This window comes from Aquabacterium sp. (genome assembly GCF_016195855.1).
Classification (GTDB): domain Bacteria; phylum Pseudomonadota; class Gammaproteobacteria; order Burkholderiales; family Burkholderiaceae_C; genus Aquabacterium.
In genome coordinates this window covers 227,647-285,317 of record NZ_JACPYU010000010.1, presented here as the reverse complement: position 1 = coordinate 285,317, position 57,671 = coordinate 227,647, and the positions used below count along the sequence as shown (strand labels likewise).

The 57,671-nt window shown below is 64.4% G+C and carries 51 protein-coding genes and 1 pseudogene (2 of these 52 only partly in view); 31 read left to right on the top strand and 21 right to left on the bottom strand.

All coding sequences use genetic code 11. The features are described from left to right. A protein-coding gene (locus HY019_RS09725; RefSeq protein WP_290691288.1) for an FIST N-terminal domain-containing protein crosses the window boundary here: on the bottom strand, positions 1-255 show its beginning. The gene continues 885 nt to the left of window position 1, outside the view; 255 of the gene's 1,140 nt are visible here — the first part of the coding sequence; its start codon is at positions 253-255; the stop codon falls past the left edge of the window. Between the two features lie 364 nt (positions 256-619). Here HY019_RS09725 and HY019_RS09720 point away from each other — a divergent pair, with 364 nt between their 5' ends. The 6 genes from HY019_RS09720 (at position 620) to HY019_RS09695 (ending at position 7,605) form a co-directional block, all read left to right on the top strand. Next, a complete protein-coding gene (locus HY019_RS09720; protein ID WP_290691284.1) occupies positions 620-3,175 on the top strand; it encodes an EAL domain-containing protein in 2,556 nt (851 codons plus the stop codon). Positions 3,176-3,400: 225 nt separating this feature from the next. After that, positions 3,401-4,222 carry an HDOD domain-containing protein gene (locus tag HY019_RS09715; protein ID WP_290691280.1) on the top strand — a complete coding sequence of 274 codons (822 nt, stop codon included), beginning with the start codon at positions 3,401-3,403 and terminating at the stop codon, positions 4,220-4,222. Positions 4,223-4,238: 16 nt separating this feature from the next. Further along, positions 4,239-5,537 (top strand): HD domain-containing phosphohydrolase, encoded by a 1,299-nt coding sequence (locus HY019_RS09710; protein WP_290691277.1) that lies wholly within the window; start codon positions 4,239-4,241, stop codon positions 5,535-5,537. Beyond that, positions 5,534-6,073 carry a response regulator gene (locus HY019_RS09705; protein ID WP_290691274.1) on the top strand — a complete coding sequence of 180 codons (540 nt, stop codon included), beginning with the start codon at positions 5,534-5,536 and terminating at the stop codon, positions 6,071-6,073. The genes HY019_RS09710 and HY019_RS09705 overlap by 4 nt, the downstream gene beginning before the upstream one ends. A gap of 30 nt (positions 6,074-6,103) precedes the next feature. After that, positions 6,104-6,805: an alpha/beta fold hydrolase gene (locus HY019_RS09700; RefSeq protein WP_290691271.1), complete on the top strand. Its 702-nt coding sequence runs from the start codon at positions 6,104-6,106 to the stop codon at positions 6,803-6,805. 71 nt (positions 6,806-6,876) lie between these two features. Further along, positions 6,877-7,605: a hypothetical protein gene (locus HY019_RS09695; protein WP_290691269.1), complete on the top strand. Its 729-nt coding sequence runs from the start codon at positions 6,877-6,879 to the stop codon at positions 7,603-7,605. Here the strand turns inward: HY019_RS09695 and HY019_RS09690 are convergent. Further along, positions 7,565-8,458, bottom strand: coding sequence for a LysR family transcriptional regulator (locus HY019_RS09690; protein ID WP_290691267.1), 894 nt, complete (start codon positions 8,456-8,458; stop codon positions 7,565-7,567). The two genes, HY019_RS09695 and HY019_RS09690, sit on opposite strands and share 41 nt — an antisense overlap. Positions 8,459-8,518: 60 nt before the next feature. Next, positions 8,519-8,653 (bottom strand): hypothetical protein, encoded by a 135-nt coding sequence (locus HY019_RS09685; protein ID WP_290691264.1) that lies wholly within the window; start codon positions 8,651-8,653, stop codon positions 8,519-8,521. A gap of 135 nt (positions 8,654-8,788) precedes the next feature. On the opposite strand from HY019_RS09685, the gene HY019_RS09680 reads away from it, so the two are divergent. Genes HY019_RS09680 through HY019_RS09650 form a run of 7 tightly spaced genes read left to right on the top strand, consistent with a single transcriptional unit; the run spans position 8,789 to position 17,914 of the window. After that, a complete protein-coding gene (locus HY019_RS09680) occupies positions 8,789-10,900 on the top strand; it encodes a 3-hydroxyacyl-CoA dehydrogenase NAD-binding domain-containing protein (RefSeq protein ID WP_290691260.1) in 2,112 nt (703 codons plus the stop codon). Positions 10,901-10,926: 26 nt separating this feature from the next. Next, positions 10,927-12,123, top strand: coding sequence for an acetyl-CoA C-acyltransferase (locus HY019_RS09675; protein ID WP_290691258.1), 1,197 nt, complete (start codon positions 10,927-10,929; stop codon positions 12,121-12,123). Between the two features lie 16 nt (positions 12,124-12,139). Beyond that, positions 12,140-13,336: an acyl-CoA dehydrogenase family protein gene (locus HY019_RS09670; RefSeq protein WP_290691255.1), complete on the top strand. Its 1,197-nt coding sequence runs from the start codon at positions 12,140-12,142 to the stop codon at positions 13,334-13,336. Position 13,337: 1 nt separating this feature from the next. Continuing rightward, positions 13,338-14,474: an acyl-CoA dehydrogenase family protein gene (locus tag HY019_RS09665; RefSeq protein ID WP_290691252.1), complete on the top strand. Its 1,137-nt coding sequence runs from the start codon at positions 13,338-13,340 to the stop codon at positions 14,472-14,474. A 45-nt stretch (positions 14,475-14,519) separates the two neighbouring features. Next, the gene (locus tag HY019_RS09660) at positions 14,520-16,238 is read left to right on the top strand and encodes a long-chain fatty acid--CoA ligase (RefSeq protein ID WP_290691248.1); all 1,719 of its coding nucleotides are present in this window, start codon (positions 14,520-14,522) and stop codon (positions 16,236-16,238) included. Positions 16,239-16,255: 17 nt separating this feature from the next. Next, positions 16,256-17,449 carry an acyl-CoA dehydrogenase gene (locus HY019_RS09655; RefSeq protein ID WP_290691245.1) on the top strand — a complete coding sequence of 398 codons (1,194 nt, stop codon included), beginning with the start codon at positions 16,256-16,258 and terminating at the stop codon, positions 17,447-17,449. A gap of 9 nt (positions 17,450-17,458) precedes the next feature. Next, a complete protein-coding gene (locus tag HY019_RS09650) occupies positions 17,459-17,914 on the top strand; it encodes a ribonuclease HI family protein (protein WP_290691243.1) in 456 nt (151 codons plus the stop codon). Positions 17,915-17,934: 20 nt separating this feature from the next. Here the strand turns inward: HY019_RS09650 and HY019_RS09645 are convergent, their stop codons facing one another. After that, entirely contained in the window at positions 17,935-20,727 is a 2,793-nt protein-coding gene (locus tag HY019_RS09645; RefSeq protein ID WP_290691237.1) for a tyrosinase family protein, read from the bottom strand. Positions 20,728-21,051: 324 nt separating this feature from the next. Here HY019_RS09645 and HY019_RS09640 point away from each other — a divergent pair, with 324 nt between their 5' ends. Together HY019_RS09640 and HY019_RS09635 are read left to right on the top strand one after the other, a co-directional pair. Continuing rightward, the gene (locus tag HY019_RS09640) at positions 21,052-21,567 is read left to right on the top strand and encodes a hypothetical protein (protein WP_290691460.1); all 516 of its coding nucleotides are present in this window, start codon (positions 21,052-21,054) and stop codon (positions 21,565-21,567) included. Positions 21,568-21,584: 17 nt separating this feature from the next. After that, positions 21,585-23,843 carry a copper-translocating P-type ATPase gene (locus HY019_RS09635; RefSeq protein ID WP_290691229.1) on the top strand — a complete coding sequence of 753 codons (2,259 nt, stop codon included), beginning with the start codon at positions 21,585-21,587 and terminating at the stop codon, positions 23,841-23,843. On the opposite strand, the gene HY019_RS09630 is transcribed toward HY019_RS09635, so the two are convergent. Beyond that, entirely contained in the window at positions 23,833-24,411 is a 579-nt protein-coding gene (locus HY019_RS09630) for a TetR/AcrR family transcriptional regulator (RefSeq protein WP_290691222.1), read from the bottom strand. The genes HY019_RS09635 and HY019_RS09630 overlap by 11 nt on opposite strands. 171 nt (positions 24,412-24,582) lie before the next feature. Between HY019_RS09630 and HY019_RS09625 the strand changes: the two genes are divergently transcribed. The 4 genes from HY019_RS09625 (at position 24,583) to map (ending at position 27,554) form a co-directional block, all read left to right on the top strand. Next, on the top strand, positions 24,583-25,188 hold the full coding sequence (locus HY019_RS09625) for a hypothetical protein (protein WP_290691218.1): 606 nt from the start codon (positions 24,583-24,585) through the stop codon (positions 25,186-25,188). 152 nt (positions 25,189-25,340) lie between these two features. Next, the gene (locus tag HY019_RS09620) at positions 25,341-26,402 is read left to right on the top strand and encodes an NAD-dependent epimerase/dehydratase family protein (RefSeq protein ID WP_290691215.1); all 1,062 of its coding nucleotides are present in this window, start codon (positions 25,341-25,343) and stop codon (positions 26,400-26,402) included. A gap of 121 nt (positions 26,403-26,523) precedes the next feature. Further along, positions 26,524-26,784, top strand: a complete 261-nt coding sequence (locus HY019_RS09615; protein WP_290691213.1) for a ParD-like family protein — start codon at positions 26,524-26,526, stop codon at positions 26,782-26,784. Continuing rightward, entirely contained in the window at positions 26,784-27,554 is a 771-nt protein-coding gene (map, locus tag HY019_RS09610) for a type I methionyl aminopeptidase (RefSeq protein ID WP_290691209.1), read from the top strand. Before HY019_RS09615 ends, map begins: the two co-directional genes overlap by 1 nt. Positions 27,555-28,111: 557 nt before the next feature. On the opposite strand, the gene HY019_RS09605 is transcribed toward map, so the two are convergent. Beyond that, complete coding sequence (locus HY019_RS09605) at positions 28,112-28,519, bottom strand: VOC family protein (protein ID WP_290691206.1); 408 nt, start codon at positions 28,517-28,519, stop codon at positions 28,112-28,114. Positions 28,520-28,592: 73 nt separating this feature from the next. Then, complete coding sequence (locus HY019_RS09600) at positions 28,593-28,994, bottom strand: 4-oxalocrotonate tautomerase (protein WP_290691202.1); 402 nt, start codon at positions 28,992-28,994, stop codon at positions 28,593-28,595. 59 nt (positions 28,995-29,053) lie between these two features. Here HY019_RS09600 and HY019_RS09595 point away from each other — a divergent pair, with 59 nt between their 5' ends. Continuing rightward, positions 29,054-29,710 carry a TetR/AcrR family transcriptional regulator gene (locus HY019_RS09595; protein ID WP_290691199.1) on the top strand — a complete coding sequence of 219 codons (657 nt, stop codon included), beginning with the start codon at positions 29,054-29,056 and terminating at the stop codon, positions 29,708-29,710. 246 nt (positions 29,711-29,956) lie between these two features. On the opposite strand, the gene HY019_RS09590 is transcribed toward HY019_RS09595, so the two are convergent. Genes HY019_RS09590 through HY019_RS09580 form a run of 3 tightly spaced genes read right to left on the bottom strand, consistent with a single transcriptional unit; the run spans position 29,957 to position 31,450 of the window. Then, complete coding sequence (locus HY019_RS09590) at positions 29,957-30,415, bottom strand: SRPBCC family protein (RefSeq protein WP_290691197.1); 459 nt, start codon at positions 30,413-30,415, stop codon at positions 29,957-29,959. Next, complete coding sequence (locus tag HY019_RS09585; RefSeq protein WP_290691195.1) at positions 30,412-30,759, bottom strand: metalloregulator ArsR/SmtB family transcription factor; 348 nt, start codon at positions 30,757-30,759, stop codon at positions 30,412-30,414. Before HY019_RS09585 ends, HY019_RS09590 begins: the two co-directional genes overlap by 4 nt. A 1-nt stretch (position 30,760) precedes the next feature. Next, positions 30,761-31,450 (bottom strand): glutathione S-transferase family protein, encoded by a 690-nt coding sequence (locus HY019_RS09580; protein WP_290691193.1) that lies wholly within the window; start codon positions 31,448-31,450, stop codon positions 30,761-30,763. 746 nt (positions 31,451-32,196) lie between these two features. Here HY019_RS09580 and nirB point away from each other — a divergent pair. The 8 genes and pseudogenes from nirB to HY019_RS09545 all read left to right on the top strand — a co-directional run bounded on the left by nirB (position 32,197) and on the right by HY019_RS09545 (position 41,607). Next, entirely contained in the window at positions 32,197-34,719 is a 2,523-nt protein-coding gene (gene nirB, locus HY019_RS09575; RefSeq protein WP_290691190.1) for a nitrite reductase large subunit NirB, read from the top strand. Positions 34,720-34,771: 52 nt separating this feature from the next. Next, positions 34,772-35,119, top strand: coding sequence for a nitrite reductase small subunit NirD (gene nirD, locus HY019_RS09570; RefSeq protein ID WP_290691186.1), 348 nt, complete (start codon positions 34,772-34,774; stop codon positions 35,117-35,119). Positions 35,120-35,192: 73 nt separating this feature from the next. Beyond that, positions 35,193-36,479 carry a nitrate- and nitrite sensing domain-containing protein gene (locus tag HY019_RS09565; protein WP_290691184.1) on the top strand — a complete coding sequence of 429 codons (1,287 nt, stop codon included), beginning with the start codon at positions 35,193-35,195 and terminating at the stop codon, positions 36,477-36,479. Between the two features lie 167 nt (positions 36,480-36,646). After that, a complete protein-coding gene (locus HY019_RS09560; RefSeq protein ID WP_290691181.1) occupies positions 36,647-37,459 on the top strand; it encodes a formate/nitrite transporter family protein in 813 nt (270 codons plus the stop codon). A gap of 37 nt (positions 37,460-37,496) precedes the next feature. Beyond that, positions 37,497-38,045: pseudogene (locus tag HY019_RS21535) on the top strand (protein phosphatase 2C domain-containing protein); the annotation flags it as partial. 298 nt (positions 38,046-38,343) lie between these two features. Continuing rightward, positions 38,344-39,072, top strand: a complete 729-nt coding sequence (locus HY019_RS21530) for a protein kinase (RefSeq protein ID WP_363302624.1) — start codon at positions 38,344-38,346, stop codon at positions 39,070-39,072. Positions 39,073-39,185: 113 nt separating this feature from the next. Next, positions 39,186-39,776, top strand: a complete 591-nt coding sequence (locus tag HY019_RS09550) for a M35 family metallo-endopeptidase (RefSeq protein ID WP_290691179.1) — start codon at positions 39,186-39,188, stop codon at positions 39,774-39,776. A gap of 154 nt (positions 39,777-39,930) precedes the next feature. Further along, on the top strand, positions 39,931-41,607 hold the full coding sequence (locus HY019_RS09545) for an alkaline phosphatase D family protein (protein WP_290691176.1): 1,677 nt from the start codon (positions 39,931-39,933) through the stop codon (positions 41,605-41,607). A 33-nt stretch (positions 41,608-41,640) separates the two neighbouring features. Here HY019_RS09545 and HY019_RS09540 read toward each other — a convergent pair whose 3' ends face one another. From HY019_RS09540 to HY019_RS09505, 8 genes are all read right to left on the bottom strand, one after another. Further along, positions 41,641-42,441 (bottom strand): protein-glutamate O-methyltransferase CheR, encoded by an 801-nt coding sequence (locus tag HY019_RS09540; protein WP_290691170.1) that lies wholly within the window; start codon positions 42,439-42,441, stop codon positions 41,641-41,643. An 8-nt stretch (positions 42,442-42,449) separates the two neighbouring features. After that, a complete protein-coding gene (locus tag HY019_RS09535; RefSeq protein WP_290691167.1) occupies positions 42,450-42,986 on the bottom strand; it encodes a chemotaxis protein CheW in 537 nt (178 codons plus the stop codon). Between the two features lie 3 nt (positions 42,987-42,989). Further along, positions 42,990-44,684 carry a methyl-accepting chemotaxis protein gene (locus HY019_RS09530; protein ID WP_290691164.1) on the bottom strand — a complete coding sequence of 565 codons (1,695 nt, stop codon included), beginning with the start codon at positions 44,682-44,684 and terminating at the stop codon, positions 42,990-42,992. Positions 44,685-44,738: 54 nt separating this feature from the next. Continuing rightward, positions 44,739-46,991, bottom strand: coding sequence for a chemotaxis protein CheA (locus tag HY019_RS09525; protein ID WP_290691160.1), 2,253 nt, complete (start codon positions 46,989-46,991; stop codon positions 44,739-44,741). Beyond that, positions 46,988-47,287 carry an STAS domain-containing protein gene (locus HY019_RS09520; protein ID WP_290691157.1) on the bottom strand — a complete coding sequence of 100 codons (300 nt, stop codon included), beginning with the start codon at positions 47,285-47,287 and terminating at the stop codon, positions 46,988-46,990. The genes HY019_RS09525 and HY019_RS09520 overlap by 4 nt, the downstream gene beginning before the upstream one ends. 22 nt (positions 47,288-47,309) lie before the next feature. After that, positions 47,310-48,284, bottom strand: coding sequence for a methyl-accepting chemotaxis protein (locus tag HY019_RS09515; RefSeq protein WP_290691154.1), 975 nt, complete (start codon positions 48,282-48,284; stop codon positions 47,310-47,312). Positions 48,285-48,698: 414 nt separating this feature from the next. Then, positions 48,699-49,322, bottom strand: coding sequence for a response regulator (locus tag HY019_RS09510; RefSeq protein ID WP_290691151.1), 624 nt, complete (start codon positions 49,320-49,322; stop codon positions 48,699-48,701). Positions 49,323-49,338: 16 nt separating this feature from the next. Beyond that, a complete protein-coding gene (locus HY019_RS09505; protein WP_290691150.1) occupies positions 49,339-52,491 on the bottom strand; it encodes a response regulator in 3,153 nt (1,050 codons plus the stop codon). A 160-nt stretch (positions 52,492-52,651) separates the two neighbouring features. On the opposite strand from HY019_RS09505, the gene HY019_RS09500 reads away from it, so the two are divergent. Continuing rightward, positions 52,652-53,008 (top strand): DUF1304 domain-containing protein, encoded by a 357-nt coding sequence (locus HY019_RS09500; RefSeq protein ID WP_290691141.1) that lies wholly within the window; start codon positions 52,652-52,654, stop codon positions 53,006-53,008. A gap of 11 nt (positions 53,009-53,019) precedes the next feature. On the opposite strand, the gene HY019_RS09495 is transcribed toward HY019_RS09500, so the two are convergent. Beyond that, complete coding sequence (locus HY019_RS09495) at positions 53,020-53,952, bottom strand: LysR family transcriptional regulator (RefSeq protein ID WP_290691139.1); 933 nt, start codon at positions 53,950-53,952, stop codon at positions 53,020-53,022. Positions 53,953-54,095: 143 nt separating this feature from the next. Here HY019_RS09495 and HY019_RS09490 point away from each other — a divergent pair, with 143 nt between their 5' ends. Beyond that, complete coding sequence (locus HY019_RS09490) at positions 54,096-54,383, top strand: hypothetical protein (RefSeq protein WP_290691134.1); 288 nt, start codon at positions 54,096-54,098, stop codon at positions 54,381-54,383. 26 nt (positions 54,384-54,409) lie between these two features. Here HY019_RS09490 and HY019_RS09485 read toward each other — a convergent pair whose 3' ends face one another. Beyond that, the gene (locus HY019_RS09485) at positions 54,410-55,714 is read right to left on the bottom strand and encodes a TAXI family TRAP transporter solute-binding subunit (protein ID WP_290691129.1); all 1,305 of its coding nucleotides are present in this window, start codon (positions 55,712-55,714) and stop codon (positions 54,410-54,412) included. Between the two features lie 129 nt (positions 55,715-55,843). On the opposite strand from HY019_RS09485, the gene HY019_RS09480 reads away from it, so the two are divergent. Continuing rightward, positions 55,844-57,340: a M20 family peptidase gene (locus tag HY019_RS09480; protein ID WP_290691126.1), complete on the top strand. Its 1,497-nt coding sequence runs from the start codon at positions 55,844-55,846 to the stop codon at positions 57,338-57,340. A gap of 12 nt (positions 57,341-57,352) precedes the next feature. Here the strand turns inward: HY019_RS09480 and HY019_RS09475 are convergent, their stop codons facing one another. Then, positions 57,353-57,671, bottom strand: partial view of a DsbA family oxidoreductase gene (locus HY019_RS09475; protein ID WP_290691121.1) — the 3' end only. Its footprint extends 350 nt past the window's final position; the window shows 319 of its 669 coding nt (coding positions 351-669); its start codon lies beyond the right edge, outside the window; its stop codon occupies positions 57,353-57,355.

The window sequence follows — 57,671 nt, the reverse complement described above, 5'->3', positions numbered from 1 at the left end:
CTGAGTGTCCGCAAAATGAACGGCGGTCGCGACCAGCGTATCGTCCTGAACCCGCGTATCCAGGATTTCTCCGGCCGTGGAACACCCCACGACGCACGCGCCCGGGTACGCAGACTCCAGACTGGCCAGCGCATCCATGTTGTTGAGCGCGTCAGGCGCACCGAACACCAGTACCCACTGCGCGCGCCCACTCAGCCCGGGAAGGAGGCTGGACCAGCCGCTCGCGGGAGTCCAAGTCAATTGTTCAACCTGCATGGCATGGCTCCGAATGGGTGGGACAAGGCGTCTGTACTTTCGGCCACGCACGCGAATAAATGAGGCGCCGTGCACAACGAGAGGGGCAAACGCGTGATGTATTGGCGCAATTGAAAGGCTTCCCGTCAATCCCCCGCCGAGAACCGCCAAGGTGCCGAGATGCACATGCCCTTACCCGGATTGAGCTGCCCTTTTCTCTCGCGCCAACTCGGTCTAATATCACTTCGCTGGCGTGAACCCTCTGCTGCGCTGGCAGGAACAGCAGTAGAACCGGGACGTCCTCGCGGACGTCAATCCAGGCACAGGATGCAGTGTGTCGGCCGGACTTGAGTCGGCAATGCGAACTCATCATGTGAGGCCTACTGTGCACGAGCCGCTCGATCATGAAGGCCTGAACGCCGCAGCAACCGAGAACGGTCTTGCTTCACCAAGCCTGCCTCAACTCATGCTTGACAGGGCGCCTTTGCCGATCGTGCTCATTGATGCGCAGGGGTGCCTGTGCTACGCGAACAATGCAGCGGCCGCGATGTTGGGCTGGCCTCGAGAGCAGCTGGAAGCGATGTCCATTTTCGACATCGCGCCGCATCGACGGCCAGACATGTGGGCCGACAGCATTCATACGGTCAAGCAAAGAGGGCCGCTGACACTCAACAGCGACTGGCAGACCGCTGAGGGGAAAACACTCTCGCTGGAGCTCAACGCCTGCTTCATGCCCATTGAGGCAATGGACCACGTCCTTGTTTTTGCAAGAGATATATCGGCGCAGCAACACGCGCTGGAGCAGGCTTTCCGGCTCGCCCACATCGATGACACGACAGGTCTGCCCAACCGAAAGATGCTGCAAGACCGGATCGAGAGTGAGGCCTTGCTGGCCACTCAGGAAGGTCGACGGATAGGGCTTCTGGCCATAGAGATCAACGAAGTCCGACACATCAACGAATCCCTGGGCTACGCCCTGGGCGATCAATTGCTGATGATGCTCACTCGGCGCGTGTCGAGCAGCTTGCGCGGCGCCAGCGTTCTCGCTCATCTCGGCGCAGGGGAGTTCGCACTGCTTCTGGTGCAGGACTCGGATGTAGACGATGACGTCGCACTGCAAGTGAGTCGCCAAATTCGAGAAGCGTTGACCACACCGGTCAGGCTTGAACACCAAGATGTCTCGGTCACTTGCGACATTGGCATCGTCATCTTCCCTCAAGATGCACGCGAACCGGCCCACATCCTGCGTCAGGCCCAAGTCGCCATGCGCCTGGCCAAGACCCAGGGCGTCAATCAGATCAGCTTCTACACCCCCGAGGCCAACGCTAGGGCCAGCGAGCAGCAGGCAAGGGAAGCCGCACTGCGCCATGCGCTTGAGCGAGGGGAATTCCATCTGCTTTACCAGCCACAAGTCGACCTCAAGACGGGGCAGATCATCGGTGTAGAGGCCTTGCTGCGCTGGCGAAATCCCACGCTCGGCGAGGTTCCACCCGACGTCTTCATCCCCATTGCCGAAAGTACAGGTTTGATCCTGCCGATCAATAGCTGGGTGTTGAAGGTGGCCTGCGAAGCCGCTACACGATGGAAGCAAATGGGGCTGCCGGCCATCCAGATGGCCGTCAACTTATCTCCCCGCCAACTTCGTCAACCTGATCTTGCCGGCGCGATCCAGACCGCCTTGATACAGTCCGAGCTCCCCCCCCAGCGACTCTCCATCGAAGTGACCGAAGACACGCTGATGGACGACCTGGATCACGCAGCCAGAATACTGACAGACATACGCTCCATCGGCATCGACATCTCGCTGGATGGATTTGGAACGGGTCGCTCGAACCTGAGCAGCCTGCGGCGCCTGCCCATCAGTGTCATCAAGATCGACCGTTCCCTCGTTCCCGACGTGACTGCCGCCGCACGGGATGTGTCCATCACCCGCGCCATCATCAACATGGCCCACAGCATGCAGACCAGGGTGATGGCCGTGGGCGTGGAAAGCGAGGGAGAGTTGGCGCTGCTTCTGGCCAATCAATGCGACCTGATGCAAGGCAACTTCTTCAGCAAGCCGCTGACGGAAGAAGAACTGCTGCCATTGCTGCGCGAAGGCAAGCATCTACCAGGCGACGTGCTGGGACGCCAGGCACGTCAGCGAACATTGCTGCTCGTCGATGATGAAGACAACATCGTATCGGCGCTCAAGCGCCTGCTGCGTCGTGATGGCTACAACATCGTCACGGCCAGCAGCGGTCCGCAAGGCCTGCAAAGGCTGGCGGAACATCAGGTGGATGTCATCGTCTCCGACCAGCGCATGCCGGGCATGACGGGCGTCGAATTTCTGAGGCAGACCAAAGCGCTCTACCCCCAGACCATCAGGATGGTGCTCTCCGGCTACACCGAGCTTCAATCGATCACGGATGCCATCAACGAGGGCGCCATCTACAAGTTCCTGACCAAGCCATGGGACGACGAGCGCCTGCGCACCCATATCAGGGAGGCATTCGAGCAAAAGGAGATGGCCGACGAAAACCGACGGCTGGACCGAGAGGTTCAGCAGGCCAACCTGGAACTGGCGGATGTGAACCGACGACTGAAGACCTTGCTTGCCACACAGAGCGAGCGCATCCTGAAAGAGGAGGCCAGCCTGGTGATCGCCAGAGATGCCCTCGAAAGCATCCCCTGCCCTGTCGTCGGCATCGATCAGGAGGGCATGATTTCGTTCATGAACTCGGATGCCGAGTTGCTTTTTGACGGCGCGACCGTCCTGTTGGGCATGCATCTGGATGACATCAGTTGTCCGCCGCTTGCACGACTGTGGCAGACCCAGGACGGGAGGCATCACGACATTGAAGTGCAAGGGCGCGCATACCGAGCGGTATGCCGTTCCATGAAAGGCGACGCCCAATCCCGTGGCTCGTTCATGGTGCTCATGCCGAGTACCGACCGTTAGAAACAAACCACCAAACTCAGGAAGCAGCATGATCCACACACACACACCGACCACGGCCGAGCAGCCGCTCACCAGCCAAGGTCAAGACAACCGGGAGCAAGTCCGCCGCGCACTCGAACACCGCTTCCGGCACGGTCTGCGCGCCAATCAGGTTCACCCGCTTCTACATCTGCTCTTGAGATACAAGCTGGAGCAACAGTCATGAGTCCTCTTGTCACCCCCGATTTGCTCAAGGCCCGGCTCAAGGATTTGCCCGCACTGCCGGCCGTGGTAGCGGAGCTCATCACATCCATCGGCAATGACACCGTGACGTCTGACGACATCGCAGCGAAGCTATCGAAAGACCTGGCTTTGAGCGCCAAGACCCTGCGCATGGCCAACTCGTCGTTTTACGGCATGTCCAGACAGATCGAAACCATTCAGGAGGCTGTCACGGTCCTCGGCCTGCGGACGGTGCGCAACCTGGTGATCGCCGGCGGTCTGACAAGCTGGTTCACACCGCCTGCGAGCACTGACTTCAACTTTCACGCTTTCTGGCGACACGCCATCGGCGCAGCCTTGTGTGGGCAGGCGCTGGCCCAAGAGATCGACATGGACGCGGACATGGGCTTTACGGTTGGGCTGCTGCACGACATCGGTCAAATGACTTTGTCCTGCTGCTTCCCTGATGAGTACACACAGGTGCTGCTTCACCGGCAGACGCATGACTGCATGCTCATCGACGCGGAGCTGGCTGTTCTGGGGACAGATCACGCCGCGATAGGCGGACAGATTGCCGAACACTGGCGGTTCTCGCCCGTGGTTGTCGAGGCGATTGCACATCACCATGCACCAGCCATGCACCATGGCCCCGGCTTGGTGGGGCTGACGCACATGGCCGATGCCCTGTCCCATGGCCTTGGCCTGTCGGGGCTGGAGGACGAGTACGTTCCGATCACCCCACCAGCCATCTGGGCTGCCATGTCCCCCAAGCCTGATGCATTCATGCAGCTGTTCGCCAAGGTGGAGAACCAATTCGAATGCGTGTGCCAGGCGCTTCAAATCTGACGAGAGGATATGCAGCATGAGCACCAACCCCTTGAGCCCGGAGCGAACCATTCTCTGTGTGGATGACGAGCCCAATATCCTGTCGTCCTTGAAGCGGCTTTTCCGGTCTACAGGCCATCGCGTTCTGACGGCCGAGAGCGGCGAATCGGCACTGGCCATGCTGGAGACCGAGTCCATCGATCTGATCATCTCGGACATGCGCATGCCGGTGATGAACGGCGCGGAATTGCTGCGACAGGCTCGGCTGCGCCAACCCCATGCAACCCGTGTGCTCCTGACAGGCTACGCGGACATGGCATCGACCGTTGCCGCCATCAACGATGGACAGATCTACCGCTACATCGCCAAGCCTTGGCAAGACGAAGATGTCCTGATACTGATCAAGGATATTTTCGAACGGCAAGCCTTGCAAGCCGAAAAGGACCGCCTCGAAGCGTTGACCCAGCGACAGAATGAGCAGCTGAAAGAACTTAACGCGACCTTGGAGGACAAGGTCGAAGCGCGGACAGCCGAGCTCGCGCTCGCCAACGACCGCCTGAAGAAGGGCTACTTCAATTCGATCAAAACCTTCTCCAACCTGATCGAGTTACGCGGAGGTCACTTGATGGGCCACGCGCGCAAGGTGGCGGACCTGGCCAGAAAGACCGCCCAGGCGTTGGGCCTGGACCAACCCGCATCCCATGAAGTATTCATTGCAGCCCTGATGCACGATATCGGTCACATCGGCTTGTCTGATCATATCCTTGCCAAACCCGTCTCCAAGATGGCCCCGGAGGAGGCTACCCGCTACCGGCTTCATCCCATCTTTGGTGAACAGGCCCTGCTGGTTCTGGATGACATGCAGCCGGTGGCCGCGCTCATTCGGTCGCACCATGAACGCCACGATGGCAAGGGCTTTCCGGATGGTTTGAAGGGTGACGCCATTCCTCTGGGAGCCCGCATCCTGGCGATCGCCGACACGTACGAGGACATGCAATCGGGTCATTTCATTTCGGAATGTCTGTCGGCCTCGGATGCCCGCATCATGATCGGCCGAGGCGCCGGCTCACAGTTCGACCCTCGGGTGGTGGAGGCCTTCCTCGGTCTCTTTGCCAAGCCGGCCGCCCCTTCGCCTCACCGGAATCTGAAGCTGAGAACGGATGAACTGCGCCCAGGCATGGTCCTGGCTTGCGACTTCCTGTCTCAGGAAGGGGTCTTGCTGCTGTCCGCCGATCATGTCCTGACCGAGGAGCTCATCGTGCGCATCCGCACGTTCGAACAACGCAGCGGCAAGTCGCTGTTGATGTCGATCAGACCACCCCAGGAGAAAAAATGAGCCGCCTATTGCTTGTTGACGACGAGCCCAACGTCGTGGCGGCCCTGCAAAGGGTCATGCGTCGGCGCTTGGCAAGGGCCGTTCAGGTCGAAGCGTTTGACAACCCGCTGGCTGCGCTGGCGCGCATTCAGACCATGCCATTCGATGTTGTGCTCAGCGACTTCAGAATGCCGCAGATGGATGGCTTCACCTTCCTCAAGCTCGTGAGAGAAAAATGGCCCCATTGCGTCCGGATGGTGCTGAGCGCGTCCACCGAAGTTGATGCCCTCATGAAAGCCGTGAACGACGTCGAGGTTTTTCGTTACCTGAGCAAACCATGGCAGGAAGACGAACTCATCTCGCAAATCCAACTCGCGCTGGCTCACAGCGCGGCGAGCCGAGAAGAGCGCGCATTGGCAGACGACAGACGGGCTCAGATCGGAGAGATGTCACCGCAAGCCCTTGAACTCAAACGCCTTGAAGAAATGGAGCCGGGCATCACGCAAGTCAATTGGGGCCCGAATGGCGAGATACTGATGCCACCGTTGGACCCGTGAGCCCCGTTATGGATGAGGAGGGTGAGGTCCATGTTCATCAAGAAGTGGATGGAAGCAATGGACCACAGCCCACAATTGGAAGCCATCGAACTCGAAACGGCGCCTCACCCCACGGCCAGCATCATCATCCTGCACGGCCTGGGCGCCGATGGCGGCGACTTCATCCCCGTTTGCCGCGAGCTGGACACCACCGGCCTGCCCCCGCTGCGCTACGTGATGCCCAGCGCCCCCGTGATGCCGGTGAGCCTCAATGGCGGCTACGAGATGCGGGCCTGGTACGACATCCTGCCCACCAACGACCTGGCCAGGCGCGAGGACGAAGCCGGCCTGCGCCGCTCGCACCAGGCCATCAGCGCCCTGATCGACCGCGAGGTACAACGTGGCATCGCGCCCGAGCGCATCGTGCTCATGGGCTTTTCTCAGGGCTGCGCCATGGCCTTGATGACCGGGCTGCGTTACCCCCATCGGCTCGCCGGCATCGTGGCCCTGTCGGGCTACCTGCCGCTGCCCGGCACCACCGAGGCCGAGCGCCACGCGGCCAATCAACACACGCCGGTCTTCATGGCGCATGGCAGCCACGACGACGTCGTGCTGATGAGCCGCGGCCAGGCCGCGCAGGCCGAACTGAGCCGCCTGGGTTATGCCGTTCAGTGGCATGACTACGCCATCGAACACGGCATGTGTCTGGATGAAATCAGAGACATCGAAGTGTGGCTGCGAAAGGTGCTCTAGTCCGCGTCAGTCTGGGTTACGCTGCGCGCCTGATCCGAAATCGAGAGCCGCCGAAGAGCCGCACGCCCGCCATGAGCAACGAAGAACACGTACTGGAAAAAAGCGAGACCCTGCCCAATGTGCCCCTGGCCCCCGCGCCTTGGGACATCACGGGCAATGGCTACATCGTGGCGGTCTGGATGCCGCGCGAAGTGATCGACACCAACAGCTTCCTGCCGCCCGATCTGGCCCACACCCACCGCGGCCGCCTGGCCTTGATGATGTTTGTGGACTACCACGAGTCCCCCTGCGGCGCCTACAAGGAGCTGCTCTACATCCCGGGGCCCTTGAGCTTCAGCTCGCAAAGAACCCGCTCGATCACGCGCTGCTTCGTGTCCACCTACGACAGCGTCGTCAACGGCCGGCGCAACTGGGGCATCCCCAAGGACCGGGCAGACTTTCGCATCTACTACGGCAACGACGGCATCGACCGCGTGCGTGTGCAGCACCAGGGCCACCCCTTCGCCGAGTTTGCATTCCAGGAGAAAGGCCCGTCCACGCCCTTCAATGCCGCCCTGATTCCGCGCTTCCTGCGCACCTTCGGGCAGCATTGGGAAGGGCATGAGTACGTCTACACGCCCAGCGCCACCGGCCACGTGCAATGGGCCACCTTGCTGGAATCGCAGTTCGATGCGGCCTACTTCCCTGATCTGTCGCGCGGCAAGGTGCTGGCCGTCATCAAGGCCCGGGACTTCAACATGCGCTTCCAGCCGGCCACCATCACTCGGATTGCCGCGCCTTTTCCAGGACAAATTCGATGAAAGTGGACGCCGCCCGCGTGTGGTGGCGGTTGGGCATGTAGAGCATCACCATGCGGGTGCCGAAGATGCTGAGCTTCCAGTCGTCCAGCGTGGTCAGCACCTCGCCCGCGGCCACGGCATCGTGGACCACGTAATCCGGCACCAGGCCCAGGCCCAGGCCAGCCAGGATGGCCTCGCGCAGGAAGGCAAAGTTCTCTGAGGTGAGCGTGGGCGACAGCGGCACCTCGTGGCGCTCACCGTGCAGGTAGGCCGACAGCCGCAGCTGCCGCCCCACCACCCCGGAGGTGATCACGGGCAGCTTGTCCAGGTCTTCCAGTTGCGCAGGCAGGCCATGCGCCTGGGCATAGGCCTTGGAGGCACAGGCCACATAACGCACCGGGCCCATGTCGCGGGCCACCAGGTTGTCGGGCGGGTCGGACATCACACGCACGGCGATGTCCACCTCGTCGCGCAGCAGGTCGACCACGCGGTTTTCAAACGCCACATCCAGCACGATGCCCGGGTAGGCGCGCTTGAAATCGATCAACCAGGGCGACATCACCATCTGCCCATAACCACTGGGCACACTCAGGCGCACCCGGCCTTGCAGGCTCTGGCCCAGGGTGGCCACGGATTCGTGCGCGGCGGCCAACTCGTTGCGGATCTTGCGCCCATGCTCGTACAGCTGCAGCCCGATTTCGGTGGGCTCGATGCGGCGCGTGGTGCGGCGCACCAGTTGCTGGCCCACCGCCCGCTCGAAGGTGCCCAGGTGGTAGCTGACGTTGGCGCGGCTCATCTTGAGCCGGCGCGCGGCCTCACTGAGGTTGCCCGCGTCCAGGATCTCGACCAGCAGGGACAGCGATTGCAGGTCCATCTCTGATGACACTCACATGCAATACAGGGGCGGCTGGCGCCCATCCACCAAGGCGCGGCCTTACTTCTTCTTGCTGCGCTCGGGCACCACGGTGACCTTGGTGGGCATCACGGCCCCCGCCGACACGGGTTTGGACGGCGATTGGTCCTTCTTGGGCTTCTTCGCTTCCTTGCTGTTGCGTTGACCTTTGGGCATGTTTGACTCCACGAGATTGTTCAAAATGATTTGACAGTCTGTCAACGGTAACAGGGATTGTCAAGCCCAAACGCTTCTCGAACAATGCATGTTCCACGCTGGGCCCTCGTCCGGCGCGCGCCAGAGGAGAGCACCATGGACAACGACCACCCACCCGTTCAGCTGACGGTTCAAAACCACATCGCCCTGGTCGTGATCGACAACCCGCCCGTCAACGCCTTGGGTGTGGCGGTGCGGCGCGGTCTGCAGCAGGCCATCGAGCAGGCCCAGGCCGATGCCAACGTGCACGCCGTGCTGATCGTGGGCAAAGGCAAGGCCTTCATCGCCGGCGCCGACATCCGCGAATTCGGCCTGCCGCCCCAGGCGCCCGCCTTGCCCGACGTGTGCAACGCGATCGAGGCCTGTACCAAGCCCGTGGTCGCCGCCATCCATGGCCCTGCGTTGGGCGGTGGGCTGGAGGTGGCCATGTCCGCGCACTACCGCGTGGCCACGGCCAGTGCCAAGCTGGGCCTGCCCGAAGTGCAATTGGGCCTCTTGCCCGGCGCTGGCGGCACGCAACGTGCCCCGCGCCTGGTGGGCGCCCAGGCCGCGCTGGACATGATGCTCAGCGGCCGCCATGTTGGCGCACAGGAAGCCCTGCGCATGGGCCTGATCGACCACGTGGCCACCAGCGACGACGTGCAGGCCGAAGGCATGGCCTATGTGCGCCACGTGCTCAGCGAAGGCGGGGCCGTGCGCCGCACGCGTGACCAGACCGAGGCCCTGGCCGACCAGGTCAAGCAACAAGTCGCCATCGATGCTGCCCGCGCGGACGTGGCCAAAAAGCGTGGTCTGTTCTCACCCGCCAAGATCGTGGACTGCGTGCAGGCCGCGCTGGACGGGTCGTTCGAAGGCGGCCTGCACACCGAGCGTGCCCTGTTTGAACAATGCCTGGCCAGCCCGCAACGCGCCGGCCTGATCCACAGCTTCTTTGCCGAACGCGAGGTGCTCAAGGCACCTGAGACGAAGGTTGCGAAGCCCCGTTCGATCAAGGAAGTGGGCGTGATCGGCGGCGGCACCATGGGTGCGGGCATCGCCGTGGCCATGCTGGATGCGGGCCTGCAAGTGACCATGCTGGAGCGCGATGAAACGGCCCTGGCCCAAGGCATCACCCGCGTTGAAAAGGTGTACGACGGCCTGATCGCCAAGAAGCGCCTCACCGCCGAAGGCAAGGCCGCCATCATGGCCCGCCTGACGGGCGCCACCGACTACAGCGCCCTGGCCCAGGCCGACCTGGTGGTCGAAGCGGTGTTTGAAGACATGGCCGTCAAGCACGCCGTGTTCAAGCAACTTGATGCCGTCTGCAAACCTGGCGCCGTGCTGGCCACCAACACCTCCTACCTGGACATCAACGAGATCGCCAACGCCATCTTCCGCCCGCAGGACGTGATCGGCCTGCACTTCTTCTCGCCGGCCAACATCATGAAGCTGCTGGAGATCGTGGTGCCCGCCAAGGTCAGTGCCGATGTGGTGGCCACCGGCTTCGAGCTGGCGCGCCTGCTTAAGAAAGTGCCCGTGCGCGCCGGTGTGTGCGACGGCTTCATCGGCAACCGCATCCTGGCCACCTACCGCACCGCCGCCGACCACATGATGGAAGACGGCGCCTCGCCGTATGAGATCGACCAGATGGCACGCGCCTTCGGCTACCCCATGGGCCCTTATGAAGTGAGCGACCTGGCTGGTGGCGACATTGGCTGGGCCACGCGCAAGCGCCGCGCCGCCACACGCGACCCCAAAGCCCGATACGTCCACATCGCCGACAATCTGTGCGAGCGTGGCTGGTTCGGCCAGAAGACCGGCCGCGGCTACTACCTCTACCCCAACGGCGCCCGCAACGGCACGCCCGACCCCGAGGTGCTGGCCATCGTGGCCGAGGAGCGCGCCAAGGCCGGGATCACGCCAAGGTCATTCACCGCCGAGGAGTTGCAGCGCCGTTACCTCGCGGCCATGATCAACGAAGGCGCCAAGGTGGTGGAAGAAGGCATTGCCCTGCGCCCGCTCGATGTGGACGTGACCCTGGTGCACGGCTACGGCTTCCCGCGCTGGCTCGGTGGCCCCATGAAGTACGCCGACATGGTCGGCCTGCCGCAAGTGCTGGGTGACATCCACACCTTTGCCCTGGATGACCCGCTGTTCTGGCAGCCCGCCGCCCTGCTGGTCAGGCTCGTGGAAGAAGGCCGGGATTTCGAGAGCCTGAACAAGGCCTGACACCCATATAGCTGAGGAGACCCACCATGCGTGAAGCCGTCATCGTGTCCACCGCCCGCACCCCGCTGACCAAGTCGCATCGGGGCGAGCTCAACATCACGCCGGGCCCGACCCTGGCGTCCTTTGCGGTCAAGGCCGCCGTGCAGCGCGCCGGCATCGACCCGGCGATGATCGAAGACGCCATCCTGGGCTGCGGCTACCCCGAAGGCACCACGGGCCGCAACATCGCGCGCCAGGCCATCATCCGCAGCGAGTTGCCCATCAGCATCGCGGGCACCACGGTCAACCGCTTCTGCGCATCGGGCCTGCAGGCCATTGCCATGGCCGCCAGCCGCATCATCGTGGACGGCGCCCCGGCCATGATCGCCGGCGGGGTGGAAAGCATCTCGGGCATCAAGACACGTGAAGACGGTGACTCGGGCATGGACCCCTGGATCGTCGAGCGCAAGCCCGCGCTGTACATGGCCATGATCGAGACGGCCGACATCGTGGCCAAACGCTACAACATCAGCCGCGAAGCACAAGACCGCTTCTCGGCCGAAAGCCAGCGCAAGACCGCCGAGGCCCAAGCGGCCGGCCGCTACAAGGACGAGATCATTGCCATCACGACCACCATGGCCGTGGTCAACAAGGACACCAAGGAAGTCACGCACCAGCAGGCCACGGTGGACCACGACACCTGCAACCGCGCCGGCACCACCTACGAGTCGCTGGCCAAGCTGCCCCCCGTGCGCGGCGCCGACCAGTTCATCACCGCGGGCAATGCTTCGCAGCTGTCAGACGGCGCCTCGGCCTGCGTGCTGATGGAGCGCAAGGAGGCCGAGCGCCTGGGCCTGCAACCCCTGGGTGCCTTCCGCGGCATGGCCGTGCATGGCTGCGAGCCCGATGAAATGGGCATCGGCCCGGTGTTTGCCGTGCCCAAGCTGCTGGCGCGTCATGGCCTGAAGGTCGATGACATCGACCTGTGGGAACTGAATGAAGCCTTTGCCTCGCAAAGCATCTACTGCCAGCAGAAGCTGGGCATCCCCGATGAGCGCTTGAACGTGAACGGTGGCGCCATCTCGATCGGCCACCCCTTCGGCATGACCGGCGCGCGCCTGACCGGCCACGTGCTGCTGGAAGGCCGCCGCCGCAAGGCTCAGAACCCGAACGTGAAATGGGCCGTGGTGACCATGTGCATCGCGGGCGGCATGGGCGCCGCTGGCCTGTTTGAAATCTACTGACCCAAGGGCACGCATCATGGACTTGAGTTTCACCCCCGAAGAACAGGCCTTTCGCGACGAGGTGCAGGCCTTCTTGCGCGACAAGGTGCCCCGGCGCCTGACCGACAAGGTGCGCAACGGCATCCACCTCAGCAAGGCTGAACATGAAGAATGGCACGCCATCCTCAACGCGCAAGGCTGGCTGGCCAACCACTGGCCTCAGGCCTATGGTGGCCCCGGCTGGAGCGCCATCCAGAAGTTCATCTTTGAAAACGAATGCGCCCTGGCCTATTGCCCGCGCACCGTGCCTTTCGGCCTGAACATGCTGGGCCCCGTGCTGATCAAGTACGGCAACGAGCTGCAAAAGCGCCATTGGCTGCCCCGCATCCTCAACGGGCTGGACTGGTGGTGCCAGGGCTACTCCGAGCCGGGCTCCGGCTCGGACCTGGCCTCGGTCAAGACCACGGCCGTGCGCCAGGGTGACCACTACATCGTCAATGGCCAGAAGACCTGGACCACCTTGGGCCACCACGCCAACATGATCTTCTGCCTGGTGCGCACCAACCGCGAAGCCAAGAAGCAGGAGGGCATCAGCTTCCTGCTGATCGACATGGCCACACCGGGCGTGGAAGTGCGCCCCATCATCACGCTCGATGGCGAACACGAGGTCAACGAGGTCTTCTTCACCGATGTGAAAGTGCCGGTCGAGAACCTGGTGGGCGAAGAGAACAAGGGCTGGACCTGTGCCAAGTTCCTGCTGACCTATGAGCGCACCAACATCGCGGGCGTGGGCTTCTCGGTGGCGGCCATGGAGCGCCTCAAGCTGGTGGCTGGCCGCGTGATGAAGAACGGCAAGCCCCTGGCGCAAGACCCGCTGTTTGCCGCACGCATGGCCAAGGTCGAGATCGACCTGGAGAACATGAAGACCACCAACCTGCGCGTGATCGCCGCGGTGGCCGGAGGTGGCGCACCGGGCGCCGAAAGCTCCATGCTCAAGATCAAGGGCACCGAGATCCGCCAGGAGCTGAACGCGCTGATGCGCCGAGCCATGGGGCCTTATGCCCTGCCCTTCGTGCATGAAGCGATGGAAGACGGCTATCAAGGTGAGCCGCTGGGCCAGCCCGAGGCGGCCAGTGCGGCGGCCCAGTACTTCAACAACCGCAAGCTGTCGATCTTCGGTGGCTCCAACGAAATCCAGAAAAACATCATCTCCAAGATGATCCTGGGGTTGTGACATGAACTTTGAACATACCGAAGACCGCCGCATGCTGGCGGACACGCTCAACCGCTATGTGGCCGAGCAGTACAACTTTGAAACCCGCATGGCCATCGTGGCCTCGCCCAAGGGCTTCAGCACGCAACGCTGGGCGACCTTCGCCGAGCTGGGCGTGATCGGCGCCTTGTTCGACGAGGCCCACGGCGGTTATGGCGGCGCCGGCTTTGACATCGCCGTGGTGTTCGAGGCCCTGGGCCGCGGCCTGGTGGTCGAGCCCTTCCTGGCCTCGGCCATCCTGGCGGGCAGCGCCGTGGTGCATGCCGGCAGCGACGAGCAACAAGCCTTGCTGGCCGACCTGATCGACGGCGCCACGGTCGCCACCCTCGCCCATGGCGAGCCCGAATCCCACCACGAACTGGCCCGCGTGCAGACCACCGCCACGCGCACCGCCGAGGGCTGGGTGCTTGATGGCAACAAGGCCGTGGTGCCGGTGGGCGACCAGGCGCAGGTGTTGATCGTGTCGGCACGCACCTCAGGCCAGGTCAACGATGACCAAGGCATCTCCCTGTTCATCGTGCCTGCTGACGTGGCCGGTCTGAGCCAACGTGGCTACCCCACCATCGATGGCGGCCGCGCAGCCGAGGTGCACCTCAAGCAGGTCAAGCTGCCAGCGGGCGCACTGCTGGGTGCAGAAGGCCAGGGCCTGGCCACGCTGGAGCACGCCATCGGGCGTGGCGTGCTGGCCCTGTGCGCCGAATCGCTGGGCGCGATGGAAGTGGCCAAACAAGCCACCATCGAGTACCTGCAGACACGCAAGCAGTTCGGTGTGCCCATTGGCAGCTTCCAGGCCCTGCAGCACCGCATGGCCGACCTGCTGCTGGAGATCGAACAGGCCCGCTCGGCGGTGATCAATGCCGCAGCGGCCCTGGACAGCACAGACCGCATCACGCGTGAACGCGCCCTGTCGGCCGCCAAGTACAGCATCGGCCGCATCGGCACGCTGGTAGCCGAAGAATGCATCCAGCTGCATGGTGGCATCGGCATGACCTGGGAGCTGCCCCTGTCGCACTACGCCAAACGCCTGGTGATGATCGACCACCAACTGGGTGACGAAGACCACCACCTGGCGCGCTACATCGCGCTGGGTCAGGCCTGAGCCCGGCACAGTACAAGGCACCAGGTACGAGGCACACTACAGCCCATGTCTGACCACCACCTTGCACCTCACTTTGCACACTGGCCGCCCGGCGTCCCGCGGCACCTGGACTTGCCCGCCACGCACCTCTTCCACAATGTCGAGGTGTCGGCGCAGCGCGTACCGCACAAGCCCTACCTGATCTTCTACGACACGCCCATCAGCTACGCGCGCTTCAAGGACGAGAGCGAGCGCCTGGCCGGCTACCTGCAGCAGGCTTGCGGCGTGAAGAAGGGCGACCGGGTGCTGCTCTACATGCAGAACAGCCCGCAGTTCGTGCTGGCCTACTACGCCATCCTGCGGGCCGATGCGGTGGTGGTACCGGTCAACCCCATGAACCTGAGCGAGGAGCTGCGGCACTATGTGAGCGACGCGCAAGCACAGGTCGCTTTCGTGTCGCAAGAGCTGTATGCGCCAATCCAGCCGCTGCTGAATGAGGGCAGGCAAAGCGGGCACGGCCTGCAGCACGCCATCGTGGCCACCTACAGCGACTACCTGGAGGCCGCCACCGACCTGCGCGTGCCCGACTTCATCGCCGCCCCGCGCCAGCCCCTGCATGACGACGGCGCCACGGCATGGGCCGACGCCCTGCACAGCGGCCACCAGCCCGGCCCCATGCTGGCCGGCCCGGATGACCTGGCCGTGCTGCCCTATACCTCAGGCACCACCAGCCACCCCAAGGGCTGCATGCACACGCACCGCAGCGTCATGTACAACGTGGTGGCCCGCGGTGTGTGGCTCAAGAGCTCGCCCGATGGCGTGCAACTGGCCGTGCTGCCCTTCTTCCATGTGACGGGCATGCAAAACGCCATGAACGGCACGCTCTACCTGGGCGCCACCGCCGTGCTGCTGCCCCGCTGGGACCGCGATGTGGCCCTGCAATGCATCGCGCGCTACAAGGTCACCGGCGCCCAGATGATCTCCACCATGGTGGTGGACATGCTCAGCCACCCCCACATCAACGAATTCGATCTGAGCAGCCTCACCAGCATCGGCGGGGGCGGCGCGGCCATGCCCGAAGCCATCGCCGCCAAGCTGAAGGCGCTCACGGGCCTGGATTACATCGAAGGCTATGGCATGTCCGAGACCATGGCGGCCACGCATGTGAACCCCACGCAGCGGCCCATGAAGCAGTGCCTGGGCATCCCCATCTTCGATGTGGACGCGCGCGTGGTGGACCCGCTCACCTTTGAAGAACTGCCCGCCAACGAGGTGGGCGAGATCATCGTCAACGGCCCGCAGGTGATGCAGGGCTACTGGCGCAACCCGCAGGCCGACGCCGACACCTTTGTCGAGCGCGATGGCAAGCGCTTCCTGCGCACGGGCGACCTGGCCCGCGTGGACGAGCACGGCTACTTCTTCATGGTGGACCGCCTCAAGCGCATGATCAACGCCTCGGGCTTCAAGGTCTGGCCTGCCGAGGTCGAAGCCTTGATGTACCACCACCCCGCCATCCAGGAGGTCTGCGTGATCGCCTCGCCTGATGCCAAGCGAGGCGAGACCGTCAAGGCCGTGGTCGTGCTCAAGCCCGATCAACGCGGCCAGGTCAGCGAGCAAAGCATCATCGACTGGGCCCACGGCCACATGGCCGCCTACAAAGCCCCCCGCATCGTGCAGTTCACCGAGGCCCTACCCCGCTCGGGCACGGGCAAGATCCAGTGGCGAGCATTGCAGGACCAAGAACGCGCGCCGGACACGCGCACCGCAGAGACCGCCCCACATTGACAGACAGGACACACACCATGAGCACCCCACAAGCCTCTTTCAACTGGGCCGACCCCCTGCTGCTGGACGACCAGCTCACGCAGGAAGAACGCATGATCAAGGATGCGGCCCGCAACTACGCGCAAGACAAGCTGCAGCCCCGCGTGACCGAGGCCTTCCGCAAGGAACAGACGGATCCGGCCATCTTCCGCGAGATGGGCGAGCTGGGCCTGCTGGGCGCCACCATCCCCACCGAGTACGGCGGCGCCGGCCTGAACTACGTGAGCTATGGCCTGATCGCGCGTGAAGTGGAGCGTGTGGATTCGGGCTACCGCTCGATGATGAGCGTGCAGTCCTCGCTGGTCATGGTGCCCATCAACGAGTTCGGCAACGAGGCCACCAAACGCAAGTATCTGCCCAAGCTGGCCAGTGGCGAGTACATCGGCTGCTTTGGCCTGACCGAGCCCAACCACGGCTCTGACCCGGCCGGCATGATCACGCGCGCCACCAAGGTGGATGGCGGCTACACCTTGCGCGGCAGCAAGATGTGGATCAGCAACTCGCCCATTGCCGATGTGTTCGTGGTCTGGGCCAAGCTCAATGAAGATGGCAAGGACCACATCCGCGGCTTCGTGATGGAGAAAGGCTTCAAGGGCCTGAGCGCGCCGGCCATCCACGGCAAGGTGGGTCTGCGTGCCTCCATCACCGGCGAGATCGTGATGGACGATGTGTTCGTGCCCGAAGAGAACGCCTTCCCTGAAGTGCGCGGCCTGAAAGGCCCCTTCACCTGCCTGAACTCGGCGCGCTACGGCATCTCGTGGGGCGCGATGGGCGCAGCTGAAGACTGCTGGTTCCGCGCCCGCCAGTACACACTGGACCGCCAGCAGTTCGGCCGCCCGCTGGCTGCCAACCAGCTCATCCAGAAGAAGCTGGCCGACATGCAGACCGAGATCGCGCTGGGCCTGCAAGGCAGCCTGCGCCTGGGCCGCTTGAAGGACGAGGGCAAAGCCGCGGTCGAGATCACCTCGATCATGAAGCGCAACAACTGCGGCAAGGCCCTGGACATCGCCCGCCTGGCACGGGACATGATGGGTGGCAACGGCATCAGCGACGAGTTCGGCGTGGCGCGCCACCTGGTCAACCTCGAAGTGGTCAACACCTATGAGGGCACGCACGATGTGCATGCGCTGATCCTGGGGCGTGCGCAGACGGGCATCCAGGCCTTCTTCTGAGCGCGGTGCGTGGCTGAAGACGCGGCAGCAAGCTGGCTCATCCACTGCGATGGCAGCGCCCTGCCCAATCCGGGCCGCATGGGCCTGGGCGCCCTCCTCATTGCCCCGGATGGCAGCCGGCACACGCTGTCCATGGCCACGCACACCACGGGCTGCAACAACGAGGCGGAGCTGCGCGCCCTGATCGCGGCGCTGCAGACCTTGCAACAGCACGGTGCCCGTTCGCTGCTGGTCCGCAGCGACAGCAGCATCCTGGTTGAACAACTCGACGGCGTGAAGCCAGCCAAACCCATTGCGCGCTTGAGCGCCTTGTTTGACGAGGCCCGCGCCCTGCTGCAGTCGTTCGAGCAGGCCCGCCTGCAATGGATACCGCAGCACCGCAATGGCGAGGCGGATGCGCTGGCGCGTGCTGCACTAGGCCTGGCGCCGCGGGCCTTGGCCAAGCCTGGCCGCAGGGCCCGCTGATCAGCCCGGCGCCACCCATTTCACCGTGGCAGCGCCCCCTTCACCCGCCCACGCCCGCAGTGCGCCTTCAAGCACTGCCGCACAGCGTCGAGATTGACGCCGGTCTTGCGCAGCCGCTCCTCCAGCTCGCGCGACAGCACACGCTCACTCAACAAGCAGCCCAACAGATCGCAGCAGCACGTGCGACCGGCTCCACCGCCGTCGTCTGGCCTTGGCGGCGGTGTATCGCCACCGGCCCACACCGCGCCCACCGCCAGCTCCTCACGCGTGAAGGCCTGCCCGCGGAAGGTCGCGCCCTCGGCAATGACGCGCATGCGGTAGATGCCCGCCTGCTGTGCGGTCAGTGCGGCGGTGAACACGCCCGGTGCGCTCTCGGTCAGGTCGATGAGGCCTTGGCTACCGTCCGGGTACCCGAGCTCGGCGTGCACCTGGGCCCGATGCGCCACTGGCAAGCCGTACTCGCTGAGCACCGCGCGCAGGTACAGCGTCGAGCCCGGCACAAAGCCGCTCTGGCTCAAGCCCAGTTTCATGCGCAGGTTGGAGAAGGCGTGCACGCTCAGGCAGTACTTGGCACCATGGCTGCGCAGCGTCTGCAGCGAGCCATTCGCCGCGCCGGCCACCTCGCCGGAATCCAGCTTCTTGATCACGTCGCGGTCGAGCTCCAGCACCGCGTGCCAGGTGCCCGCCTGAACTTTTTGCGATTGGAAGGCAAGCGGCAAGCCGAAACTCACGGTGCGCACCGCCTGCGCCGTATCGAAGTGCACCCCAAAGGCAGCGGCATTGCCCGGGTCGATCAACTTGCCATCGGGCGTCTCCACCGCCAGGCGCACGATCGGCAACTCGGTGAGCAGGATCACGCGGCAGTTGATGTCAGCCTCGTTGAGCACGAAGGGGATGCGCACACGGCTGCCGATGCCCACGTAGCCCACCGGGTCCTTCACGATGCTGGTGTTGGTGACGCCAGCCAGGATCTGCAGGAAGAACTTGCGCAGGCGGAACTGATCGTCCAGGCTCGCCGACAGCAAGCCCGACAACAACAGGGTGCCGCCGGTGCCGCCAGCCAGCGCGTTGAGTGCCGCGGTGTTCACCTGCGCCTCATTGCCCAGGCCAATGGCGAAGGTGCGGTCGTCGATCAGGCCCACCACGTCCGAGATCCACTTCGGGGTGTTCTCCAGGCCATCCGTCAGCAAAAGAAGGGCCTTGCGGTCGTAGCTGCCGACCGGCAGGGCGGCGAGTTGGTTATGCCCCATCTCCAGCCCGTCACCGACCGAGGTGCTGCCATGCGCGCCGTGTGCGGCAATCACGCCCTGCGCTGCCAGGCGCGTTGCGTCACCGAAGCCGTCTGACATCACCTTGGTGATCGGCATGCCGCCGTAGGTGGGGTCATTGGGAGGGTAGGCGTCCTGGTCGAAGCGGATGATGCCAATGCCGTTGCTCTTCTGGATCAGCGTTGCGAACAGGCTCGCCGCGTCTTTCAACACCTGCAGGCGCGTGCTGCCGCTCGTGCCGGCTGGATCGCCCATGCTGCCCGACTGGTCCAGCGCCATCTGCACCGCCACGGTTGGCCGGTGGATGGTGTTGGCGCGCAGCTCGAACTCGAACTCCTGGCCGTTCTCGTCGCACTTGACGATGGTGTTGACGGGGCCCAGCGTCTGCGGTGCCGTGCCAACCGCGTTGGCGGTGAACTGGAACCACAGCTGCACGTCACGGAAGGCCGTGGTGCTCTCATGCGAGGTCACCGCCCCCATCGCGACGCCAAAGGGCGCCCCCGGCTCTGTGCCCGGTTTGACGCGCAAGGTCACGTCACCACAGGCGCGCACACGCACAACGGCGGGCCGCCAGGTGGTTTCTTCCTCGGGCACATCGTTGAAAATCACCTGGTAGCGCGAGGTGGCGCCGTTCAGCGGGTTCTCGACCTCCAGCACCTGGAAGCTGCTGGCGTTGGTGTCGTAGCACGGTGGCGTCACGACCGACACATCGGTGTAGGTGATGACCGCGCGCTTGGTGGGGTCGGAGGCCCAGGGCTCCAGCCCCGTGCCACCGGCCCAAGGCTCGACATGCTCGGTGGCCAGCGTCGTGATGTCCGAGGCCGACAAGCCTGCATAGGCCGTGGCCGGGAGCAGGCGGTCGGGGTGTGCGGGGTCTGTCTGCCACTGGGACCACAGGCGGTCGAGGTTGGCATGCAGCAGGAAGACGAACGGGTCGTGGAACGAATAGTGCGCGTCCGAGATCGTGCCGCCAATGTAGGAGTGCGCCACGTTGTCATGCGCAGATTTCAAAGCAGCGGCGAAGCTTGCGAAATCACCATGACCGAGGATCGATGCATCGCTGCTGATCGCTGGCGTACCGTCGGAATTGGCCGCGGAGCCGGCCACGTCTCGCCAGATTTTGGTGTGGCCGTTGCCAAGCTCGGCATCCTCGCTGGACTCGAAGTCATTGAGCAGATGCCCCGCATCGCCGCTGGCATTGCCCATGAACTGCGCCGTGAACAGCGCGGTGCGGCCGCCTGCGGTGGCGCGTGGGTCGGTGGTCCAGTCCCAGTAGTGCAGCGACAGTGCCGGGTCGACCTCGCGAAGCAGCGCCTCGAGCCGGTTGACGATCACGCGGTGCCATGGCACGAACGCTGGCCCGGAGTGCACGTTCACCCCGTTGAAGTGGGCGTTCTTGTGGATGTCTTCCTGCTTGTCCCAGTACGAGACGCCATCGGGGAAAAACTTGGTGGTGTCGATCTTGACGATCGCGTTGATGAAGCGATCACGCTCAAGGTCAGAGACCTTGGCGATATCGCGCCGGATGCCGTCGCCCAATGCCATGATGAAACTCCTCGTGAAACTGACCATGCGCCGCAGATTCGCGGCACGGCTTCAATGTAGGAAGCGGGCACGGATGGCGCTTCCCATGACTTAGGGGTAAAGCGCCAGGCTTCTAGGGAGGCAGAGGGCGGTCAGCTGATGTCGATGGCCCTCCCGGGTGGCCGGGTTGCCTTCTTGAAAAATCGCTTGACTCTCCCTCCGTGGGAAGGTTTAAGCTTTCCTGGCCTCACCCAAAAGCCCCCTACTTCAATCAAGGAAACCCACATGAACACCACCCGCTTGCTGTCCACCGCAACCGCCATCGCCTGCCTGGCCGCATCGCAAATGGCTTGGGCCGTGACAGCCGAAGAGCACGCCAGCCACCATCCGGATCAAGCGGGCTCGGCACCCAAGGCTGCAGCCGTCAAAGCCACCACGGTCAAGAAGGCCAAGCCGGCCCCCTCATCCAAAGCCAGCCCGGCCACAGACGCGCAGATGCCTCAAGACATGGACAAACAGATGAAGGCCATGCAAGAGATGCATGACAAGATGGCGAACGCCAAAACACCGGAAGAGCGCCGTGCGCTGATGGACGAACAGATGAAGCTCATGCAGGACGGCATGGGTGCAATGAACCAGATGATGCAAGGTGGCATGGGCATGATGGGCGGGGCCAAGGCCGCAACGCCCGCAGCCTCGTCCGCATCGGGTATGTCCATGGGCATGGGTGGCATGGGCATGATGGGCGGCGGCAAGTCGGACATGCACCAGCATCACGACATGATGATGAAGCGCATGGACATGATGCAAATGATGATGCAGATGATGGTTGACCGCGCCGCTGCCGACAGCACGAAGTAATCCAGCAGCGGCCCACCATGCCCACCCACGAGCACACCCATCACCACACCGATGCCGGGCCGCACGCCCACCATCACCCCGGTGGGGCGGGCATGCACACCGCACCCGCAGGCACCATCTACACCTGCCCGATGCACCCGCAGATTCGGCAGGACCACCCTGGCAACTGCCCCATCTGCGGCATGACGCTGGAGCCACTGCTGCCCACGGCCACAGCCGAAGAAGAGAGCCCCGAGTTGCGCACCATGACGCAACGCTTCTGGTTCGCACTGGTCTTCAGCGTGCCGCTCTTGCTGATGGCCATGCACGAGTTCTTCCCCTTTGATCTCTCGGCCTGGGTGGACGAGGCCATCGGTGGGCTGGCCGATCGCTTCGCCTGGCCGCATTGGCTGCAAGTGAGCTGGTCTCAGTGTGTGCAGGCCCTGCTGGCGACGCCCGTGGTGCTGTGGGCCGGCTGGCCCTTCTTCGAGCGCGGTTGGCGCTCCTTCGTCACCTGGCAGTTGAACATGTTCAGCCTGATCGGGCTGGGTGTGGCCGCATCGTATGGCTTCAGCCTCTACGCGATCTTGCTGCCACAGACCTTGCCTCAGGCCTTCCTGACCGAGCATGGCCTGCCCCTGTATTTTGAAGCGGCCGCCGTGATCGTGACCCTGGTCCTGCTGGGCCAGGTACTGGAGTTGCGTGCCCGCTCCCGCACCAACAGCGCCATCAAGGATCTGCTGGGCCTGGCGGCCAACACGGCGATCCGGGTGGCGGCAGATGGCCATGAAGCCGAGGTGCCGCTCGACCAGGTGGTGGTGGGCGACACCTTGCGTGTCAAACCAGGCAGCAAGGTGCCGGTCGACGGTGTCGTGCTGGAGGGCCAGTCCAGCGTGGACGAGTCGATGATCACGGGTGAGCCCATCCCCAGCGAGAAGACACCGGGCAGCAAGGTCACAGGCGCCACGGTCAACCAGACCGGCGCCTTCACCATGCGGGCCGAACGCGTGGGTGCCGAGACCCTGCTGGCCCGCATCGTGCAGATGGTGGCCGAGGCCGGGCGCAGCCGTGCCCCGATCCAGAAGCTGGCCGATCAGGTATCGGGCTGGTTCGTGCTGTCTGTGCTGGGCATCGCGGCATTGGCCGCCGCGGTGTGGGCCGTGTGGGGGCCGGCGCCCGCATTGGCCAACGCCATGCTGGTGGCCGTGTCGGTGCTGATCATCGCCTGCCCTTGTGCGCTGGGCCTGGCCACCCCTGTGTCCATCATTGTGGGCGTGGGGCGCGGTGCCAAGGAGGGCGTGCTCATCAAGGACGCAGAAGCCCTGGAATTGATGGAGAAGGTGGACACCCTGGTCGTCGACAAGACTGGCACGCTCACCGAAGGCAAGCCCACCGTGCAGACGGTGGTGGCGGCCAATGGCTTTGACGCCCAACAGGTGCTGGCCTGGGCGGCCAGCCTGGAGCAGCTCAGCGAACACCCGCTGGCCACCGCCATCGTGGGCAAAGCCCAGGCCGATGGCCTGACGCTGGCCAACGTAGCGGGATTCGATGCGGTCACCGGCCAGGGGGTGCGCGGCAGCATCGATGGCCAGCCCATCTTGTTGGGCAACGACCGCCTGATGCAGGCCGCGCAGATCGACCTATCGGCCAGTCACGCAGCGGTTGAGGGGCTGCGCGAGCAAGGCCAGACGGTGATGTTCCTGGCCGTGGGCTCACGCCTAGCGGGCTATGTGGGCGTGGCCGATGCCATCAAGGCCTCCACGCCCGAGGCCATCCGCCTGCTCAAGGCGTCTGGCATGCGCCTGGTCATGCTGACGGGCGACAACCCCGTCACGGCCGCCGCGGTGGGCAAGCGCTTGGGGCTGGACGAGGTCAAGGCCGGTGTGATGCCGGAGGACAAATACAAACACGTCAAAGCCCTGCAGGACCAGGGCCGCATCGTGGCCATGGCCGGCGATGGCGTGAACGATGCGCCCGCCCTGGCGCAAGCCAACGTGGGCATCGCCATGGGCACGGGCACCGACGTGGCCATGAGCAGCGCACGCATCGTGCTGGTCAAGGGCGACCTGCGCGGCATCGCCAAGGCGCGGGAGTTGAGCCAGGCGACCATGCGCAACATCAGGCAGAACCTGTTCTTTGCCTTTGTGTACAACTTCCTGGGCGTGCCGCTGGCTGCGGGCGTGCTCTACCCCTGGCTGGGCTTGTTGTTGAGCCCCATGGTGGCCAGCGGCGCCATGGCCTTGAGTTCGGTATCCGTCATTGGCAACGCCTTGCGCTTGCGCACGATCAGGGTCTGAACAAGGGCTGGCTCAGGCCCAGAAACAGCGCTTCAATCTCACTGGGCTTTTGCGGCCGATTGGATTCAAGCCACCAGACGAGCAACTGAAACAAGGCGCCGCCCAGATAGTGGGCCGATGCCTGGGTCTTCCACGAACGCCGGTCACCCAGCAGGCGCTCCTCGGACACCATCTCCACCAGGAGCTCGCGAAACCGGTCTTGCACGAAATGGCCTGAGCGTCGGCCCAGCATGGCGCGAAAGACTTGCTGCTGCTCGTGCACGTGGTTGATCAGCGCCCCCACAAACGCCAGGCTGCCAGCTTGCGCAGCGCCCAGAGACTGGGCTTGCTCGCGCAAGGCTGAGCGCAGGTCGCCAAAGCTGCCCTTGAGCAAAGCCTCCTTGTTGGGGAAATGCAGGTAGAAGGTCGAGCGCCCGATGTTGGCGCGCTCGCACAGGCCCTGAATATCGATGTCATCCCAACCGCGCTCAACGAGCAGGGCCAAAAGCGCATTGCGCAAGGCCTCTCTGGTGCGCAACACACGCCGGTCAACACGGGCCTGGTCGGCATTGCCAGACGGTTCAGTCATCACGCCACTCCTGGACAAAACGGTGCGCCTCGTCCAGTTCTGGACAAAACACCGGTGAACGATCTTTCTGCTCGCAAGGCCATCGCCAATGATCACGGGCATCGCGCTCATTATTGGACACCGCGTCCATGACTGGAGCCCCCCAACTCACCAAACCACAGGCGAACCGACATGAACGCATCCTTCCTTGCCAGCCGTTGCGAGTCACTCAACGGGAGGGTGGGCGCCCTCACTTTGGCGTCCGCGGCAGGGGCGACCTTGCTGCTCTCACAAGCGGCCATGCCGCTCGCCCCTTTGCGCCTTCTCACGCTCGCAACGGGCGCATTTGCCGTATGGGCCTTTTGCGACGAGATGGGGCTGAAGAAACCACTCAACCGGGCAGGGTTTGTGTTCTTCGCGGTGGCGGCCCTCGCCAAGGTGGAACTCGTGCTGGGCCTGCCCACCCCGCTTCTCGGGCGCCATGCCCTGCTGTACGCCGCGTTCCTGTTGCTCGCCCTCCTGTTCTGGTCCATCGCCTTTCTGCACCGGCAGCGTGAATTGAAGGTGGTGGGCGCCGTCGGCGTGCTGGCCACCTTGGCGCCACTGGCCGCCCTCATCGCCGGGCACCTGGTGGTGGGCCTGGGGGCAGCCACCGGCGTGCAAGGCCTGCTGGCAGCCGCAGAAGGCGCTTCGCCGACCGATCTCGGTTTTGTCACCACGGTGGAGCGCCTCTTTGGCATCTGGGGTTGTGCCGCTGCCTGGCTGCTATGGCGAGGCCACGTCAGCCCCCAAAGATGAAGGGGGCGTGCCCCTAGTTTGGAGGGCACACAGCGCTGTTCAGCACCGTGCCCTGTTCGTACGATTTGCGCGTGATCAGTTTCATGAACTGACGCCCGATCCGCTGCGGTCCTGGCGGAAATCGCCCTCTGGTTCATCCTCAAGGAGAGAACATGAAACACGCAGCAAACAAGCCCGTCCTGATCACAGGCGGCTCAGGCTTCATCGGGTCTTATCTGGCCATGGCATTGTTGCAGCGGGGGCAGCGCGTCGTGCTGTTTGACCGCGACCCCGATATCCGCCGCTTGACAGGCTTTGGCCAGGCCTTCACCCATTACCAGAAAGACGGCATGGTGTCCTTCGTGCAGGGCGACCTCAGCCTGCTCCCGCACGTGATGGCCTTGTTCGACAAACACGAGCCGCAATCGGTGTTCCACCTCGGCGCCTTGCTGTCGGCCGGCACGGAGTCCAACCCCACCATGGGGTTCCAGGTTGACCTCGTCGGCACCTGGAATGTGCTTGAAGCGGCGCGGATCTATTGCCAGCAGCGCCAGGGCACCCCGCCCATCAAGGTGCTGTTCCCCAGCACGATTGCGTCGTTCGGCAAGTTCCTGCCCAACCCCGGCAACGTGGCCAACGAATCGGTCCAGATGCCCACCACGATGTATGGCTGCGCCAAGGTGGCCAGCGAGCGCCTGGGCGAGTATTACCACGCCAAGAAATGGGTGGACTTCCGGGCGGTGCGCTTCCCCTCTGTGGTTGGCGCTGCGCGGGGCCCTGGCGGCACCACCGTCTATTCCACGCTGATGATGCAACTGCCCTTGCTGGGCAAGGTGTACGACGTCTATGTCAAGCCCGAGCGGCAGCTGGACGTGCTCTACGTGAAAGACGCTGTTCATGCCTTGACCTCTTTGCACGATGCGGCGCAGTTGCCTGACGACAAGCGCCGCGTCTACAACATCGCAGGCATGCGCATCCAGGGGCAGGCGCCGTCGGCCCAGCAGATTGCGGACGCGGTGGTTGCCAGTGGCGTGGCCGCAGACCGCATCACCTTCAATGCCTTCGACGCCGGGCTGGACACCACGGTGCAAGGCTTTGGCATCTTGAACGATGAAGCGGCCAAGGCCGATTGGGGCTGGGTTGGCGCGCAGCACGACTTGAATGCCACCATCACCGACTTTGCCAAGGAGTTGAAAGCCGCCCCCGGCCGGCTGAAGGCGCTGGAACTGTTCTGACCCAAAGCGGCCACAAAGGGCTGGCGCGGCGTCCGGCCCTCTTTTCAAGCTCATTCACCAAGGCAACACCTGGCCATACGAAATGTATATAATTTATATACATTTCGCATAGAGGCCATTGATGGGTATCGTCAAAATTTCAGACCTGATGCATGAGAACCTGCGGGTAGCGGGCAACGCCCTCAGCAGGTCCATCAATGCACAGGCAGAGCACTGGATGCGCGTGGGCATGCTGACCGAGCTGCACCCGGAGTTGAACCACCGTGAAATCTGCCAGCTGTTGATACGAGCCGAACTGGTGGGGGGGCTGGACATCACCGCGGCGGCCGCAGCGCCAGTTGGCAAGGCCTCTGCGGCCTCGAATGGGAAAGGGAAACACTAGTGGCCCGCGGCGTTCCCATTCATGACGCAGACGGCATCGAGATGGCACGGCGGGCTGCCAGACTGGCCGCCGAAGTGCTCGACATGATCGCACCCTATGTGGAGCCGGGCGTGAGCACGGAGGCGCTCGACCGCATCTGCCACGACCACATCGTCCATGTGCAAGGTGCCATCCCGGCCAACCTGGGCTACCACGACTATCCCAAGACCATCCTCACCTCGGTCAACCAGGTGGTCTGCCACGGCATTCCCTCGCGTGACCGGATCTTGAAGAAGGGCGACATCGTCAACATCGACGTGGCCGTCATCAAGGATGGCTGGTATGGCGACACCAGCCGCATGTACTTCGTCGGCGCCCCCAGCGCCTTGGCACGGCGCCTGGTGGAGACGGCCTACGAAGCCTTGCTGGCCGGCATCGGGCAGGTCAAGCCTGGCGCCACGCTGGGTGATGTGGGGCACGCCATCCAGTCGGTCGCGCACCGTGCGCATTTCAGCGTGGTGCGCGAATACTGCGGGCACGGCATTGGTCAGATCTACCACGATGACCCGCAAGTGTTGCACTACGGGCAACGCGGCGAAGGGCTCACGCTGGAGGCGGGCATGGTGTTCACCATCGAGCCGATGCTCAACGCAGGCCAGCGTGGCACCAGGCAACTGGCCGACGGGTGGACCGTGGTGACCAAGGACGGATCGCTGTCTGCCCAGTGGGAACACATGGTGGCGGTGACGCCCGAGGGGTGTGAGGTGCTGACGGCTTGGGCGGGGGGCTAGGCGGCGTAGGCCCTCTTGGAGCGAATTGGCGCGAGATCAGTCCGGCGGGGTGCTCTGCTCCGCTCGTGTCCCCCGCAATGGGCTTGCAGCCCATTGCTCCTCCTTTACCTCGCTGCGCAGAACACCCCACCGGACTGATCCAGAGACGCGGAGGCTGTTGAACGGCCGCACACAGGTCGAACATAACCGGTCGCAAATGGTCGTTGCCATTGATGATCGACGCATCCCCATCCATTGCTACCCTTGACCAATCGGCTGTCAACGGCAGCTTGGCAGCGATTACTGCTGTTGGCGGTCACGCACTGCACTCACGGTCTTGGCCACACTGCGGTCAATAAGCCAACGCGCCTGAAGCCACAGGAATGACCGATTTCGACGGCACTGCTGACATTGTCGCGGTCGATGCTCAGTTAGCGCCGCTTCGGTCGCACCAATGACTGCATCTGAAAGCGGCGAACTCGCGCTGCCGACCCATCAGCGACATTCAGCTTTGCGAATTCGAAGCCTGGGAGCAGCCATCCAGCGCCAGCTCATACAGGGTTCTGCCTCGCGCGCATTCATCGGCAAGACGGTTCATGACAGTTCAGCATCCATTGCACGCCGAAGCGGTCCGTTAGCTTTCCGTAGTAGTCGCCCCACGGCTGCATGCCGAGTGCAGTCGTTACGAGGCCTCCTGAACTCAGCGCACTGAACAGCCGATCGGTCGCTTGCCTGCTGTCCATTGCCAGATGGTGCGCGGATCCTCGCATCGGCTCGGCGTCATCGTTGTCCGAGGCGTAGAAGACGACGCCATCTCCTGCGAACTTTGCGTGCATGACCTTCCCGCGCATTGCCTCGCTCTTGGCAGGTATCCCGTCCGCGTCGTACCGCAGCATCTCGACAATCCGGCCCAGGCCGCATGCCTCGTAGAAGCGCAGGGCCTCCTCGCATGCGTCGGTAAAGAACAGGTAGTTTGAAAGCAGCATCAAGCGCTCCTGGTAGAAGGGATGGAGGCGCGATAGGTCCTCCTCGCATAACCTTTGACGCAAGCTCGCCCAATCAGCCCATGAGTTGCGCGTTGGTCAATGCCGCACCGCCAACTCCCCAGGCGCCGTCCACCGCGTGAACCACGTTCACCCAGATGCGCTCCTTGGGCTGCTTCTTGCCCGACATCGAGTGGATGATCTCGGTGGCCTCTTCGATGTACCCGGATTGAATCTCGCGGGTGTTGAATGCGAACGCCGGAACTTTCCACTCGATGAATGCAACGGCCGCCTCCTTCGATCCGGAGAACGTGTGCTCCTTTGGCACGATGTTGATCGAGCCAACAATGTTTGGCGCAATGGCTGCGTTCCCAACCAGTCCGTGCCACTTGAGCATGGCTTCGGAGAGCTGGGCGAAAGCCAGCGTTTCTTGGCCCTTAGGGAGAACGCCTTCGGTGAGAGTGAGGGTGAGCGGCATGAGATTTCTCGAGTCAGAGGGTTGCGGCGTCAAAAGCGACTTCGCCCGCCAATCGGGCTTTGCATAACGACCGTGATGCGAGTATAGATAACGGTCGTTATTCGGTCAACTACAATGTGATCTGGCTGATGGAGAGGATTTCAATGTCACGAGCTGAACAGAAGGCGAACACGCGTCAGCGCATTCTTGAGGGATCAGGACGTGCGTTTCGCAAGGGCGGATACGCGGGAACAGGCGTCGACGCTCTGGCCAAGGAGGCGGGCGTCACGTCTGGTGCCTTCTACGTTCACTTCGACTCCAAGAGCGACGCCTTCCGTGACTCGCTGAGACAAGGGATGGACGATTTGCGCGGAGGCATCCTCTACTTCCAAGCGGAGCATGGGCGCGCTTGGTGGCCGGAGTTCGTGCGGTTCTATCTCAGCGAAAAACGAACCTGTGACCTGTCAGAAGGCTGCACGCTGCAGACGATGCCGACTGAGGTGGCACGCTCCGACCAGGAGTCGCGCACTGCATTCGAAGTGGCATTGCGCGGAGTTGCACAGGCTGTCATAGATGGCCCTGCCTCGCCACGCGCACCCAGGAACCTTGAAGCAGCGTGTTCAGCTTTGGCTTCCCTGGTAGGCGCGGTGACGCTCGCACGTGCGGTTGGAAGCCCGGCCTTTGCAGATCAGATTGCGAATGCGGCCGAGGCGGCGCTGCTGGGCCCGGTTCGATGAAGGTAGCTTTGCTTCCCCAAAGCTGCCTCCCGTGAGTACCCGCAACTGGCCGTGAGCGTGAGTACCCGCAACTGGCCGTGAGCGTGAGTACACTGCAGTGCCGGGAAGCTGACCTTTACCGCCAGGCATTTAGCCAACCAAAGTCAGCTGTCGGCACCATCCGCGAACTGGTACTACCGGCCAAGAGCGGGTATTCGCGACCGTCATCTCCATGGCCAAGCGCACAGGCCGCAGGTCGCGGAAGGTCTACTGACGCGACAATTCCAACCCGAGTCGGTCCAAGCCTTCTTCCGTTCCGTGAAGGCGCTGGGCGCGGTCCTCATGCCCATCCAGGTAGGCAAGCTGTTCGGTGTAGACCATGCGCGTACCACGCCGACTGGCGAAGAACTCGACCGTTACCAGAGAGACCGACAGCCGGCGACCGTCGAGCCGGATGTCATAAGTAAAGACGATGCGCCGCGCATCCACGATGTCGAAGAAGACCTTTTCGATCTGCTGAACACGCCCGTCGGGGTAGACGACCTGATGCGTCTCATGACCGAGCGGGCGGAAGTCCAGACGGTACTCAGTGGTGTGCTCGGCATGGCAGTCAGACCAACGGCGCTTGGCCTGCGGGTCGGCCCAGGCCTGGAATACCGCCTCCGGAGTGGCGGAGAAGTCGCGCTCGATGACGAAGTCGGTGTGCGTGCTCGGAGTGTGCTTCATCGCGTGGCCTTGCCTTTCTGCTCGGCCAGATAGGCGTCGAGCCGGTCGAACTGTGCATTGAGCAGCGTTTTGCGTCTGGCAACCCAGGCTTCCATCTCATCCAGCGCCTTGGGCTGCGCCGTGTAGGTGCGCACGCGGCCCAGCTTCTGCGAGGCGACGAAGCCTCCTTGCTCGAGCACAGCCAGATGCTTGACTGCTGAGGGCAGCGCAATGCCCAACGGCTCGGCCAATTCGGACACCGAGGCCGGCCCGCGGCTCAGGCGGTCGAGCATGCCGCGGCGGTGCGCATCGGCCAGCGCGAAGAACATGCGGTCGAGGCGCACAGGGTCGGCCATCGCACGCATCTCAGATACTCGTTGGGTCGAAGAAGCGTCGAGACAAGCCAGCGCGACCAGGATAGAACTTGAACCAGGGCCGCGCCTCATCGATGACGCGCGCAACCGAGGGATGCGCCATCAATCTCTCGAAGTAGACCGCCAGATGCACATGCTGTGGCGGCAGCGGCACGTAGGTCACGGCATAGAACAAGGCAGGCGCAGCGGCGCAGTCGGCCATGCTGAACGAATCGCCGCTCACCCAGGTTCGTCCTTCAAGGTGGCGGTCGATAAATGCGTAAGCCGACGATAGACGCTCCCGCGCATCAGCCACGCTGTCGGCGTCGCGGCGACCTTCCGGACGCAAGAGGTCGGCGGTGAGCGCCTGCATCGGTGTCATCACGTACAGGTCGAACAGCCGGTCCCACAAGCGCACCTCCAGCGCAGCGTCCGCGTCTGGCGGGATGAGCGCGCTGGCAGGGCGTGCGTGGTGGCGTTGCAGGTGCTCGATGATGATGCTGGTCTCGGGAACCGGCCGGCCCTGGTCCACCAGCAACGGCATCTTGCCCATGGGCCACAATGCCAAATGTGCCGCACGCTCGGCGGGATCGCCCAGATTGAGCAGCCGCTTGTCGAGCTCGATCCCCAACACGTCGAGGGCGATCAGCACCTTGTGGCAGTAGCACGATAGGGGGTGGTAGTACAACGTGAGAGCAGTCATGCCAGCTCCTATAGTTTCCGAACATGGAAAGTATAGCCCAAGGGACTCGCTGTGTAGAGCGTCTGGTTGCGGGGGGCGAATCTTGTAGGGTGGACTTCGGCTGTGGGTCGGATCCGCCAGGTCGCATCACGTCGGACCGGCCATTCAGGTTTGGATCGTCGCCGCCAGCTGTCGAGTGTCAGGCTTCGACGGTACTGCTGCCATACGCGCGACTGTCCGCCGACTGGCCGGTGGTGATAGAAGCAGAGAAGCAGCCGCCCAGGCCCCCGAGGGCGAATGACTCTGACCAGCCTAAATGAACCCTCTCCCCGCACGCCCAATCACTTCAAGACAGGGGCGCCGGGTGGCCAACGCAGCGAAGTAAAGGGGGAGGTTCCGGCCACGCCGGAACCGGAGGACATGAGCGAAGTTGGCCACCTGGCGCCCCTGTCCCACGCCGACCTCAGCCAACACCCCACCCCGCACCGACAAGGTGCAAACCCCCTCCCCGCACCCCAAATTCGGTGCACACCCACCCCGCAAACGACCTCACCCCAGGCCTGCCCCTAGGGCAACAAAGCTGGCACACCACTTGCATCTCTCCTGCCGTGCACGCAGGTAAGGTCGCCTCAGCGTGCACACCCCCTCTCCGCTAACGACGGCGGAAACCAGTTGGATGCCCCAGGTCCGTGTTGACCAGGCGCCCGCTCATTTCCCCTTGTTTCAGGCAAGCCGCCAGGTTTGCCCTCGCCGTCGCAGGAGCACACATGAAGATCGTCGTCGTTGGTCATGGCATGGTTGGCCATAAATTCCTCGAAAGCCTGGCTGAGTCCGGCCTCAAGGATGCCGAAGTCACGGTCCTTTGCGAAGAGCCACGCCCCGCTTACGACCGGGTCCACCTCTCCGAATACTTCTCGGGCAAATCCGCTGAAGAGCTGTCCGTGGTCGAACCCGGCTTCTTCGAGCGCACCGGCTTCAAACTGCGCCTGGCCGCCAAGGCCGTGGCCATCGAGCGCCGCACCAACACCGTCACCACCGCCGACGGCGAAGAACTGGTCTACGACAAACTGGTGATGGCCACTGGCTCCGTGCCCTTCGTGCCCCCCATCCCCGGCCGCGAGCGCGACAAGTGCTTTGTCTACCGCACCATCGAAGACCTCGACGCCATGAAGGCCGCAGGTGCCAAGGCCAAGAACGGTGTGGTGGTGGGCGGCGGCCTGCTCGGCCTGGAATGCGCCAAGGCCCTGCGTGACATGGGCCTGGACACCCACGTCGTCGAGTTCGCCCCGCGCCTGATGGCCGTGCAGGTCGACGAGGGCGGTGGCCGCATCCTGCGCAACAAGATCGAAGCCCTGGGCGTGCACGTGCACACCAGCCGCAGCACGGTCAAGATCGTGGACGGCGCCGAACACCTGCACCGCATGGTGTTTGAAGACGGCAGCTACCTGGAGACCGACATGATCGTGTTCTCCGCCGGCATCCGCCCACGTGACGAGCTGGCCCGCCAATGCGTGCTGGCCATCGGCCCGCGCGGCGGCGTGGTGATCGACGACCACTGCCGCGCCAGCGACCACCATGTCTACGCCATTGGCGAGTGCGCCTCCTGGGGCGACCAGACTTTCGGCCTGGTGGCCCCCGGTTACGACATGGCCCGTATTGCCGCCAAACACATTGCCGGCGACGCCCAGGCCAGCTTCACCGGCGCCGACATGAGCACCAAGCTCAAGCTGATGGGCGTGGACGTGGCCTCCATTGGCGACGCCCAGGGCAAGACCGCGCACAGCCGCGCCTTCCAGTACATCGACGAAGTCAAGCAGATCTACAAGAAGATCGTGGTCAGCGAAGACGGCCAGAAGCTGCTGGGCGCCGTGCTGGTCGGCAATGCCGATGAATACGGCACCTTGCTGCAGATGGCGCTCAACGGCATCACCCTGCCCGAGTCCCCCGAGTTCCTGATCCTGCCCTCCAGCAATGGCAAGGCCAAGCCCGGCCTGGGCGTGGATGCCCTGCCCGACTGCGCCCAGATCTGCTCGTGCAACAACGTCACCAAGGGGCAGATCTGCGCCGCTGTGTGCGAGGGCGCCACCGACATCGGCAAACTCAAGGCCTGCACCAAGGCTGGCGCCACCTGCGGTGGTTGCGTGCCCCTGGTCACGCAGGTCATGAAGTTCGAGATGAAGAAGCAGGGCATGGAGGTGAACAACCACCTCTGCGAACACTTCGCCTACTCGCGCCAGGAGATGTACCACTTGATCCGCGTTGGCCAGATCAAGACCTTTGACGAGTTGCTGGCCAAGCACGGCAAGGGCCTGGGCTGCGACATCTGCAAACCCACCGCCGCGTCGATCCTCGCCTCGGTGTGGAACGACTTCGTCCTCAAGAAGGAACTGGCCAGCCTGCAAGACAGCAACGACTACTACCTGGGCAACATCCAGAAGGACGGCAGCTACTCGGTCGTGCCCCGCATGCCCGGTGGTGAGGTCACGCCTGATGGCCTGATCGCCGTGGGCACGGTGGCCAAGAAGTACGGCCTGTACACCAAGGTGACGGGCGGTGCCCGGGTCGACATGTTCGGTGCGCGTGTGGAGCAGTTGCCCCTGATCTGGGAAGAGCTGATCGCCGCGGGCTTTGAATCCGGTCATGCCTATGGCAAGTCGCTGCGCACCGTCAAGAGCTGCGTGGGCTCCACCTGGTGCCGCTATGGCGTGGACGACAGCGTGGGCCTGGCAGTCGAGCTGGAGAACCGCTACAAGGGCCTGCGCGCGCCGCACAAGATCAAGTTCGGTGTGTCCGGCTGCACGCGTGAATGCGCCGAAGCCCAGGGCAAGGACATCGGCGTGATCGCCACCGAGAAGGGCTGGAATTTGTACGTGTGCGGCAACGGTGGCATGAAGCCCAGGCACGCCGAACTCTTCGCTTCCGATCTGAGCAAGGCGGAGCTGATCAAGCTGATCGACCGCGTGCTGATGTTCTACGTGCGCACGGCCGACCGCCTGCAACGCACCAGCACCTGGCGCGACAACATGGAAGGCGGGCTGGATTACCTCCAGAACGTGATCCTGAACGACAGCCTGGGCCTGAACGCCGAGCTGGAAGCCCAGATGCAGCATGTGGTCGACACCTACCAGTGCGAATGGAAGACGGCCGTGACCACCCCCGAGGTGCGCCAGCGCTTCCGCTCTTTCGTCAACAGCGACAAGAAGGACGAGCACATCATCTTCGTGGAAGAGCGTGGCCAGATCCGCCCTGCCCGCCCTGAAGAACGCGAAACCGCCGATGAGGCCAACTGATGCGCCCAACTGAAGCAGCCCACTGTCATCACGCCTAGGAAAGAAACACCAGATGAACGCCGTACTGAAATCCGCCGAAGCCTGGGTCCCGGTCTGCCCCGTGGACGCCATCGTGCCCAACACGGGTGTGTGTGCCCTGGTGCAAGGCCGCCACGTCGCGGTTTTTCGCATCGGGCAAAATAAGCTGTTTGCCATCGACAACCTTGACCCCAAGACGGGCGCCAGTGTGCTGTCGCGCGGCCTGATCGGCAGCCTGGGTGACCGCGTGGTGGTGGCCTCGCCGCTGTACAAGCACCACTTTGACCTGCTCACCGGCGAGTGCCTGGAAACGCCGGACTACAACGTCAGCGTGCACGAGGTGCGCGCCGAAAACGGGCAGGTGCTGGTCGCGCTGAATTGATCAGCGGCATGCGCAGGGGCGAGTCAAATTGGGGACAATGGCACACCTGTGCCTTTGACCCCGATGCCCCGCCATGCCCTTGTCTGTCTCCCACCTCGTTCTGCGTGCCAAGCAACTGGAGATCGAGGCCGTGCGCCACCTGGCCGGGCGCGTCGAGCTGGCAGACGTCATCGGCCAGTTGATCCACGCGCTGCAGCGTGAGCGGGGCGCCACCAGCATCTTCCTGGCCTCTGGTGGGCAGCGCTTCCAGGCCGAGCGGCAGGCCGCCATGGACAAGGCCCGCCCCATCGAGGTGACGCTGCGCACGCTGTTCGAGCAACAACTGGCGCCAGCGCAAGGCGCCTCGGCCCGCACCCTCTCCCTGATGGCCTGGGCCCTGCTGGGCCTGGATGCCCTGGCCGATTTGCGCACGCAGATCGACCAGCGCACCCCGACCGCCCACGAGGCCGTGGCCGCCTTCAGCCGCCTGATTGCCGGCCTGGTGGAGTTGGTCTTCCATGTGGCCGATGCGGCCCTGCACCCCGGCATCTCCCGCCTGCTGGTGGCCTTTGTGCACCTGGTGCAAGGCAAGGAGGCCGCGGGCCAGGAGCGCGCCGTGGGTGCCCAGCTCTTTGCATCGGGCGCCAATGACGAAGCCGAACAACAACGCGTCGTGCACCTGATCGATGCACAAGAGCGCAGCCTGCGCGTGTTCGAAGAGTTCGCCGAACCCGCGCTGCGCGCCCGCTGGCAACAGCACCAGCTCAGCCCCACGGTGGCCCAGCTGGAGCGCCTGCGCCGCACCCTGTGCACCACCAAGCCCGGCGCCCCGCTGGACACGGCTTTGAGCGACACCTGGTTCGCCGTCTCCAGCGAACGCATCTCGGAGATGGGGCGGGTGCAGGTCGAGCTGGTACAAAGCCTGCGCCGGGCCTGCCAGACGCAGATCGAGGCCGCCGAGCGCAACCTGCAGGACTCCGAAGGCCTGTTGCGGCAGCTGCGGGACAACCCGCCCCCCCACAGCCATGCGGTCGCGCGCTTCTTCAACACCAATGAAGCACCGGACGCGGCACCGGCCCTGGCCACCCCCGATCAGCCCTCGGTGTCCTCCCTGGTGGACCTGCTGCAGGCCCAGTCCACACGCCTGGCCAGCATGGAGTCCGAACTGGAGGCCGCGCGGCGCGCCTTGCATGAGCGCAAGGTGATCGAGCGGGCCAAGGGCGCGCTGATGGCCCGCATGGGCCTCACCGAAGAAGCCGCCTTCCGCGCGCTGCAAAAGGCCTCCATGGACCACAACCGCAGGTTGCTGGACGTGGCCGAGGCCACCCTGGCCTTGCCCGACTTCGCGTTTGCGCCACCGGCCAGCACGCACCAGAAGTAAGCACGCACCCAGGCACGAAACCTGCATGCCACGGGCTGGTCAGGCTAATGACGGCCTGACATCTTGAATACGTGGATAACGGCGTCCCGTCCAGCATCGGCTTTGAGCTGATGCCTGGAAGGGGCGCCGTTTTGCTTTTCCATCCTCACTTTTCAAAGGAAGTCCGCATGGCTTACCTCGCACCTGCCGAGTTCGTGACCAAGATGGTCGATGCCGGTGAATCCAAGCTGCTGATGTCCACACGGGACACCCTCATCCGTGCCTACATGGCAGGCGCCATCCTGGCGCTGTCGGCCGCCTTCGCCATCAGCGTCAACGTGAACACGGGCAACCCGCTGCTTGGGGCTGTCTTGTTCCCCGTGGGCTTTTGCATGCTGTACCTGCTGGGCTTTGACCTGCTGACCGGTGTCTTCACCGTGGTGCCGCTGGCCGTGCTCGACAAGCGCCCTGGCGCCACCTGGGGCGGCGTCATGCGCAACTGGTCGCTGGTGTTCCTGGGCAACTTTGCCGGTGCGCTCACGGTGGCCGTGTTCATGGCCATCATCTTCACCTTCGGCTTCACCGAGGCGCCCAATGCCATCGGCGTGAAGATCGGCTCCATCGGTGAAGGCCGCACGGTGGGCTACGCCGCACACGGCGCCGCCGGCATGTTGACGCTGTTCATCCGCGGCGTGATGTGCAACTGGATGGTGTCGACCGGTGTGGTCGCCGCCATGATGTCGACCTCCGTCTCGGGCAAGGTCATCGGCATGTGGATGCCCATCATGTTGTTCTTCTACATGGGCTTCGAGCACTCCATCGTCAACATGTACCTCTTCCCATCGGGCCTGATGCTGGGTGGCCATTTCACGCTGATGGACTACTTCCTCTGGAACGAAATCCCCACGGTGATCGGCAACGTGGTGGGCGGCCTGACCTTTGTGGGCGCCACGCTGTACTCCACGCATTACAAGACCGCACCCAAGCGCGTCGCCGCCTGATCACCAGGTACCACGGGCAACCGAGGCACACGGGCTCATGAGCGCCCCACAGCCGGTGACGCTGCGCGTCACGCTCGGCCAGCATTCGCAGGCCGGGCGCAAGGCCGTCAACCAGGACTTCCATGGCGCGGCCGTGCCACAAGGCGCGCACCTGCTCACCAAAGGCATCGCCCTGGCCCTGGCAGACGGCATCAGCAGCAGCGCGGTCAGCCAGGTGGCCAGCGCCGCTGCGGTGCGCGGCTTCCTGGACGACTACTACTGCACCTCGGAGGCCTGGCCGGTGCGGCGTGCCGCGCAGCGTGTGCTGGATGCCACCAACTCCTGGCTCCATGCCCAGACCCAAAAGAGCGATGCCCGTTTCGACAAGGAGCGCGGCCACGTCTGCACCTTCAGCGCCCTGATCCTCAAGGGGCGCGAGGCCCATCTGCTGCATGTGGGGGATGCGCGCATCTACAAGCTGCACCCGCTGGCGCTGGAGCAACTCACCGAAGACCACCGCGTGCGCCTGTCGTCGGCCGAGACCTACCTGGGCCGCGCCCTGGGTGCCGGCCCCTCGGTGGACATCGACTACCACTGCTGGCCCACCGAAGTGGGAGACATCTATGTGCTGGCCACCGACGGCGCCTACGAGCACCTCGATGCCGCTGCCGTGCACGCGGCCTTGCAGCGGCACCCCACGGACTTTGACGCGGCCGCGGCCTCGCTCACCGCCCTCGCGCTGGAGCGGGGCAGCCAGGACAACCTCACGCTGCAGATCGTGCGCATTGATGCCCTGCCAGACGAGCAGGCCTCGATGCGGCTGGCCCAGCGAGAAGGCCTGCGCCTGCCGCCACCCTTGCAGCCACGCATGAGCTTTGAGGGCTACACCATCGTGCGCGAGCTGCATGCGAGTTCGCGCAGCCATGTGCACCTGGCGGTGGACCAGGCCAGCGGGCAGCAGGTGGTGCTCAAGACGGATGACCGACCACCCCAGGCCCGACATCGACAGCGTGCGGCGCATCGTCGCGCAGGTGGCCAAAGGCCTGCAGGCTTTTCACCGCAAGGAGATGCTGCATCAGGACCTGCGCCCCGAGAACCTGATGCTGGACCAGCACGGCACCATCAAGGTCATCGACCTGGCCTCCACGCACGTGGCCGGCCTGACCGAAGGCACGGCCGAGGCCCGCCCCCAGGCCATCCTCGGCTCGCTGCAGTACACCGCACCGGAGTACTTCGTGGGTGGCGTGGGCACACCGCAATCGGAGCTGTTCTCGCTGGCCGTGATCACCTACCAGTTGCTCACCGGCCAGCTGCCCTATGGCTTGCAGGTGACCCAGCTGCGCTCGCCCAGTGACCTGCATCGCCTGCGTTATGCCTCGCTCAGGGCGCACCGCCCCGACCTGCCGCCCTGGCTCGATGCCGTGCTGCGCCGGGCCCTGCATCCCCAGATGGCCAAACGGCAGGAGGCCCTGTCGGAGTTCGTGCATGACCTGCACACACCGGGGCCCCAGTACCAGCAGGACCGCACGCCCGCGCTGATCGAGCGCAACCCCGTGATCTTCTGGAAGGCCTTGTCGGCCGTGCTGGCGCTGGCCGTGCTGCTCTTGCTGGGCCTGCGCGTTCTGGGACGCTGAGGCCTTGTCGACGCGCCGGCGGCACAGCCGACGAAAGTCACTTTGAGCGCGCGATCGCCCTCGCCACAATGGCCGGCTTGAACTGCATGCCCCGCATGCCGCAAGGAGGCCCCATGAACCTGCTCTATGAAGGCTTTTCCGCCCTCCAGCAAGGCACGCTGGCTGGTGACTACGCACAGATGTTGACCATGGCCGAACGCAGCTTGAGCCAAGGTGCACCGCTGGCCGACTGGTTCGGCGCCGCAGACCGCGACGTGCTTGCGCGGCGGCTGCGCGCCATGCACACCGTGGTCAACGCCCCCAACCGCACGATCACCTTTGTCAACCGCGTGGGCGGCGTGCTGCGGGTGAAGTACAAATCGCTCTACGAGCCCAAGTTGATCAAGCCCGGCAAGGCCCCCGAAGACCTGAACGGGGTACTGGCCTATGTGTTCCCGACCGACCGCCGCGACGAGTTCGGCAGCGGCAGCACGGGCGGCCTGCTCAGCCACGTCGGCTCGGGCATGCGCATCTACATCGGCAACGAGTACTTCGGCAGCAACGACGCGGAACGCGCATCCACCATCTACCACGAGGTCACCCACAAGGTGCTGGCCACCGAGGACTATTCCTACGACGAGGCCGACTGCCTGGCCTTTGCGGCCACGCCGGCCAAGGCCATGCGCAACGCCGAAAACTACGGTTTCTTCCTGAGGCATTGCTGACGCGGCCGCCAAAGGCGGGGCCACCTGAGGTGCCCGCCAAGCGGCCTATGTTCCGCCCCAGCACCGTCAAGCCCTGTTCACACAAGCGCTCTACGCTCAAGCCCTGATCGACCAAGCCCGGTCGCCGCCATCAGCCATCAGGAGCAGCAGCAAGATGAGCAAGCCAGACGACAAACAACAGGCCGCCCGCCGCGCCTTCCTTTTCAACACCACGGCATCCGCCGCCGCTGGCGTGGCCGTGCCCGCCTTGTTCAAGCCCGGCTGGGCGCAGACCCAGAGCGCACCAGCCATCATCACCGCCGACGCCGAGCGCCCAGTGGCCGCACAAGGCCTGCAACTGGGTGACCCACGGGGTGACGCCATGATGGTGTGGAGCCGTGCGGACCGCCCCGCGCGCATGCTGGTCGAATACAGCCTGGATGCGTCCTTCAAGAAGTCCACCAAAGTGGTTGGGCCCTACGCCCTGGAGACCACCGACTTCACCGCCCGCCAGGACCTCACCCGGCTGCCTGGTGGCCGCGAGGTCTTCGTGCGCGTCAGCTTCCAGAGCCTGCACAACGACCGCGCCCTGAGTGAGCCGCTCACCACGCGCTTCACCACCCTGCCCTGCTTTGCCTCTGATCTGAGCTGGCTCACCGGTGGCCGCGGCCGTGGCCATGCCGGCCAGGACATCCGCTTTCAATGGGGTGGCGACACGGCCGGCCAGGGCTGGGGCATCAACACCAGCTTTGGCGGCATGAAGATCTACGAAGCCATGCGCCAGCGCGCACCGCACTTCTTCATCCACAGCGGCGACAACATCTATGCCGACGGCCCCATCAAGGAAAGCGTCACGGCCGAAGGTGGCCAGTTGTGGACCAACATCGTCACCCCCGAAGTCAGCAAGGTGGCCGAGACCCTGGACGAGTTCCGTGGCCGCTACCGCTACAACCTGCTGGACGAGAACCTGCGCCGCTTCAATGCCGAGGTGCCGCAGATCTGGCAGTGGGATGACCACGAGGTGTGCAACAACTGGTCGGACTCGAAAGACCTCAGTGGCGATGCCCGCTACACCGAGAAGAACGTGCCCCTGCTGACCGCGCGTGGTGCCCGCGCCTTCATGGAATACGCGCCGATGCGCCCGCACGACGCCAGCGAGTCGCAACGCGTGTACCGCAAGTTCTGCTATGGCCCGCTGCTGGAGGTGTTCGTGCTGGACATGCGCGCCTACCGCGGCCCCAACAGCGCCAACCTGCAGACCCAAGCCGGCCCCGACACGGCCTTCCTGGGCCGCGAACAGCTGGACTGGCTCAAGCAGGGCCTGGCCAGCTCACGCGCCGTGTGGAAAGTGATCGCCGCCGACATGCCCATCGGCCTGAACGTGGGTGATGGCAAGACGGCCCAAGGCCTGGACCGCTGGGAGGCCGTGGCCAACGGCCACAACGGGGCCCCCGCCGGGCGCGAGCTGGAGTTCGCCGAGCTGTTGGGCTTCCTCAAGAAGCAGCGCGTGCGCAACACCGTGTGGCTGACCGCCGACGTGCACTACTGCGCAGCCCACTACTACGACCCGAACAAGGCCACCTTCCAGGACTTCGATCCCTTCTGGGAGTTCGTCTCCGGCCCGCTCAACGCCGGCAGCTTCGGCCCCAACACGCTGGATGGCACCTTCGGCCCGCAGGTCACGTTCTACAAGGCCCCACCTGCCGGCCAGGCCAACCTGTCGCCGCTGTCAGGCCTGCAGTTCTTCGGTGAGATCAACATCGATGCACAAAGCAGCGAGCTCACCGTGGACCTGCGCGACATCCACGGCGACTCGGTCTACAGCAAGACGCTGCAGCCACGCATGGGTTGAGCCTGACCTGAAGCCGGCCCAAGGGCCCGGTGATCAGGCCGGCTTGCGGTAGATCGAGGGCTTGACCATCTTCAGCGACTCGGTCACGCCATGCAGGCTCTCCGAATGGCTGATGATGAAGTAACCACCAGGCCGCAGCTTGCTCATCAAGCGGGACACCACCTGGCGCTTGGTCTCCACCGAGAAGTAGATCATCACGTTGCGCAGGAAGATCACGTCAAACACACCGACATCGGGCAAGGTGGCGTTCAGGTTGATCTGCTCGAAGCGGATGCTGTCGCGGATGGCCTTGTCCAGCAGCATCCAGCCCTCCTGGCGCCCGATCCCCTTGAGGCAATAGGCGTTGCGATAGGGCTTGGGGATGTCGGCGGCGTCTTCCAGCGGGTACATGCCTTTTCTGGCCGTCTCCAGCACACGCGTGCTGATGTCGGACGCCAGGATCTCGAAGCGCCAGTGGCCCAGCGCATCGGCCAGCGTCATGGCCAGGGTGTAGGGCTCTTCCCCGCTGGAGCAAGCCCCGCTCCAGACCCGCACCTGCTGCTGCCTGCCCAGCTCCGGCACGATGGTGTCGGCCAGGAACTCGAAGTGCTTGGGCTCGCGAAAGAAGAAGGTTTCATTGGTCGTCAGCAAGTCGACTGACATCTGGCGCTCTTTGGCGTCTTGCGAGACGATCCTGAAGTACTCGCCATACGAGTTCAGACCATGGTGCGCCAGGCGCTTGGCCAGCCGCCCGCTGACCAGCGGCTTCTTGACATCGCTCATGTGGATGCCGGCCTCATCGAAGATGAGTTGCCGAAACCCGTGGAACTCCTTGTCTGACAGAACCGGCAGCATGGGGGGCCTCAGCTTTCCAGGTGTGCCGGGCCATGGCTGACCTCACCCAGCATGGCGATCTCTTCGACGGACAGCACCTTGCCCAGATCCAGCAGGATCACGAAGTTGCCCTTGACCTTGGCCATGCCATCGATGAAGTCGGCGCGGATGCGCGTGCCAAAGCTGGGTGCGGGCTCGACATCGGCGCTGTCGATCTGACGCACGGCACTGACCGCGTCCACCACGATGCCCAGCACATGCGTGTCGTTGTCGGCCTGCACCTCCAGGATCACCACGCAGGTCCGCCGCGAGATCTCGGTGTGCGCGCGGCCAAAGCGGGCGTTCAGGTCGATGACGGGCACCACCGCCCCACGCAGGTTGATGACCCCGCGGATGTAGCCCGGCATCATGGGCACCGAGGTGACGTTGCCGTACTCGATGATCTCGCGCACCCGCAGCGTGCCCACGGCGAACAGCTCATTGGCCAGGCTGAAGATCAGGTACTGGCTGACCATATTGGCCTTGCCCGAGGCGGACGTGCCAACTGTCGCAACAGCAGTGTTCATGGCTCACTCCTCGAACTTGACGAACTCTGATGCGTGGCTGGGCGAGGCCTCACGCTTGCGTGGTGTGGCGCGGCCCACGGCCTGGCGTGACGCGCTGCTTCGGGCGGCGCGGGCGATGACGCTGGAGGCGGCCACGGCCTGCTGGTTGCTGCCTGCGGTGGTGAAGAAGCTCATCAGCTCCTGCAGCTGCTCGGCCTGGCCGCTCATTTCCTCGGCGGTGGCGGCCAGCTCTTCCGATGCGCTGGAGTTCTCCTGCGTCAGCTGCGAAAGCTGGGTCACCGCGGTGTTGATCTGCCAGATGCCGCTGGACTGCTCGTCGGACGCCGAGGCGATCTCCTGGACCAGATCGGAGGTCTTGGAGATGGAGGGCACGATGGCGTCCAGCAGGCCGCCTGCATGCTCGGCCAGGGACACGCTGTTCTTGGCCACTTCACCGATTTCCTGTGCAGCTTCCTGGCTGCGCTCGGCCAGCTTGCGCACCTCGTCGGCCACCACGGCAAAGCCCTTGCCATGCTCACCGGCACGGGCCGCTTCGATCGCCGCGTTCAAGGCCAGCAGGTTGGTCTGGTAGGCGATGTCATCGACGATGCTGATCTTGTCGGCAATGGTCTTCATCGCCTGCACGGTTTCCTTGACAGCCTGGCCACCCTCGACGGCCTCCTTGGCGGCCTTGGACGACATGCCCTCGGTCACCTTGGCGTTGTCGGCGTTCTGTTGCACCGAGCTGGACATCTGCTCGATCGAGGCCGAGGTCTCCTCCACGCTGGAGGCCTGTTCGCTGGCGCCCTGGCTGATGCTCTGGGCCGTGGCCGACACCTGCTCGGCAGCGGCAGACAAGGCATCCGAGGCCGTACGCACGTCACCAATGATGTGGGAGAGCTTGTCGGCCATGCCCTTGACGGAGGCCAGCATGCTGGTGGTGTCACCCGATGCCAGATCGACCTGAACCGTCAGGTCACCGGCGGCCACCTTGCGCACGATCTCGCTCACATAAGCGGGCTCACCACCGAGCTGGCGCAGGATGCTGCGGGTGATCCATGCACCGATCAGGCCCAGGACGACCAGCAACACGGCCGCGCTGCCGAGCATCAAGGTCTTGGACGAGGCCACCTGCTTGTCACCATCCTGCACCGCTTCGTTGCCGACCTTCACGTTCAGGTCCACGATCTTGTCCAGCGTGGCCTCTGCTTTGGCAAACAAGGGATCGTTGTCTGCGCATCGCTTGTAGAAGTCCACAAACAGGGCCTTCTGGCGCGGTGCATCGGTGTTGGTGCTCAAGGCCGCGATGGTCTCGGTGATCTTGCCCTCAGCCGCCTTCCAGTCGTTCCACTCTTTGACAAACTGGGTCCACAGCACGGCTTCTTCCGGCGTTTGAGGCAGGGGCTCGTACATCTTCCAGCCATCTTCCGCACGCTTCCAGACGACGTCTTTTTCTTTCACGCTGCCGGCGAACTTGGTTTGAGCCTGGTAGTCGTTTTCAGAAAAGGCCACCAGGCGGTTGGCGGCGGCAATCGCGGTCTGCGCCTCGTTCATCATCTCCAGCCCCAACACAGAGGGCAAGCGATTCTTGCCAACCTCAGACAAGGAGCCGGAGGTGGCGATCAGACCGCTCCAACCGACCGCGCCCACAATGGCCAGGGCCAACAGGGCAACCGAGAGCAAGCCGATCAGTTTGGCTTTGAGAGAAAGCTGGTTCATGGTGAGAGACCTTTCCTGAGGTTCATGCGAGAAAGCAAAAAGCAGCAATGCGGATCAGAGCGCGTCAAGCAAGGCGGGCCTGGGTGACGTGAGGCTAGGGGGACCGGGGAGGGTCGAGAGGCGTTTGTGCAGGAACCCCGCCTCGCAGTCATCGGTGACCTGGGCCACCAGATTGGGCACATCCAGCAGCAGCGCGACAGCACCCGTGCCCAGGATGGTGAAACCGCCCACGCCGCGCACGTTCTGGAAGACCTTGCCCAGCGGTTTGATGACGGTCTGCAACTCACCCATGAGCTGGTCGACGACCAGGCCCACGCGCTTGCCACCACCTTGCACCACCACCACGTTCTGGCGGCGTCCTGGTTCACCGTCGATCTCGTACAGCTCGCGCAGGCGCACCAGGGGCAGCACCTCGCCGCGCAAGTCCAGCCAATCCTTGCCACTGGCTTGCTGGCGCGACATCTCGATGCACTCGACCACCATGCTCAGCGGGACCACATAGGCCGACTTGCCCACGCCCATCAGGAAGCCATCGATGATGGCCAGCGTCAGCGGCAGGCGGATGCACACGGTGGTGCCCACGCCTTCGGTGCTGCTCAGATCGATGCTGCCGCGCAGGGCCGTGATCGAGCGCTTGACCACGTCCATGCCCACACCTCGGCCCGAGAGTTTGCTGATCTGTTCTGCCGTGGAGAAGCCAGGCTGGAAGACCAGGTTGAAGATGTCCTTGTCGCTGAGCGATGCATCAGGGGCCACCAGGCCACGCTCGATGGCCTTGCTCAGGATGCGCGCCTTGCCCAGGCCCCCACCGTCGTCGGTAACCTCGATGACCACCTGCCCCGCTTCATGCCGGGCATGCAGGCCCACGGTGCCTTGCGCAGGTTTGTTCGCGGTGGCGCGGCGCTCGGCGGATTCGATGCCATGGTCCATGGCATTGCGCACCAGGTGGGTGAGCGGGTCGGCCAGTTGCTCGACCACGGTCTTGTCCAGCTCGGTCTCGGCGCCGGTGATCTGCAAGGCGATGTCCTTGCCCAGCTCCTGGCTGACGTCACGCACCACACGCTGGAAGCGGTTGAAGGTGCCACCGATCTGGACCATGCGCAGGTTCAAGGCCGAGTCACGCACCTCTTCCATCAGACGGGCCACTTCATAGGTGGACTGGATCAGGTCCTTGATCTTGTGCTTGCGGGCGATCAGGTTGGCCCCGGCGCCGGCAATGATCAGCTCGCCCACCAGGTCGATCAGGTGATCGAGCTTGGCGGCATCGACGCGCAGCATATGGGTCTCGCCCTGGCTGCGGCCTTCACGCAGCTGCGTCTGCCTGGCCAGGGCCGCGTCCACCACCTCGGGGCGCACCTGCTGGTTGTCGACCAGCAACTGGCCCAGCGCCACCATGGGTTTGCCCTCGCAGGCGCTCACGGTCTGCGCATCCAGTGCGGCGTCCAGTTCGGCTTGTGTCAGGGTGCCGCAACGCACCAGCATCTCGCCCAGGCGCAGGTCGGGCTCGGGCAGTGCCGCAATGAGCGCGGTGTACTCGCTGACCTTGCTGTGTGGCGGCAGGATGCGCACCAGGCTGTCATTGCGGATGAAATCGAACGCGCCCTCGATGGTGGCCTTGTCCACGTCGGTGCGCAGGTTGATCTCGAAGCCCAGGTGGCAGGCATCGGGCTCCAGATCGGACAGCGCCGGCACACTGTCGGTGACCGTGATGATCTGGTCGATCTGCCCCAGGGTGCACAGGTAGCGCACAAAGCTCAAGGGGTCAAAACCATCGCGGATGGTGTCGATGCCAAAGCGCAAGGAGAGGTGCCAGTTGTCGCTGTGCACACCGCCAGCGGGCACCGCAGCCCCATCGCTTGACGCCGTGGCAGGTTCGGAAACGGCTTCAGCAGAGGGTTCGGGCTTGCCGCCCCGGCCCAGGATGGCTTGCATGCGCTGAACGAGTGCATCGCCCCGGGCCTGGCCATCGGCATCCTGCGCGCGGCCGTGCACGACCAGGTGCACGAGCTCGCGGATGTGGTCGCCCACGGCCAGGAAGAGGCTGGAGAGCTGGGCGTCAAAACGCACATGCCCTTTGCGGGCTTCGTCCAGCACGTTCTCGGCCACATGGGTGAACGCGACGATGTCGTTCAAACCAAAGATGCCGGCCGAGCCCTTGATGGTGTGCGCAGCCCGAAAGACCGCGTTCAGCGTTTCGGCGTCGTCAGGCCTTTGCTCGATCTCGAGCAAGGCCGCTTCCATCTTCTCCAGCAGGTCCAGGCTCTCCGTGATGAAGGCCTGCAAGGCTTCGTCCATCGAATGGCTCATGCATGCTCCTGTGTGTGAGTGGGCGCGGTGAGGCGGAACTCACCGAGCAGATCCGTCAGGGTCAGGGCCTCGATCAAGGGCGGCGTGGCCGATTGCAAGGTCAAGCCACCACCCAGCTCGGCGGCTGCCTTCTGCGCCGCCAGCAGCAGCTGCACGCCCGCCCCATCGACCTCGGCAACCGCGCTGGCGTCCACCAGCAGTTCGGCATCCCCGCTCAAGGCCGACAACAGGCGCTGTTTAAGGGCTTCGGCGGTGAACACGGTCAGCTCGCCGTCCAGCGTGAGGGTGATGCTCATGGTGCGATGCCCTTTCCGGCCGTCAGAAGAAGGTGGTGTTGTCTTCCACCGCGCTGTGCCGCGCGGCGATCACGACGGATGCAAGGGGCCGGCCTTCGTGAGCGGCCTCTTCTTCCGGTGTGGTGTAGGTCTGACGCAGCGAGGCCAGCCAGGCATCGGCATCCCAGGCGGGTGCCTGGCCATCACCCGGCGCATCCAGGCCGCAGGCCAGGTGGTCCATGTTCACGGCGGTGTGCATCAGCATCTGGCTGATGCGGTCCTGCGACTGCACGGCCACCAGCACCTCGTTGATCTCGTCGCGCATGGCCATGCCTTCGCTCAGCAAGGCCTGGGAGTCGGCCACCACATTGGTGGCGGTCGTGTGGATGCGGGAGACCACATCCTCGATCGACTGGCTGGCGCGGGCCATCAGGGCGGTGTCTTCTTCGGTGAAGGTGTCCAGGCTCGTCTTGGCCTTGCGGATGGCCGCGCTGACTTGCCCGATCACCTTCTCGATGCGCTCGCCCGTCTGGGCCGACTGGGTGGACAGATAGCGCACCTCCTTGGCCACCACGGCAAAACCGCGCCCGCTTTCACCCGCACGGGCGGCTTCGATGGCGGCGTTGAGCGACAAGAGATTGGTCTGGCGGGCGATGGCGCCCACCTCGGAGGCCATCTCCTGCAACTGGCCGACGAACTGGGTGACGGCCACCACCTCACCCAGCAGGTGCCCGCGTGAATCCAGCGCGCGGCGCAGGTCCTCGACCAGGGTGAGCAATTGGGTCTGGGCTTCGCCCAGGGCACCCAGCAAGCCGGCTTCGGTGCCGTGCCCGGCCTTGTCTACCGTCTGGCACAAGCGGCCGGACATACCGGCAAAGCGCTGCGTGAGCGCGTCCATGGCCTGGGTCAGCAGCGTGCTGGCAAAAGAAACCTGGCGGTGCCAGACCGGCACCACCGCGCGGCACAAAGGCTCAAGTGAATCGGCCTGTGCGGCGACTGTGGAATGGGATGAGGCCATATTGGCCGGGCGGTGCGGCCACCACCGAAATAAAACCAACGCCGTGATGACAAATATCAGGACCCATACCCAGGTCAAACTGGGCCAGAAACTGGTCAGGCCAATACAGAGCGCCCCCCATCCAATATGGAGGAGAGACGGTGTAGGCCATTGCATCTGTGTCATGGACGATCCTGTCTGAACAGTCAATGAACTCCCCGGGCGCCTGGGGGTTGCTCATGCCTGCATCATCGTCAAAACACACAATTTGTTAACCGAAAATTGCCTTGGAAACGCCGGGCTGTTGCCGGTTTCGGGCAAAACCGCACACTTGCCGCCCTGGCCAGGGCAGTAATCAGAGCAAGTGAGGCAGGTGGAGGTGGGGCGCCGGGTGGCGCAGCCTGGTGGCCCGGGCGGGTGGCCCGGGCGGGTGGCTCAGGCGGGCTGGGCGCTCAAAGCGGCGCGCACGCCCTGGCGAAATGCGTCAATGAACGCGGCGGGCTCAAAGGGTTTGCCCATGAAGGCCACCCCGGAGGGCAAGGTGCCTTTGGTGGCCAAATCCTGCAAGGTATTGCTGGACACGGCCAGGGTATAGCGGGGTTTCACCGCGCACCCGGTCTGTAATTGCCGCAGCATTTCAAAACCGTTCATATGGGGCATCAGCAAATCGGTGATCAGCACGTCGGGCGCCATGCGCCCCACCGCGATCAGGCCGTGAAACCCATTGGTGGCCGCGGCCACCGAGGCCGCCGGAAAGGCCTCGATCACCAGGTGCGCCAGGATGTCCCGGTCATCGGGGTTGTCGTCCACGATCAGGATGGACAAGGCCTCGCTCTGGTCCTGGCGCGGCGTCTCGCCTGGCGCGTCCGCATCGGGCACGGCCAGGCCATGCAGCCGAAACAGCAGCTCGGCCCCTTCGGCCTCGATGCGCCGGTGGCCCCCCAGGGTCTTCCAGGCCTTCAACTGGCCGGTGTCGACCCAGCGCTGCACGGTCTGCGTCGAGATGCCCAGGCGCTGGGCCACGGCGGTGGTGGAGTAGGAGCGGGTCTTGTCCGTCATGGCGTGGCTTGTGGGGTCATGCGGATTGCCCCGCGTCACTGACATCGGCCAGATAGGCCTGCAGTTCGGACAGGACTTCCTGCAATTGTTCGTCCAGCGATGCTACGAGATCCAGCAGGGCTGACAAGTCGTCCTGCGTGATGGCCGTTTGCAGCGTGCGGGCCGTGTGGGAGAGGGATTCCGCGCCGATCGTGCCCGCCGACGAGATCAGCTGGTGCGCGATGTCCACGGCCACATGGGGGTTGCCGCCCGCCAGCGCCTCGCGGATGTGGCGCACGTCCTCGCGCCGGGAGCCCAGAAAGCGGGTGGCAATGCGCTGGTACAGCTCGGCCTTGCCCATGCAGCGGCGCATGCCCACGTCAAAGTTGATGCCCCTCTCAGGTGGCGCAGGCTCGCCCGAGCCCATGCCGGGGAGGCCCGACTCGGCCATGCCCTGGTCCTCATGCAGCCACCTGGCCAGCACATTGAACAGCACCTGTGGCTCGAAGGGTTTGACCACGCAGTCGTTCATGCCGGCCGCCAGGCAAGCCGCCCGGTCACTGGTCAGGGCGTGGGCCGTCATGGCGATGACAGGCAGCTTGGTGTGCCTGGGGTCCTGGCGGATGCGGCGTGTGGCCTCCAGGCCGTCCATGCCCGGCATCTGGATGTCCATCAGCACGAGGTCGAACGACTGCGAGAACAGCAGGTGCAGCGCTTGCACGCCATCTTCGGCAATCGTCACCTGCATGCCCGCTTCATCGCGCAGCAAGTCAGTGGCCACGATCTGGTTGATGGTGTTGTCTTCCACCAGCAGCACGCTGCGCCCGCGAAGCAATGCCGGGGCCGAGCTCGCCGCCGACCGGTACTCGTCTTGCCTGTCCGGGGCCAGCGCGGGCATGTGACGCGCCTCCAGCAGGACATCGTGCAGCGCACGCAGCCCGATCGGGCGGACCAGGCCACAACGCACGCCCAACGTCGCCATCCGGCGGGTGACGTCCTCATCCAGGAAGGACGCGATCAGGATCACCTCCGGCACGGGGGCCGGCCGATTGCGGATCAGGGACACCAGCTCATAGCTGTCGATCTCGGGCAGATTGGCATCCAGCAGCACCACGTCATACGCCTCGCCCGGCGCCGCCTGTTTCAGCCTGGTCAAGCCGGCCACGCCGGATTCGGCCACGGTGGGGATGCAGCCCAGGCTGCTCAGCAGCGCCTTGCAGATGTCGCGCGATCGCTGGCTGTCGTCGATGACCAGCACGCGCAGTTGGCGCAGGGCATCCTCGCTGACCAGCGGGTCGGCCTTGGCCTCCGCCACACCGAAGGCGGCGGTGAAGTCAAAGCGGGTACCGGCCCTGTGCAAACTGCTCACCGCGATCTCGCCCTGCATCAAGGCAACGATCTGTTTGGAGATGGCCAGGCCCAGCCCGGTGCCACCGTACAGGCGGGTGGTGGAGGCGTCCACTTGCGTGAAGGGGGTGAACAGCTTGGCCTGCTGCTCCTCGGTCATGCCGATGCCGGTGTCCAGCACCGAAAAACGCAAGGTCAAGCGCCCCTGGTCCACCGGGCCTGCCTGGCGGATCAGCACGGCCACCTCGCCATGGCTGGTGAACTTGACGGCGTTGTTGCACAGGTTGATCAAGACCTGGCCCAGGCGCAGTGGGTCGCCGATCAGGGTGGTGGGCAGGCTGGGCTCCAGATCGATGAGGAAGTCCAGGCCTTTTTCGTGGGCCTTCAAGGCGGTGACGGTGCTCACCTTGTCGAGCACCTCTTGCAGGGCAAAGGGCCTGGACTCCATCTCCAGCTTGCCGGCCTCGATCTTCGAGAAGTCCAGGATGTCATCGATGATGCCCAGCAAGGAGCCGGCAGACACCATCACGTTTTGCAGGTAGTCCTTTTGCTTCTTGCTCAGGTCCGTGCGCAAGGTCAGCCGCGTCAGGCCCAGGATGGCGTTCATGGGGGTGCGGATCTCATGGCTCATATTGGCCAGGAACTCGCTCTTGGCCCGCGTCGCCTGCTCGGCCTGGTCACGCGCCTTGGCCAGATCGGTGTTGGCCTGCTCCAGCTGGGCGGTGCGCTCCTTGACGCGGTCCTCCAGCTCGGCATTGAGGCGCTGCACCCGCTCCTTGGCCATCCTGCTTTCGGTGATGTCCAGGTTGATGCCCACCAGCCGAACCACACGCCCGACATGGTCGCGCACCGAGATGGACTCGGCCTTGATGACACGGGTTTCACCATCGGCCCTGACGATCCTGAACTCGGTGGCCAGATCGTGCTCACCCCGGATGACCGCTTGCAGCTCCAGCGTCATGCGCTCGGCATCTTCAGGCGTGAGGGTCTTGCGCCAGTCTTCCAGCTTGCCAGAGAAATGCTCTTTGGCGACATCGAAGAGGCTGTGCATCTCGTCGTCCCAGACCAGCTTGTCCTGGTCGATGTCCCAGTCCCACACGCCGATGCTGGCGGCACGCGTGGCCAACTTCAGCCGGTTCTCGCTGGACTGCAGGGCCTCAAAGCGGTGCTCCAGCATCACGGTCATGTCGTGGATGGACCGCTTGAGGGCATAGAGCTCGCCAAAGAACCAGAAATTGCCCGGCTCACGTGCCACCTGCCGGCCCATGCCAATCGAGCCGGCATAAGCCTGCAAGCGCTTGATGGGCTGGATCATGGCAAACCACAGCATCACGGTCAGCGCGACCACCAGCGTGATGTCCAGTGCCACGATGAACGCGATGATGGTCGAGCGGCGCTGCTCCAGATCCTCTTGAAGAAAGCGCCCGGACACATAGACCTTGACCGCACCCAGAGGCTCCTTGCCATGGTAGATGACGCGCTCTTCGACCAGCAGACCCTGGTCGGTCACCGGCCCCTTGAGGCTGCTGGCGTGCCAGTTGGCATCGCGGACCGTGCCATATGGCTTTTCCGAGGTGCTCACGACGATGGCGTACACCTCGCGGTCGATCATCCCGGACTGCAGGATGGCCAGGATATTGGTCTCGTCCATGTTCCACACAGGCAGGGCCAGGCCGGCGGCTTGCTGGTCCACATTGGCGGTCAGTGTGTTGTGCAACTGCACCCAGCGCTGATCCCGCTCGTTGTGAAAGACCACGGCGGCAAACGTGGACAGGAAGACGGTCACCACCGTCACCAGACCGGCAATCAGGAACAGCGCAATGGACAGTTGGCGAAATTTCATGGTGTGCGCATCAAAGCGCCGTGGTCAGGCAAAGATTGAACCGCACGCAGCGGAGGATGTCCATAGCAAGCAGATGGGCTTTTCCCTGCTGTGGCGCGCATGTCAATGTGGCGCCGCCACGTAAACTCAAGACCTTTCACGCCGCCGGGAGCCCCGCTTCATGAACATCGCCGTCAACATCGTGGTCGCCCTGGTTGCGCTGCTGCACGTCTACTTCCTGGTGCTGGAGATGTTCCTGTGGACCAAACCTGCCGGCCTCAAGGCCTTCGGGCAGAAGCTGGAGCAGGCCCAGGCCTCCAAGGTGCTGGCCGCCAATCAAGGGCTGTACAACGGCTTTCTGGCTGCCGGCCTGGTGTGGGGCTTGTGGCTGGGTGCCCCGGGCAACCACATCAAGGTGTTCTTCCTGGGCTGTGTGCTGGTGGCCGGCGTGTATGGCGCCGCCACGGCCAGCCGCAAGATCCTGTTCGTGCAGGCCCTGCCCGCGGCAATTGGTCTGGCGCTGGTCTGGCTGAGCTGAAGCCACCCGCGTCACAGCCCCAGCCAGGGGTCCTTCTCTTCGCCGCCAAAGGTCTCGATCAGAAAGTCCAGGAACACCCGCGTGCGCATGGGCATGTAGCGGCGGCTGGGGTAGGTGGCAAACAGGTGCAGCACCGACAGGGACCAGCCCGGCAGCACCCGCTCCAGACGGCCTTGCTTCAAGGCCTCGTCCACCACGTAAGACGGGAAGCCCGAGGCCCCCAGGCCGGCCAGCGCGGCGGCATACAGGGTGTCGATGTGCGAGCTCAGCATCACGGCCGGCGCCGGCACCACGGTCACCGCGCCATGCGGTGTGGCGCGCAGGGCCTCGCGCTCGGGCTTGAAGGTCATCTCGTGGACATAACCGGGGTGCACCAGGCTCAAGGCCGTGTAGTCGCCCGGATGGTCGGGGCGACCGTGCAGGTCCAGAAACCCCGGAGCGGCGCAGGCGATGATGTGCGAGCAGGTCAGGCGGCGGGCCACGAACTGGCCATCGAGTTGCCCCGAGGTCGACACCACGATGCACAGGTCAAAGCTGTCGTCGATGCTCTCGGCCACATTGGGCGCCACCAGCTCGATGCTGATGCGCGGAAAGCGCGCCAGAAAGGCAGGCAGCACGCGGGCCAGCTGGTGGGCAGCAAAGGCCGGCGGCACCTGCACCTTCAGGCGCCCGGAGGGGTCGGTCGTGGCCGAGGTGGCCTCGCCTTCGATGTCGTCCAGGTCGCGCAGCAGCTTGCGGGCTTTCTCCAGATAACGCTCGCCGGCCGCGGTCAGCACCAGCGTGCGGGTGGTGCGGTTGAGCAGGCGCACACCCAGGTGCGCTTCCAGCTCGTTGATCAGCCGGGTGACCACCGAGGGGGACAGGTCCAGCTCGCGGGCGGCGGCGGCAAAGCCCTGGCAATCCACCACGCGGCAAAAAACGTTCATGGCCTGGATGCGATCCATCGGTGCTCCTGAATCGGGCTGAGGCCCTGGTCATTATTCTCGTTTCAAGAACAATGCATTCGCGTGAAGGGGGTTTTTCTTTCTGTTCGCGGTTCTTACAGTGAACCCATCCGCAACAGATCCGCAACCGAAAGGACCCGATCATGACCACCCTGAACACCACCATCCTTGCCGCCGCCAGCATTCTGGCCGCTACCCTGTCGACCTCGGCTCTGGCTGCCGACAAGGCCGAGCAGCGCACCAGTGCCACCGGTAATGCCACCACCAGCCAGGCTGCACCGGCCGACGCCACTCGCGAGAAGACCCGCGCCGAGTTCCTGCGTGCCCGCCAGGCCGGCGAGCTGGAATACGGCCATGAGTTCCAGATCGCTGAAACCAGCGCCTTCAAGCGCGCCAAGCCCGAAGCCGCTGTTCAAGTGGCGGCGCACTGAGCGGCAAGCCCACGCCGCACCTGCGCTCAGGCCATCTTGCTCAAGCGGTGACGCACCAGCTCGATGTGCGAGCGCAGGTTGTACAGGTTCTCTGAAAACGCCAGCGGCGTGCGGATGTGGCTGACGCCGCGCTCGATGTCATCGAGCCGGCCCATGGCCTCGGCCTTGTTCAACTGGCTGCCCTCCAGGTCCAGCTCGTACTCCAGTTGCTTGAGGCGACCATACCAGCGGTAGATACGCGACTTGATCCGCCATGAGTACACCGAGGGTGCCAGACGCATCACTGGCAGGAGCACCGCCACCAGCGGGATCAGCAACACGATCAAGCGGTCTGCCCACACGGCGATCCAGAAGGGCAGGTAACGATGCAGGAACGACGGCCCGTTCTTCATGTAGCGGGCCGCGTCGTCACTCAAGGGAATGTCGACCCCTTTTGGCGAGGGGAACTCGCCCTCGTGGTGCAACATGCTGGCGTCCCCGGTCAGGTCCGTGGCCACGGCCATCAGCAGGTCGATCAGCGCAGGGTGAATGTCGTCACGCACCACCAGGTTGGCCGTGGGCGCAATGAGCTTGACGTCGTGGTCCGGGATGTTGCGCGCCAGATCGAAGCTGCCCATGGGCAACACGATGTCGGCCAGGAAGGGGAACTGGCGTGAATACGCCTGGGCCTGCGCGAAGTCCATCAAACGCAGTCCTGGCTCACGCATGAGCTTGCCCACCAGGTTGGACTCGGGCGCGCCCACCACCATGATGGCGTCCAGCTGCTTGTTGATCAGCTTTTGCGCGGCCTCTTCGGAGGGCCACTCGGCCAGGCGCGTGTTGTGCGCATCCACGCCGTTGGCCTGGAGCAATTGCTCGGCCAAGGTGTGCACACCGCTGCCCTTTGGGCCGATGGACAGCGAGCGCCCCTTGAGTGCGCTGAGCCGATCCAACTTCAAGCCCTGGCGATAGAACACCCACACGGGCTCGCGGTACAGCGAGGCCAGGCTCATGAGGTCAACGCCGTCGGCCTCGGTGGCCACCCCGCCCTGCACCACCGCCAGCGTCACGCCGGACTGGGGGTCATTGAGCAGGCGCAGGTCCTCCTGCGCGCCGTGGGTCGTGCGCAACTCCAGCTTGATGCCGTTTTGAGCCAGCGCCGTCTGCATGTCCTTGGCCAGGCTTTCATACGCCCCGCCCTCCTGCCCCACCGTCATCACGATGCGGCTGGGTGGCGCGGGCGCGATGAAGTGGCTGGCCACCCAGAAGGCGCCGGCCACCATGGCCAGGGCGCCAATGAAGGTCACCCAGAAATCCAGCGAGGTCCAGCGGGACCAGTTCCATCGAGCCATGTTGTGCCGTTCTTCAAAACCGGCATCTTAGCCAGGGTAGACGCCAAGGGTGCACGGCAGGGGCCCTGACCTATCATCGCGCGACCCCGCCCCCCACCCATGACCAACGAATCAAACAGGACGCCCCCCATGCCGACACCCGCCGCGCGCACCATGCAAGGCCGCCTGCTGCCCAAGCTTGCCCTCATCCTGCTGGCTGCCGCAGCCGGCCTGGTGGCCATCATGGGCTGGCACACCTGGCAACTGGCTTCGCAACAGCGCACCGTGCCGGCTCGGCCCGGGGCCGCCGTGGACGCCCAGGCCGTGGCTCGCCGTCTGAGCCTGGCCGTGCAGCAGCCCACCATCTGGTCGCCCAAGGACGAACATGCCGCCGCCTTCGAGGCCCTGCACCAGCACCTGCAAAGCAGCTTCCCGCTTGCTCACGCCACCTTGAAGCGTCAGGCCTTCGGGCGGCACGCCCTGCTCTACACCTGGGTCGGGCGTGAGCCGCAGGCACAGCCCATGGCGCTGCTGGCCCATCAGGACGTGGTGCCCGTGGCACCGGGCACCGAGAAGGACTGGCAGCAGCCGCCGTTCTCCGGCACCGTCCAGGACGGCTTCGTCTGGGGGCGCGGCGCCTGGGACGACAAGGGCAATGTCATGGCCATCATGGAGGCCGTCGAGATGCTGATCAAAGCGGGCTTTCAGCCCCGGCAGACTGTCTACCTGGCCTTCGGGGCCGATGAGGAAGTGGGCGGTGAAGACGGCGCCCACCTCATCGCCCAATGGCTCAAGCAACAGAACGTGCGCCTGCGCTTTGCGATGGACGAGGGCCTCTTGATCACGCAGGGCATGGTGCCCGGGGTGCGCAAGCCCGTGGCCTTGATCGGCATGGCCGAGAAGGGCTACCTCACGCTCAGGCTGACGGCCAAGGGCCAGCCCGGCCACACCAGCATGCCGCCCATGCGCAGCGCCATCGGCATGGTCAGCGAGGCCGTGACGCGGGTCGAAGCCCAGCAGATGCCGGCTCACTTGAGCGGCCTGCCACGCGAGATGTTCGAAGCCGTGGCGCCTGAGGTGCAAGGCCTCAACCGCTGGCTGCTGAGCAACCTGTGGTTGACCGAGCCCCTGGTGCTCAGCCAGTTGCAAAAGAGCCCGGCCACCAATGCCATGCTGCGCACGACCACGGTGGCCACTGTGTTCCAGGCGGGTGAGCGCGAAAACGTGCTGCCGGGCGTGGCCTCGGCGCTGGTCAACTTCCGCCTCCTGCCTGGCGACAGCAGCGCGCAGGTTCAACAGCACGTGCAACAGGTCCTGGCGGGACTGGACGTGCAGGTGACGCACGAGCCGCAGGTGACCGAGGCTTCGCCCGTGTCCAGGTCCGGCACCCCGGCCTACCGGCTGCTGGCGCAAACGCTGCGCGAACTGCAGCCCGATGTGGTGGTGGCCCCCGGCCTGCTGGTGGGCGGCACGGACTCGCGCCACTTTGCAGACGTCAGCGAGTCCATCTTCCGCTTCTCGCCCGTGCGCGCCAGCCAGCCCGATCTGGCCCGCTTTCACGGCACCAACGAACGCATCGGCATCGACAACTACGTGCAGATGATCCAGTTCTACGAGCGCCTGCTGCGCAATGCCGACACGCTTTGACGGCCTGATCGCTCAGTTGGCCACTTGCGCCGGCTCCGCCGCAATCTGACGCAGCGCCTGCTCGAACACCCCGGCGGGCTGCCCACCGGAAATCAGATGCCGGTTGTTGACAATGACCGCCGGCACCGAGTGGATGCCGTGCGAGGTGTAGAAGGCCTCGCGTTCACGCACCTCGCGGGCAAACTCGTCGCTGGCCAGGATGGCCTGCGCACGCGCCACATCCAGCCCGGCCTGTTGCACGGCCGCCAGCAACACCATGTCGGCCCCCATGTCCTGCCGGTCTCGGTGACAGGCTTGCAGCAGCGCCTTTTTCAAGGCCAGCTGCTGCGCA

Coding starts and splice junctions, on each gene's coding strand:
- HY019_RS09710 (WP_290691277.1), top strand. CDS start 4,239: ATGAGCACCAACCCCTTGAGCCCGGAGCGAACCATTCTCTGTGTGGAT.
- HY019_RS09705 (WP_290691274.1), top strand. CDS start 5,534: ATGAGCCGCCTATTGCTTGTTGACGACGAGCCCAACGTCGTGGCGGCC.
- HY019_RS09700 (WP_290691271.1), top strand. CDS start 6,104: ATGTTCATCAAGAAGTGGATGGAAGCAATGGACCACAGCCCACAATTG.
- HY019_RS09695 (WP_290691269.1), top strand. CDS start 6,877: ATGAGCAACGAAGAACACGTACTGGAAAAAAGCGAGACCCTGCCCAAT.
- HY019_RS09690 (WP_290691267.1), bottom strand. CDS start 8,458: ATGGACCTGCAATCGCTGTCCCTGCTGGTCGAGATCCTGGACGCGGGC.
- HY019_RS09685 (WP_290691264.1), bottom strand. CDS start 8,653: ATGCCCAAAGGTCAACGCAACAGCAAGGAAGCGAAGAAGCCCAAGAAG.
- HY019_RS09680 (WP_290691260.1), top strand. CDS start 8,789: ATGGACAACGACCACCCACCCGTTCAGCTGACGGTTCAAAACCACATC.
- HY019_RS09675 (WP_290691258.1), top strand. CDS start 10,927: ATGCGTGAAGCCGTCATCGTGTCCACCGCCCGCACCCCGCTGACCAAG.
- HY019_RS09670 (WP_290691255.1), top strand. CDS start 12,140: ATGGACTTGAGTTTCACCCCCGAAGAACAGGCCTTTCGCGACGAGGTG.
- HY019_RS09665 (WP_290691252.1), top strand. CDS start 13,338: ATGAACTTTGAACATACCGAAGACCGCCGCATGCTGGCGGACACGCTC.
- HY019_RS09660 (WP_290691248.1), top strand. CDS start 14,520: ATGTCTGACCACCACCTTGCACCTCACTTTGCACACTGGCCGCCCGGC.
- HY019_RS09655 (WP_290691245.1), top strand. CDS start 16,256: ATGAGCACCCCACAAGCCTCTTTCAACTGGGCCGACCCCCTGCTGCTG.
- HY019_RS09645 (WP_290691237.1), bottom strand. CDS start 20,727: ATGGCATTGGGCGACGGCATCCGGCGCGATATCGCCAAGGTCTCTGAC.
- HY019_RS09640 (WP_290691460.1), top strand. CDS start 21,052: ATGGCTTGGGCCGTGACAGCCGAAGAGCACGCCAGCCACCATCCGGAT.
- HY019_RS09635 (WP_290691229.1), top strand. CDS start 21,585: ATGCCCACCCACGAGCACACCCATCACCACACCGATGCCGGGCCGCAC.
- HY019_RS09630 (WP_290691222.1), bottom strand. CDS start 24,411: ATGACTGAACCGTCTGGCAATGCCGACCAGGCCCGTGTTGACCGGCGT.
- HY019_RS09625 (WP_290691218.1), top strand. CDS start 24,583: ATGAACGCATCCTTCCTTGCCAGCCGTTGCGAGTCACTCAACGGGAGG.
- HY019_RS09620 (WP_290691215.1), top strand. CDS start 25,341: ATGAAACACGCAGCAAACAAGCCCGTCCTGATCACAGGCGGCTCAGGC.
- HY019_RS09615 (WP_290691213.1), top strand. CDS start 26,524: ATGGGTATCGTCAAAATTTCAGACCTGATGCATGAGAACCTGCGGGTA.
- HY019_RS09605 (WP_290691206.1), bottom strand. CDS start 28,519: ATGCTGCTTTCAAACTACCTGTTCTTTACCGACGCATGCGAGGAGGCC.
- HY019_RS09600 (WP_290691202.1), bottom strand. CDS start 28,994: ATGCCGCTCACCCTCACTCTCACCGAAGGCGTTCTCCCTAAGGGCCAA.
- HY019_RS09590 (WP_290691197.1), bottom strand. CDS start 30,415: ATGAAGCACACTCCGAGCACGCACACCGACTTCGTCATCGAGCGCGAC.
- HY019_RS09585 (WP_290691195.1), bottom strand. CDS start 30,759: ATGCGTGCGATGGCCGACCCTGTGCGCCTCGACCGCATGTTCTTCGCG.
- HY019_RS09580 (WP_290691193.1), bottom strand. CDS start 31,450: ATGACTGCTCTCACGTTGTACTACCACCCCCTATCGTGCTACTGCCAC.
- nirB (WP_290691190.1), top strand. CDS start 32,197: ATGAAGATCGTCGTCGTTGGTCATGGCATGGTTGGCCATAAATTCCTC.
- nirD (WP_290691186.1), top strand. CDS start 34,772: ATGAACGCCGTACTGAAATCCGCCGAAGCCTGGGTCCCGGTCTGCCCC.
- HY019_RS09565 (WP_290691184.1), top strand. CDS start 35,193: ATGCCCTTGTCTGTCTCCCACCTCGTTCTGCGTGCCAAGCAACTGGAG.
- HY019_RS09560 (WP_290691181.1), top strand. CDS start 36,647: ATGGCTTACCTCGCACCTGCCGAGTTCGTGACCAAGATGGTCGATGCC.
- HY019_RS21530 (WP_363302624.1), top strand. CDS start 38,344: ATGCGAGTTCGCGCAGCCATGTGCACCTGGCGGTGGACCAGGCCAGCG.
- HY019_RS09550 (WP_290691179.1), top strand. CDS start 39,186: ATGAACCTGCTCTATGAAGGCTTTTCCGCCCTCCAGCAAGGCACGCTG.
- HY019_RS09545 (WP_290691176.1), top strand. CDS start 39,931: ATGAGCAAGCCAGACGACAAACAACAGGCCGCCCGCCGCGCCTTCCTT.
- HY019_RS09540 (WP_290691170.1), bottom strand. CDS start 42,441: ATGCTGCCGGTTCTGTCAGACAAGGAGTTCCACGGGTTTCGGCAACTC.
- HY019_RS09535 (WP_290691167.1), bottom strand. CDS start 42,986: ATGAACACTGCTGTTGCGACAGTTGGCACGTCCGCCTCGGGCAAGGCC.
- HY019_RS09530 (WP_290691164.1), bottom strand. CDS start 44,684: ATGAACCAGCTTTCTCTCAAAGCCAAACTGATCGGCTTGCTCTCGGTT.
- HY019_RS09525 (WP_290691160.1), bottom strand. CDS start 46,991: ATGAGCCATTCGATGGACGAAGCCTTGCAGGCCTTCATCACGGAGAGC.
- HY019_RS09520 (WP_290691157.1), bottom strand. CDS start 47,287: ATGAGCATCACCCTCACGCTGGACGGCGAGCTGACCGTGTTCACCGCC.
- HY019_RS09515 (WP_290691154.1), bottom strand. CDS start 48,284: ATGGCCTCATCCCATTCCACAGTCGCCGCACAGGCCGATTCACTTGAG.
- HY019_RS09510 (WP_290691151.1), bottom strand. CDS start 49,322: ATGACGGACAAGACCCGCTCCTACTCCACCACCGCCGTGGCCCAGCGC.
- HY019_RS09505 (WP_290691150.1), bottom strand. CDS start 52,491: ATGAAATTTCGCCAACTGTCCATTGCGCTGTTCCTGATTGCCGGTCTG.
- HY019_RS09500 (WP_290691141.1), top strand. CDS start 52,652: ATGAACATCGCCGTCAACATCGTGGTCGCCCTGGTTGCGCTGCTGCAC.
- HY019_RS09495 (WP_290691139.1), bottom strand. CDS start 53,952: ATGGATCGCATCCAGGCCATGAACGTTTTTTGCCGCGTGGTGGATTGC.
- HY019_RS09490 (WP_290691134.1), top strand. CDS start 54,096: ATGACCACCCTGAACACCACCATCCTTGCCGCCGCCAGCATTCTGGCC.
- HY019_RS09485 (WP_290691129.1), bottom strand. CDS start 55,714: ATGGCTCGATGGAACTGGTCCCGCTGGACCTCGCTGGATTTCTGGGTG.
- HY019_RS09480 (WP_290691126.1), top strand. CDS start 55,844: ATGCCGACACCCGCCGCGCGCACCATGCAAGGCCGCCTGCTGCCCAAG.